At 36.6% G+C, this 41,602-nt stretch carries 32 protein-coding genes and 1 tRNA gene; 18 read left to right on the forward strand and 15 right to left on the reverse strand.

Annotated features, from left to right (window positions below):
* Positions 1-211 precede the first annotated feature (211 nt).
* The 3 genes from IQ215_RS11635 to IQ215_RS11645 all read left to right on the forward strand — a co-directional run bounded on the left by IQ215_RS11635 (position 212) and on the right by IQ215_RS11645 (position 2,227).
* Positions 212-898 (forward strand): MBL fold metallo-hydrolase, encoded by a 687-nt coding sequence (locus IQ215_RS11635; RefSeq protein ID WP_193801577.1) that lies wholly within the window; start codon positions 212-214, stop codon positions 896-898.
* Between the two features lie 33 nt (positions 899-931).
* Positions 932-1,264 carry a rhodanese-like domain-containing protein gene (locus tag IQ215_RS11640; RefSeq protein WP_193801580.1) on the forward strand — a complete coding sequence of 111 codons (333 nt, stop codon included), beginning with the start codon at positions 932-934 and terminating at the stop codon, positions 1,262-1,264.
* A gap of 174 nt (positions 1,265-1,438) precedes the next feature.
* Positions 1,439-2,227 (forward strand): sulfite exporter TauE/SafE family protein, encoded by a 789-nt coding sequence (locus tag IQ215_RS11645; RefSeq protein WP_193801583.1) that lies wholly within the window; start codon positions 1,439-1,441, stop codon positions 2,225-2,227.
* A gap of 59 nt (positions 2,228-2,286) precedes the next feature.
* Here IQ215_RS11645 and IQ215_RS11650 read toward each other — a convergent pair whose 3' ends face one another.
* A complete protein-coding gene (locus tag IQ215_RS11650) occupies positions 2,287-2,919 on the reverse strand; it encodes a hypothetical protein (RefSeq protein ID WP_193801586.1) in 633 nt (210 codons plus the stop codon).
* A gap of 206 nt (positions 2,920-3,125) precedes the next feature.
* On the opposite strand from IQ215_RS11650, the gene IQ215_RS11655 reads away from it, so the two are divergent.
* Entirely contained in the window at positions 3,126-3,674 is a 549-nt protein-coding gene (locus IQ215_RS11655) for a glyoxalase-like domain protein (protein WP_193801588.1), read from the forward strand.
* 82 nt (positions 3,675-3,756) lie between these two features.
* Complete coding sequence (gene ldpA, locus IQ215_RS11660) at positions 3,757-4,803, forward strand: circadian clock protein LdpA (RefSeq protein ID WP_193801590.1); 1,047 nt, start codon at positions 3,757-3,759, stop codon at positions 4,801-4,803.
* Between the two features lie 209 nt (positions 4,804-5,012).
* Here ldpA and IQ215_RS11665 read toward each other — a convergent pair whose 3' ends face one another.
* Together IQ215_RS11665 and IQ215_RS11670 are read right to left on the reverse strand one after the other, a co-directional pair.
* Entirely contained in the window at positions 5,013-5,837 is an 825-nt protein-coding gene (locus IQ215_RS11665) for a helix-turn-helix domain-containing protein (protein WP_193801591.1), read from the reverse strand.
* A 34-nt stretch (positions 5,838-5,871) separates the two neighbouring features.
* Positions 5,872-6,615 carry a pseudouridine synthase gene (locus IQ215_RS11670; protein ID WP_193801592.1) on the reverse strand — a complete coding sequence of 248 codons (744 nt, stop codon included), beginning with the start codon at positions 6,613-6,615 and terminating at the stop codon, positions 5,872-5,874.
* 278 nt (positions 6,616-6,893) lie between these two features.
* Between IQ215_RS11670 and IQ215_RS11675 the strand changes: the two genes are divergently transcribed.
* Both IQ215_RS11675 and IQ215_RS11680 read left to right on the forward strand, forming a co-directional pair.
* A complete protein-coding gene (locus IQ215_RS11675) occupies positions 6,894-7,607 on the forward strand; it encodes an LmeA family phospholipid-binding protein (protein WP_193801593.1) in 714 nt (237 codons plus the stop codon).
* A gap of 346 nt (positions 7,608-7,953) precedes the next feature.
* The gene (locus IQ215_RS11680) at positions 7,954-9,141 is read left to right on the forward strand and encodes a VWA domain-containing protein (RefSeq protein ID WP_193801594.1); all 1,188 of its coding nucleotides are present in this window, start codon (positions 7,954-7,956) and stop codon (positions 9,139-9,141) included.
* Positions 9,142-9,350: 209 nt separating this feature from the next.
* Here IQ215_RS11680 and IQ215_RS11685 read toward each other — a convergent pair whose 3' ends face one another.
* From IQ215_RS11685 to IQ215_RS11695, 3 genes are all read right to left on the reverse strand, one after another.
* A complete protein-coding gene (locus tag IQ215_RS11685; RefSeq protein WP_193801595.1) occupies positions 9,351-11,072 on the reverse strand; it encodes an Rqc2 family fibronectin-binding protein in 1,722 nt (573 codons plus the stop codon).
* A gap of 298 nt (positions 11,073-11,370) precedes the next feature.
* On the reverse strand, positions 11,371-12,150 hold the full coding sequence (locus tag IQ215_RS11690; protein WP_193801596.1) for a rhodanese-related sulfurtransferase: 780 nt from the start codon (positions 12,148-12,150) through the stop codon (positions 11,371-11,373).
* A 252-nt stretch (positions 12,151-12,402) separates the two neighbouring features.
* The gene (locus tag IQ215_RS11695) at positions 12,403-13,533 is read right to left on the reverse strand and encodes an LptF/LptG family permease (protein WP_193801597.1); all 1,131 of its coding nucleotides are present in this window, start codon (positions 13,531-13,533) and stop codon (positions 12,403-12,405) included.
* Between the two features lie 81 nt (positions 13,534-13,614).
* Between IQ215_RS11695 and IQ215_RS11700 the strand changes: the two genes are divergently transcribed.
* Positions 13,615-15,201, forward strand: coding sequence for an ArnT family glycosyltransferase (locus IQ215_RS11700; protein WP_193801598.1), 1,587 nt, complete (start codon positions 13,615-13,617; stop codon positions 15,199-15,201).
* Positions 15,202-15,394: 193 nt separating this feature from the next.
* Here IQ215_RS11700 and IQ215_RS11705 read toward each other — a convergent pair whose 3' ends face one another.
* From IQ215_RS11705 to IQ215_RS11715, 3 genes are all read right to left on the reverse strand, one after another.
* Positions 15,395-15,985, reverse strand: a complete 591-nt coding sequence (locus IQ215_RS11705; RefSeq protein WP_193801599.1) for a ParA family protein — start codon at positions 15,983-15,985, stop codon at positions 15,395-15,397.
* Positions 15,986-16,109: 124 nt separating this feature from the next.
* The gene (locus IQ215_RS11710) at positions 16,110-17,417 is read right to left on the reverse strand and encodes an ABC transporter substrate-binding protein (protein WP_193801600.1); all 1,308 of its coding nucleotides are present in this window, start codon (positions 17,415-17,417) and stop codon (positions 16,110-16,112) included.
* Between the two features lie 496 nt (positions 17,418-17,913).
* Positions 17,914-19,770, reverse strand: coding sequence for a DNA phosphorothioation-associated putative methyltransferase (locus IQ215_RS11715; RefSeq protein WP_193801601.1), 1,857 nt, complete (start codon positions 19,768-19,770; stop codon positions 17,914-17,916).
* Between the two features lie 90 nt (positions 19,771-19,860).
* On the opposite strand from IQ215_RS11715, the gene IQ215_RS11720 reads away from it, so the two are divergent.
* From IQ215_RS11720 to IQ215_RS11730, 3 genes are all read left to right on the forward strand, one after another.
* A complete protein-coding gene (locus tag IQ215_RS11720) occupies positions 19,861-20,763 on the forward strand; it encodes a phosphatidate cytidylyltransferase (RefSeq protein WP_193801602.1) in 903 nt (300 codons plus the stop codon).
* Between the two features lie 89 nt (positions 20,764-20,852).
* Positions 20,853-21,251 (forward strand): peptide-methionine (R)-S-oxide reductase MsrB, encoded by a 399-nt coding sequence (msrB, locus tag IQ215_RS11725; RefSeq protein WP_193801603.1) that lies wholly within the window; start codon positions 20,853-20,855, stop codon positions 21,249-21,251.
* Positions 21,252-21,343: 92 nt separating this feature from the next.
* Positions 21,344-21,417: transfer RNA gene (locus IQ215_RS11730), tRNA-Arg, on the forward strand.
* A gap of 1 nt (position 21,418) precedes the next feature.
* On the opposite strand, the gene IQ215_RS11735 is transcribed toward IQ215_RS11730, so the two are convergent.
* Together IQ215_RS11735 and IQ215_RS11740 are read right to left on the reverse strand one after the other, a co-directional pair.
* Positions 21,419-22,621 (reverse strand): sensor histidine kinase, encoded by a 1,203-nt coding sequence (locus IQ215_RS11735; RefSeq protein WP_193801604.1) that lies wholly within the window; start codon positions 22,619-22,621, stop codon positions 21,419-21,421.
* Positions 22,622-22,639: 18 nt separating this feature from the next.
* Positions 22,640-23,413, reverse strand: a complete 774-nt coding sequence (locus IQ215_RS11740) for an ABC transporter permease (RefSeq protein ID WP_193801605.1) — start codon at positions 23,411-23,413, stop codon at positions 22,640-22,642.
* Positions 23,414-23,765: 352 nt separating this feature from the next.
* Between IQ215_RS11740 and IQ215_RS11745 the strand changes: the two genes are divergently transcribed.
* Positions 23,766-25,220: a glycoside hydrolase family 13 protein gene (locus IQ215_RS11745; RefSeq protein WP_193801606.1), complete on the forward strand. Its 1,455-nt coding sequence runs from the start codon at positions 23,766-23,768 to the stop codon at positions 25,218-25,220.
* Positions 25,221-25,484: 264 nt separating this feature from the next.
* On the opposite strand, the gene IQ215_RS11750 is transcribed toward IQ215_RS11745, so the two are convergent.
* Together IQ215_RS11750 and IQ215_RS11755 are read right to left on the reverse strand one after the other, a co-directional pair.
* Complete coding sequence (locus tag IQ215_RS11750) at positions 25,485-26,357, reverse strand: hypothetical protein (RefSeq protein WP_193801607.1); 873 nt, start codon at positions 26,355-26,357, stop codon at positions 25,485-25,487.
* A gap of 266 nt (positions 26,358-26,623) precedes the next feature.
* Positions 26,624-30,649, reverse strand: coding sequence for a magnesium chelatase subunit H (locus IQ215_RS11755; RefSeq protein ID WP_193801608.1), 4,026 nt, complete (start codon positions 30,647-30,649; stop codon positions 26,624-26,626).
* Between the two features lie 434 nt (positions 30,650-31,083).
* Between IQ215_RS11755 and IQ215_RS11760 the strand changes: the two genes are divergently transcribed.
* The 3 genes from IQ215_RS11760 (at position 31,084) to IQ215_RS11770 (ending at position 35,867) form a co-directional block, all read left to right on the forward strand.
* Entirely contained in the window at positions 31,084-32,970 is a 1,887-nt protein-coding gene (locus IQ215_RS11760; RefSeq protein WP_193801609.1) for an NAD(P)H-quinone oxidoreductase subunit F, read from the forward strand.
* 207 nt (positions 32,971-33,177) lie between these two features.
* Positions 33,178-34,665 (forward strand): NADH-quinone oxidoreductase subunit M, encoded by a 1,488-nt coding sequence (locus IQ215_RS11765; protein WP_193801610.1) that lies wholly within the window; start codon positions 33,178-33,180, stop codon positions 34,663-34,665.
* A gap of 176 nt (positions 34,666-34,841) precedes the next feature.
* Positions 34,842-35,867, forward strand: a complete 1,026-nt coding sequence (locus tag IQ215_RS11770) for an aspartate carbamoyltransferase catalytic subunit (RefSeq protein WP_193801611.1) — start codon at positions 34,842-34,844, stop codon at positions 35,865-35,867.
* A gap of 6 nt (positions 35,868-35,873) precedes the next feature.
* Here IQ215_RS11770 and IQ215_RS11775 read toward each other — a convergent pair whose 3' ends face one another.
* Entirely contained in the window at positions 35,874-36,143 is a 270-nt protein-coding gene (locus tag IQ215_RS11775; RefSeq protein WP_193801612.1) for a hypothetical protein, read from the reverse strand.
* 240 nt (positions 36,144-36,383) lie between these two features.
* Positions 36,384-36,995 carry a signal peptidase I gene (lepB, locus tag IQ215_RS11780; RefSeq protein WP_193801613.1) on the reverse strand — a complete coding sequence of 204 codons (612 nt, stop codon included), beginning with the start codon at positions 36,993-36,995 and terminating at the stop codon, positions 36,384-36,386.
* A gap of 161 nt (positions 36,996-37,156) precedes the next feature.
* Here lepB and IQ215_RS11785 point away from each other — a divergent pair, with 161 nt between their 5' ends.
* The 3 genes from IQ215_RS11785 (at position 37,157) to IQ215_RS11795 (ending at position 41,361) form a co-directional block, all read left to right on the forward strand.
* On the forward strand, positions 37,157-37,570 hold the full coding sequence (locus IQ215_RS11785) for a bacteriohemerythrin (RefSeq protein ID WP_193801614.1): 414 nt from the start codon (positions 37,157-37,159) through the stop codon (positions 37,568-37,570).
* A 223-nt stretch (positions 37,571-37,793) separates the two neighbouring features.
* Entirely contained in the window at positions 37,794-39,383 is a 1,590-nt protein-coding gene (locus tag IQ215_RS11790) for a glycoside hydrolase family 57 protein (RefSeq protein ID WP_193801615.1), read from the forward strand.
* A 388-nt stretch (positions 39,384-39,771) separates the two neighbouring features.
* On the forward strand, positions 39,772-41,361 hold the full coding sequence (locus tag IQ215_RS11795; protein ID WP_193801616.1) for a 2-isopropylmalate synthase: 1,590 nt from the start codon (positions 39,772-39,774) through the stop codon (positions 41,359-41,361).
* Positions 41,362-41,602: the final 241 nt, after the last annotated feature.

The following is a 41,602-nucleotide window of genomic DNA, read 5'->3' on the forward strand; positions in this document are numbered from 1 at the left end:
TCCGGAGATGGGGGTGTTATGGGTTTGAGTGATGAGGGGATGAGGGGTAGGAATGCAAAAACGCTTAAAACTTTACCAGTTATAATGATAAACCATCGAAAACTGTTCCCTATTGTTTATTCTCTGCCCTAACCAACAAATTTTTGCTCAATATATAACGAAATGGTAAAATAGTTATATAATAAAATAAGCAATTAATGAAGGTATCAAGATGTTATTTCGTCAATTATTTGATCAAGATACATGGACTTATACCTATCTCATCGCTGATTCTGATACTAAGGAGGCGGTGTTGGTAGATCCTGTTATTGAACAGGTGGAGCGGGATTTAAAGTTGGTGCGTGAGTTGGGCTTAACCCTCAAATATTGCATGGAAACCCATGTTCATGCGGATCATATTACGGGTACGGGTAAAATTAGAGAGTTGACGGGCTGTAAGGGTTTAGTGCCTGAGAAAGCGAAGGTAAATTGTGCCGATCGCCACTTAGTCGATAATGAGGTGGTAATGGTGGGCAATGTGGAAATAAGGGCGATCGCCTCTCCGGGGCATACAGACTGCCATTTTGCCTATTTAGTGAATAATAGTCATTTACTCACAGGGGATGCCCTTTTCATCCGTGGTTGTGGACGTACGGACTTCCAAAGCGGTGATGCCCGAATGCTCTACGACACCATTACAAAGCGTTTTTTTACCCTCGCAGACGATGTTTTAGTTTATCCAGGCCATGATTATCGAGGACATACGGTGTCCACCATTGCCGAAGAAAAAGCCCATAATCCTCGCATTAGTGGCAAAAAAAGAGACGAGTTTATCGAGTTAATGGATAACCTTGATTTACCAGATCCCAAAAAAATAATGGAAGCAGTACCCGCCAATCAAATGTGTGGAAAGGTTTAGGAGCATTTTTGTTAACCATACCCCAGAAAAATTATGATTATTGCCAATATCATCCAAAGCCAATATCAACTTATCTCCCCTCAAGAGTTAGAACAAAGAATGAAAAATAATTCGGTAGTTGTCATTGATGTGCGGGAGAAAGATGAGTATGAAAAAGGACATATCCCCGGGGCATTACTAAAACCCCTATCCGAGTTTTCCGCCAAAGAACTAGCATCCTATCCTAATATCGTTCTCTATTGCCGTTCTGGGAAGCGTTCTCACACCGTCGCCGAAAAATTGATCGAAACAGGCATGACCATGGTAACAGAGCTAAAAGGAGGTATTACGGCATGGCAAGAAGCCCATCTCCCCGTAGCGACTTAATCATATTTATTTCAATTAATTGATTATTCTTTCATTCATTCCCCATTCCTCTAGCCCCTGCTTTGGGCATCTTTCCTTGAAAGGAGAGATTCTAAGCAATATCAGTTTAACTGAATATCATCAATAAATCAGAGAATAACTTTATTATCCATTCTCAATTATCAATTATTTTAAATGCGTTTAACTTTTGGATTAATTTTAGCCATCATCATCGGACTTAGTTTAGGGTTAATCGGTGGTGGGGGCTCAATTTTAGCCGTGCCGATTCTCCGCTATGTGATGGGGGTTGAGCCTCGAAGTGCGATCGCCATGAGTCTTTTTATCGTGGGTACTGTTAGTATCATTGGTATCATACCCCATTGGCGACAAGGTAACGTCAATCTACCCGTAGCCATCAGTTTTATACCCCCTGCCATGGTAGGCTCTTTTTTAGGAGCAAAGATTACCCAATTTCCCTTCATCACCGATACTGTGCAACTGGTTGCTTTTGGTATTGTCATGTTATTAGCCAGTATTTTAATGATTAAAAAAAGTAGTGCTAAAACATCCACAAAAGAATTAGAAAAAACCACCGTAAAAGTTAAAACAATTAGTAAAAATAAGACAAAAAAAATAATATTAACTATCACAGAAGGATTAGTGGTGGGTATCCTCACAGGATTTGTGGGAGTGGGAGGAGGATTTTTAATTATTCCAGCCCTTGTATTAGTTGGGGGTATTCCCATGAAAGAAGCCGTCGGCACGTCTTTATTAATTATTGCAGCTAAATCAGCTAGTGCTTTTATGGGTTATTTAACCTTAGTAAATATTGACTGGATATTAACCATTGGCTTTACTTTTGCCGCTACCGTTGGAATTATTTCTGGTTCTTATTTGAGTAAAATAATTGATGCTAAATACCTTCAAAAAGGATTTGGATATTTTGTTTTAGTGGTAGCAATATTTGTTTTAATTGCTAGATAATACTAAATCCGCTAAACTTTAAGAATAATACTTGTTATTAAAAAAAAATAAATTATCAGTTATTTTCCCGTAATAATACTATTTCTTTTATCTAAATAAATAAGACGAATATCAAGGGGGATTAATTTTAAAAGTTGTTTGTGGGCGTAGTGATATAAGTCTTCTATATCCTCCGATGAAATATTATTTCCTTCTGCTTTAAGATAGTTAATAATTTGTTCTTCTTGCCAAGCAAATTTATCCCTTGTTACCATAATTAAACGTTCTTTAGGAGACAATAAGTTAATAGATTGTTCAAGGTAAAAGTGAAGGGGAAAATATCTTATATCAAGGGAGATTTCATTATTTTTAAATTCTTTCCTATCTTCTTTTTGTAAATAGTCTATGGCATATTCAATGATAATATTTTCATAGAATTGCTCGTCTTGTTTGTTACTTTTATCTAAGTTTAAATTAAATAAAAAATAACTTATTTCTCGCCACACTTGAAACGAAAAATAAGTAAGATCTTCAGCTTCATAAAAACCTACTATAACGTCATTTATTTTACTATAATGACGACAAAAAAGAGAGACTAAATATTTCCCTTTGTCTAAATGAGTTTGTAATAATTCCAAGAGAATAACATCATCTATTTGTAATAGAGGATAGATTAAAGGATGATTGGCTTCTGGAAAATCAGTGGAATTCATAGAAAAATTTGATAAGGTATAATTGATTAGAAAATGAAACTAAAGAATAAAAAATAGAAAAATACTTTTAATGTCAAGGCATTTCAACCTACCACCTAATTTTTAACACCCAATACCTAAGTTAATGATTGCTAAATGATAGAGAAATATTCCACAATATAATATAAGGTTTAAACTGAGATTATATGATAAATAGCAATCTAACTATGGTAAATATTTTAGGGGCGTTTTTACCCGGTATTACGGATGGTTTATTCTCTACTCAGGGAATTATGGTAATGCTTTTGGTGGCTTATGGTGGTGCGATGTGGATGTTTTTAACCAGCGCCCCTAAGGTGCATACTATCATGGTATCGGATTTAGCTGTGGCGCAGGAATTTTATGAGGGTTTATTAAATTTACCTGTGGCGGATGTGCCTTTACACTATTATTATAATTATGATCAAAGTTTAGGTTCTGCAATGTTAGATCCTATTTATACTGGTGGTAGGGCTAATACCTCAGTTTTACAAGAAAATACGGGATTATGGTATCAACTTCGTAAAAATACCCAGTTACATGTCATTGGTGGTGCGAGTTTAGGTTATAAAAATTCCCAGCGTCATGTCTGTTTTGATCATGATTGTTTGGATGATTTATTATTGAGGATACAATCGCGCCGTTTGAAGTATAAGATTCGCAGCGAAAATCCCCTTAATTTTTTGGTGAAGGATTTACAAAATAGGGTGATTGAAATGGCAGAAGCTAAAACTTAAATCAATTGACAATGGACAATGGACAATGGACAATTAAATTTAGATAAGGTTGTTTATTTTTTAACTAAATTTTAAAGAAAGATTGTTATTACAAGATTCAGCGTTGTTGTCTTTGGAGTCGGGTAGTTGGTTTAAATTGATTTGTGGTGCTAGTTATCAGCATTTACCTTCTATTCGTAATTTAGCTTTGGCTTATACCCTTGCAGGGGTTGATTGTATTGATGTGGCTGCGGATAGGGCGGTTATGAATTCTGCTTTGCTGGGAATAGAGGTAGCGAAAAATTTTCGACAAAAGGCGATCGCCCTTGGTTATAATCCTAGTAATCCTCTTTTAATGGTAAGTGTGAATGATGGGGAAGATCCTCATTTTCGCAAAGCCTACTTTAACCCTAGCATATGTCCCCCTGAGTGCGATCGGCCCTGTGAAAATATTTGCCCTGCCGATGCCATAAAATTTGATAATCCCACCGTAGGAGTAAAAGAAAAACTTTGTTATGGTTGTGGGCGCTGTGTGCCAGTATGCCCCTATAATTTAATCCATACTCAATCCCATGTCATTAGCATCCATGAGACATTAAATTGGTTAACGGAATTGCCCATCAACGCCCTAGAAATCCATACCCAAGAAGGGCATTTCAGCCATTTTTGTCGTCTATGGCAATCCATCCAACCCCACTTATCAAAACTGCAACTAATAGCCATCAGCTGCCCCTACTCTCCCACCGTCACCAATTATTTACAGCAAATAGAAAACCATATCAAACCCCTACCAATTTGCCTAATTTGGCAAACCGACGGGCGCCCCATGAGTGGAGACATCGGCAAAGGCACTACCCATTTAACCATCAAATACGCTCAAACTATGATAGAAAAAGGTTTTAAGGGTTATTTTCAACTAGCAGGGGGTACAAATGAACATACCGCTGTTAAAATGAAAGAAATGGGGCTTAGTGACAAAATTAGTGGCATTGCTTTTGGTAGTAAAGCCCGAAAAATTCTCGCTGACACTTTACAACAGTTAGAAACCATCTCCCCCCAAAATCAATTAGAAGATTATCCTCATCTTTTATGGAAAGCAGTATCAAAGGCGAATGATTTAGTAAAAAGTCTCAGGGAAATAAGCCATTGAATCAAATCCTACTGAGATGCGTTTTTAGGCATTGCTGATTTTGAGTATGAAGCATTATTGAATTACAGTAAATATATAGTATTAAAACTATTATTACTATTGCCCATTCCCTATTGCCCATTGCCCATTGCCCATTGCCAAACTCAACTAAAAATCATACCTTAATTCACCAACGCCCGTTTTTATTAATCTAGGTTACTCATTATTATCTATAAATTTAAAGTAATTTCCTCCACTTGCCCCAATTCACCGATTTGTTTAGGGGTTTCCTCATTAACACTAATCAACAAACCTCCTGCATTACCCGCGCGGATGGTAAATTCTTCGGTGGCAATCCATTCCCGTTGACTACCTTTGGTTAAAATCCCCTCAAACTCGGTATTACCATCAATAATAACCCTTACCCATGAATCATCTTGGGCATTAATGTTGACCTTTAATTGTTCTGGATTATCATTGACATTATTTACCACAGGAATAGTCGTATTATTATCTACGTTTTCTTTAATCGGATTTTCCGTTACTGTCGTTTCTTGTGGAGTATTATCTTGGCTATTTTGGGTTTCTATATTCTCTTGGGTGGTAAAAGGGGTAGGCTGTAAAATTTGATTAAGACTTTTGATAGAAAAAAATAACAGGGCAATATAAATAACATAAAGATATTTACTATTAAAATTTATTCTCCAGTGAAAAGGAATAATATTTTTATGATGAATATTTTTACGATGGTGATAATTATTGGTTTCCACAGGGAAATTATGAATATCTTCCCTAATATTTATTCCTAAGAAACTAGAATATTTTTTCAGTAATTCCTTAATAAATACGGGCTCAGGTAATTTACTTAAATCACCATTTTCTATCGCCCTTAACATATTTTTAGTAATATGAAGATTATCAGAAATAGACTCAATATCCCATCCTAAAGACTGTCTCTTATCCTGCAATAAGACACTAATCTTTTCTAACTCCTGTTGACGAATTTGGTTATAATCAACTTCCGTGGATTTTTTCTTAGTAAATAGTTTTAACATATATGTTATCTGTCTGGCTCATTCTATCTAAATCTTAATTTTTATTGTTATGAGCAATTATACTCAATTTGTTCACTTCCGAAGCAGTTAAAAAACGACATTCTCCCAATTTTAAATTACCTAAACGGATAAATGCGATCGCACTTCGATGTAAACTAATAACAGGATAGCCAAAAAGTTCAGCAATACGTCTAATTTGACGATTACGCCCTTCATGAAGGACAATTTCAATTAAACTTTTAGAAGCCATTCTTTTCTTAACAACGATTTGGGCAGGAAGAGTTTTTTTACCCTCCCAGATAAAACCATCAGACCATTTTTTGATAAGTTCATCTGGTATGTTACCCTGAAGCCAGACTTGATAGGTTTTTGGTAAATGATAACGAGGATGAGTCAAACTAAGGGTAAAATCACCATCATTAGTCAGAATCAAAGCGCCCGTAGAATCCATATCCAATCTACCCACAGGATGAATTCCCTGTCCCAATTTTAACTCAGAATTTAATAAATCTAAAACAGTTTTTCTTTTTTTAGGATCATCACAACTAGATACAACCCCTTTTGGCTTATTCAATAATATATAAACTAATTGAGGGCGATTTTTACGACTTAAAACTTTTCCCTCCACCTCTATTTTATCTTTATTTGGATTTGCCTTGTCACCCAAAGTTATAACCATTCCATTAACCTTTACTTTTCCCGCCACAATCATTTTTTCAGCTTCACGACGGGAAGCAACCCCCCATTCTCTCAATATTTTTTGTACTCTATCAACCATTAATTTGATTACAGAAAAATCATCTTTATCCACCAATCATAATGACACAAATTAGCTCGATTTATCACCGAAAAAAATTATCCCCTAACAACCTTAAAGGATTAATCAACAACTAACCCAAATCAGAGATAAAGATAATACAAATTAACTGTTTATTACTCATTCTCAATTTTTTTACTTCTATGCTTTATCTTATAACTGTTTCCCTTCATGAACAAAAAATATCTTTCCCCTACGGCTTCATTGTAAAATTTTCATTGTTAAAATTTTAGACAACGATGAATATTAAAAAAAAATCAGAAATTATATCTAGTTTTATCACTCCCGCCATTAAATTATGGATTCGCACCCAAGTTGAATCCATCACCAAATTAGACGTTACCATTGACGCAGGAGATAAACAAATTTTGACGGGAAAAATTAATCAAGTTAACTTACAAGCGAAAGAAGCTAATTATCGAGGTATTTTTTTAAACTATGCCTCCGTTGCCACAGAAAAAATTGCTATTAATTTAGGTGGAATTTTACGGGGAAAGCCATTAAAGTTATTACATCCTATATTTGTTTCTGGAAATATTATTATTACTGCTTCTGAGTTATCTAAATCCCTAGATTCTTCTCTTTTACAAGATGGTTTACAAGATATGCTGAAAATTTTATTGAATAATGAAGACGTTTCCCCAGAAATCATTAATCAATATCACATTGAGTGGCACAACATTACCATGGAAACTCAAAGAATAATTATCGAAGGAAGTTTATTAAATATTGTCAATAATACTAGGGAAAATTTAGTTATTACTAGCAATTTAAATATAGAGAAAGAAAATCAATTATTACTTACTAATTTACAAATAGAAGGAATCAAGGAATTAAGTAATAGGGCAATCAATGATTTAACCATTGACTTAGGTAATGATGTTTCATTATCAGAATTAACCATTTCTTCTCAAGAGTTACACTGCATCGGCACAGTTAAAGTAGTAAGTTAAAATATCTATTAATTTATATCCGTTGAATCATAACTTTTACTTCATTTTAGTTTACAATAGGTGCTTTTATTTTTGACCCTAGTTTAAACTAAAAATAGTCCATAATAACAACAAGTAATGCTTTTCTTAAGTAATCTTTCCATGGATAATCTCAATAATTATTATGATTAGATAAAATTTGCTTGAGTGAATAAATGGGAAATAAGAAATGATAACAGCATTTTAATAATTTGGTTATGACTATAATCAATGATGTTTAACACTACTACTAAGCAACTTTTGGAGAAAAGTAAACAATTAATAACGTCATCAATATATATATTAAAAAAATACTAACATTAAAAGAATGAATATTTTTACACTTTTTCTTATCTGTGCTTTTGGATTTTATTTTACCGTCATGAGAAATATAAATGCGGAAGACAATATTATCCTAAGACAACCCCCCTTAGAAGAAATAAATCCTAAGATAAGTCAAAATATTATCGATAATAAACCAAAAATACAAATAGCTATTTTACTTGATTCTAGTAATAGCATGGATGGTTTAATAGAACAAACTCGCACACAAATTTGGTCAGTAATTAATGCGGTTTCTAAAGTTACTAAAAATGGAGAAATACCAGCTTTTGAAGTCTCCTTATACCATTATGGTAATAATTCCCTACCTTCTACCGAAGGATTTAATAGAATGTTAAATCAATTAACCACTGACTTAGATATAGTTTCAGAAAACTTATTTTCTATTCAGACAAATGGAGGGCAAGAGTATGCGGGATGGGTAATTAATTCAGCAGTAAATGAATTAAACTGGAGCAATGATAATGGAAACTTTAGGGCTATTTTTATCGCAGGAAATGAGCCCTTTAATCAGGGAAATATTTTATGGGAAAGGGCTATCAATTTGGCATCATCGAAGGATATTATTATTAATACTATCTACTGTGGTGAGGCAGAAAATGCAGAAAGTAATCTTTGGGCTAGGGGCGCTGATTTAGGAAAGGGAAGCTATTTTAATATCAATCAAAATCAGCGTATTGTCGATATTCCTACCCCTTATGATGAATCTATTAAGGAATTAAATCAAGATTTAAATGATACTTATATTCCCTATGGTGAGCAAGGTATCGTATCCTATGAAAGACAAAGACAACAGGATATTAATGCTTTTTCTAGTCCTACTCCTACTGCTGGTTTAAATAGAGCTATTACTAAGACTACACCGAATTATAACACTGATAGTTGGGATTTGGTAGAGGCGATCGCCTCTAATACGGTTACATTAAATGATATAGATAAGCAAACACTACCAGAAAATTTACGCTCTTTAACCACTAATGAATTACAAAATATTGTCAATGAAATGATTGAAAAAAGAGAAAAAATTAAACAAGAAATTACAGAATTATCTCAAAAAAGAAGACAATTTATCGATGACAATAAGCCCATATTAGATAATAATTTAACCCTAGAAAATTTAATGATAGACACCCTTTATAACCAACTTAAAGCCAAAGGATTTTCTATAAATTAAAATTAGGCGTTGGTGAATTAAGGTATAATTTCTTGTTGAGGAAGGGAACAGGGAACGGTTATAATATTATTTAGAAGTCTCAGTTTTTTGTGTCATTCAATAATGTTTCATGCTCAAAATCAGCAATGCCTAAAATTATAATTAAGGTGCGCTCGATGGGAAAACAAGAAAGATATAATTTTTTGGGAATTAATTCTGAAAACTTAATATCAACTATTCATAAACTCCGATGATTTTCCCCAAATAACCGTCTGATTACTATAAATAACCATACCAGGTTTAGCCCCCTTAGGCTTATAAACATATTTTGGTTTAGTATAAATTACAGGTACTTGATCACTTTCCCTACCTTGACTATAATAAGCCGCAACATTAGCCGTATATTGTAAATCCTTTTCTCCAGGAATATCTCCTGCATTTAATCTTAACAAAACATGGGAACCAGGAATTTCTTGGGCGTGAAACCATAAATCATAATCCGTAGCAATGCGAGAAATTAATAAATCATTTTGTCGATTATTTCTTCCCACTAAAACTTCAAAATTAGAAGGAGTTTTAAACGCCCGTGGCTGAGATTCTTGATTATTATTGGTTTGTCTATGTTGATTATCCTCAATATATTTTTGACTAATTAATTCTGCTTTAATTTCTGCCAATGTATCAAAATCTTCTGTATCACTATTATCTAATTGTAAGACATTATTTAAGGTTTGTTGAAGATAGTTTATTTCTGCATTTACTTCTTCTAATAAAGGTTTAACTGCATCTTTTGCTCTTTTTAATTTTTGGTGTTTTTTATAGAGGGCTTGGGCATTTTGGATGGCATTTTTATCAGGGGCAAGATCAATTTTAATCGGTTCTCCTGTGGTAAAATCATTAAGGGTAATAGCATCGCTTCCTATGCTCCATTGGTGAAGATTTGCCATTAATAAATCTGCTTGAGTACGATATATTTCAGAATGTTTTGACTGATTAATTTTATCTTGATATTTATCTGCTTTTACCTGTAATTTTTTAGTAATACTTTTAATTTTTTGTTTTAATTGTTGCTGTAGTTGTTGAAACTTTTCTTGATCAATCTTTTTAGTATAATAATCATTAATTATTTGGTGTAAATCTTCTTTCGGTACATTTTCATCCACAGGAGATAGTATGCTATAACCTGAAGAAGTAGTATGGGGATAAAAGTTTTTTTCTTGAATCGTCATTAACCATTTTTGCCATTGTTGGTAAAGATTTTTCCATTCATCAATGGTTAACTGATAATTATCGATGGGTAATTTTATATCCGCATAATTTATCAATTCTTTAGCAATAGTAGGGCTTACTCCTCCATAGGATTTAATTAACTGTTTATCTAATCTACCAGGAATGAGGTTAACGGTTTCTTGCCAATCAGTAAATGACTCGTCAATTTTGGGAGTATTACCCGACAGGGGAGGGGGTAACTGATAGATTTGGCTGGTTTCTACGGTGCGCACACTAGATTTTGCCGCCGTAATTTGTTTGGCAACGGTAATAATCTGTTGTTGGGCGTTGGTAAGGATAACGTTACTATATTTTCCCATTACCTCTACATATAAATGATATAGAGGTGTTTCGTTGGGGCGCTGGGCAAATTGAAAGTCAACTACCCTTTCCCATTCACTCACAATATTCACCCCAATTAAAGCATAACCACTAATTAAGTGTCGTAACTGTTCACTAAAAGTAAAAGTATCCTTTTTCCGTGGCGGTGCATTTCCTATACATATTCTGGCGGCTTGAGGATGCCATGCAATGGTTAGCCATGATTTTTTTTTCAAACTACGTAAACATAATGAAATTGAAGTGCGATCGCACTGATATACTTGTTCTAAACGAGATGGTATATATTCGGCATTAAGAGAATCACAAATAGCCACAAGGGTTGTATAGTCAACGGGTTGCATATTGATTAGTGTTAAATGCTAAGGATTATTAGGTTTTAGGTGATATGGGGAGTGAGGGATATGAGGGGAGAGGGTTATGGGGAGTTAGGGTGATAGGGAGTTAGGATAATAATAGTTTTACTATTTATTTATTGTCCATTGCCCATTGCCCGTCATCAATCAAACTTTATCCCTAACTCAAGTTAAATATGATTTTGAGTTGGTGACAATATCTTGAATCCTGAATTATTACGATAATTCCATTATGTTTTATACTATAACCCTTGCAAAGCCCTTTTATTATTGCCCCTTGCGTGAATTATCCATTATCCACTGTCAATGATTCTTTTTTAATAGGATTACCACACTCAGATAACTGATAACTACCTTCTTGCAAACCATGCTTAACCGCCACCCTATCATCAAAAACAAAACATTCCCCCTCCCACAAACTTTCCTCCTCAGGCACTTCCTCCAGATACTTCAAAATACCACCCTTAAGATGATAAACCTCCTTAAAACCCTTCTTCAACATCAAAGCCGTTACCTTCTCGCAACGAATACCCCCCGTACAAAATAAAGCCACTTTTTGTTCTTTATTTTCGCTCAAATGTTCCTCAATATAACCATTAAATTCTCGAAAAGAATTAATATGAGGATTATCAGCCCTTTTAAAAGTACCGATTTCCACTTCATAATCATTACGAGTATCCACCAACTTCACATCAGATTGAGAAATTAACTCATTCCACTCACGGGGAGATAAATAAGTGCCGACTTGCTCATTGGGATTGGCTTCAGGAATACCAAAAGTAATAATTTCTTTTTTAATTTTTACCTTCATCCTCTCAAAAGGCACATAATCCATTGGGGAATACTTCACATCAAAACCCTGATACCCAATAAGTTTTTCCACCTCCTCCACAACCTTATCAATGGCTTCTGTCACGCCGACAATATTACTATTAATTCCTTCAGAAGCAATTAAGATAGTACCTTTTATCCCGAAACCATTACATAAATTTAATAACTTTTCCTGTAATATTTCAAGGTCTTTTAAGGGAGTAAAATGATAAAAAGAAGCAAAGGTAAATTTCATATCCTATCTAGTCTTAATATTCTGAAAAGTTAACTAATGAAAATTGGCAACAGTTATCCAACATAGTCCATTAATTTTCAATAATCATACCATGGAATTACGACAAAATTATTGGGCATTGCTGATTTTGAGCATGAAACATTATTGAATTACAGTAATAGTATAGTATTAAAACTATTATTACTATTGCCCATTCCCTATGGCCAAACTAAACTAAAAATCATACCTTAATTCACCAACACCCATTATTGATTAAGACTTAACCAATAAATAAACCCCCACCCCAAAACAAATAAAATTAGGAAGCCATGCCGCCATTGTCGGTGATAGTACATCAATTAAACCAAGACTACCGATAAAAAAACTCATCAGATAGTAGCCAAAAACAATTAAAACCGTTAAACCAAAACTTGTTCCCTTATTGTTTTGATTAAATTTTGCCCCTATACTAGAACCAATCATGGCAAAAATAACACAAGTAAAAGGAAAAGATATTTTTTGTGCCGTACGTACACGATACATAAGAATACTTTTTTGATTACCCACTTGCTCTAAAATTTCAATGTATTCCAAAGACTCACGGATATTCATTTCATAGGGGCTTCTACTTTTAGACGCTAAATCTAAAGGGGTTTTAGGTAATGGAATTTTTTTATTTTGAAAGAAATTACTACTAATTTGAGATAAATTCATTTTGATGTCGTATATAACACCATTAGAAAAATCCCATTTATCATCATTATTATTCCAATTACCCGTCTCGGATACCGTAATTTTTTCTAGTTGATGATTATCAGTTTCGATAACAGTAATATTTTGCATTTCCCTACCATCAAATTCTTGGGCATAAAAAAGGCTTTTTAACTCTCGTTTAACTTCCCCCTCTGGGGTAATAACTTCTTCATACTGAGGGTAAAAAATATCTTGTTGTACAGTGTATTTATTAATTACCCTAGAATCTCCCGCCAAAATGGAAGTAGCCTGATAATTTGACGGGGGTATAATCAACTCATTAAAAGCAAAAGTCACAAGGGTAATAATAAGACTAACGGCAATGGTGGGTGCCATAAGTCGATAAACACTGATACCGCTACTTTGTAAGGCAATTAATTCACTGTCTTTACTCAAGCGACTGTAGGTAAGCAGTGAGGTTAATAACACAGAAAAAGGCAAAGCATAACCAATATATTCAGGAAATTTGAGAATAAATACTTGAAAAGCCGCAATCAATGATAAATTAGATTCTATAATTCTATGGGATAAATCAGAAATAGTTGCAATGGCAACCCCAACACAAGAAAACATAGCTACACAGAAAATAAAGGGAATAATAAACTCCCTCAAAATGTAGCCATCCATGATTGATAGATTAAACCGACGCATTCACAGTAAAATTAATTTTCAAATCAACATATCTTATCAAGATATTGCCATCGTAACATTATCAAACGTTTTCCAATATTAATGACTATCAGCAAAAAAAACCCCAATATCCAGACACAAGTATATATAATCTTGATAATCGGGTTAATCATTCGCGCTGTAATCGCCTTTTTTCTTAACCCGGGCTACGATGAGGCCTACTATTATCTTTATACCAAAAATTTAGACTGGAGTTATTTTGATCATCCTCCCTTGGTGGCAATAACTACGGGTATAGGAATTTGGATAACGGGAATTGTGAATCAGTTTACTATTCGTATCGGTAGTTTGATTTTACATACGGGCAGTTTATATTTGTTATATTTGACGGGGAAGAAAATGTATAATCAATGGGCTGGTTTGTTTGCCCTGATTATTGCTTCTTTGATTCCCATTTTTCAAATTGCTTTTGGTATTTTGACTTTACCTGATGCACCATTAATATTTTTTTGGACGCTAACATTATATGTGGCTAGTGAGGAATTTTTTGATTTTGATTGGCAATATAAACCTAGTTATCGTGTCGCTATCATTGGAGTGTTAGTGGGTTTAGCTTGTCTGAGTAAGTATCATGGTTTTGTTTTAGGATTGGGGTTAGTGGCTTTTTGTTTGAGTAGTAAGCCTTATCGTCGGATATTCTTTTCTCCTTGGTTATGGTTATCTTTGGGGTTATTTTTACTAACTCTTTTTCCTCTTTGGTATTGGAATTGGCAAAATGGATGGGTATCATTTGGTTTTCAACTCTCGGGGCGCTTTGATTCTGGGGAAGGAATGGAGGTTAATTTTCTTAATCTGATTTTATTTTTTTTGGCTGGGGTTGGTTACCTATTTCCTAGCTTTGGTTTTCCTTTATGGTGGATAACTATACGTTCATTTTTAATTGAAGTGTTTAGTCGCCCCCATTATCCGAGTCGATTGATTTTGTGGGTATCTTTGCCCATGGTGATAGGTTTTACTTTGTTAGGGGCGCTAACTCAGATTTTACCCACTTGGGCGATGCCTGGTTTTTGGGGTTTAACGATTATGTTTGGGCATTATGTTTGTGCATGGAATCGGGAGTTTCCTCGCAAGATAAGGCAGTGGTTATCTTTTTCGGGTATTATGATTTATTCTTTGTTGGGGGTTGTTTTGTTTCATGCTACTACTGGAGTGTTACAAAATCCTAGTCCTTTTTTACCTATGGGTATTTTAGCGCCGGAGGATGATCCTTCAACGGAGTTGGTGGATGTGGTGCGCTTAGGAAGCCAGTTTAATACTTCTGTGGAGTTTCGCAGGGCGTTGATGGATAGTGATTTTGTGTTTACTAATGCTTATTATCTTGGGGGTTATATTGCCATGGGTTTGGCTCAAAATGAGGATATGGTTAATATGCCCGTTAGTTGTATTAGTGATGATGTGAGGGGTTTTGGATTTTGGCAACCTTTGGAGGATTTGATGGGGGAGGATGGTTTATATGTTACGGTGGAGGCTTTTGGCAAGGATGAGGTTTTGTTGGATGAGTTTGGGGGGTATTTTGATAGTTTTGATTTTGTTACGGAAATTCCTTTGGAAAGGGGTGGGGTTGTGGTGGAGGTTTTCTATGTGTATGAGGGAAAAAATTTCTCTTTTGATGAGGGTATAGCAAATTGACACTAAATCTGTGAATTAAAATATACTTGGTGCAGTTGCCCCACCGTGTAATAAATTACACGGCTAACGGGTTGTCGTTCGATGAATCGAACTAGGTTTTATGGTTAAATAAGCCTAAATTCGGGACAATAGTCGTCAATATAGTTAGGTTTGCTGGTGACTGGTTGTAGATTTACGGTTTGTTAATTGTCGATTATTTACCTAAAACTTCTTGGCCTACCATTTCATATTTTTTCCATGCTTGTTTGGCTCGAAAATCGCCATAATCTTTGACGGTTAATCCTTGTTGGGAGGCTCTTTCAAAGGCAACTAAAAGGGGGATTTCTGTTTTAAAGGTGGGTAGTTGATTTTCTTCTAGGAATTTTTTGGCATTTCTACCGTTAACGGTACGTGAATCTACTTTGGTGAGTAAAATTTTATAGTTAGTTTCTAAACCTTTCAAAATTTCCACGGCTTTGACGGTGGCATCTAAATCGAGATGGTTGGGGGTGGTGGGTAAAATTATTAAGTCACTGCCTTGGGCTAATTCTTTTAAGTCATCTACTTCGGGACGAGCTTTCATGTCGATGATAACGTGTGTAAACTTAGCTACGAGGGGGGCTGAACCTGCTTGGGATGCTACTTGGAAGGGTAATTTTTCATCCCTTGCCCACACTAGGGCTGAACGGTTGCGATCGGCATCTATAAGTAAGGTGCGATCGTGTTCTTGTAAATAGGTTGATAAATGTATGGCGGTAGTTGTTTTTCCTACTCCACCTTTTAAAGAAATAATTGCTATAAACATTTCAAAAATCTTTTTTTAAATTCCCATAATCTTGTCATTATATTACCTTCAAGGGACATTAAAAAAATAATTGACCAAGGGGCTTTAACCCCTTGAAAAACCTTTTGTACAATGAAATTAAAATTTATTCGATAATTGGTTCAATTTTATCTACCACAGCTAAACTACCATCGGGGTTAACTTCCCAAACATCATAAACCCCAACCACATCTCCGTTATCATCAATGTCAACATTACCACTAGCTCCCTGATAGTTGATAGCTTCTCCGTTGCGCACTAATTCCATGGCTTCACAGGGATCGGTAACTTCAACTCCTTCACCCCCGGCAACCTCTATAATATTACTCTTTATGGCTTCACCGCTATTTTGCCCCGCGGCCTCGGCTGCTAACATTAATAAAACTGTGGCATCCCAAGTATGAGGCACAAAGGCTGTTAATTCAGTGCCAATATTTTCTTGCCAAAGGGCGGTTAAACTTTCTAATGCTTGACCGTCAGCGCCCGGCACTGTGCCTAAAGCTCCTGCGATAATAGAAGTACCGTCGCTAGTTTTGCCTACTTGTTGGGTAAAGTCTTCGGAATAGACTCCATCGGTTAAAAGGATGGTGACTCCATCGGTTAAGCCTTGTCTAAAGGCTGATTGAAGTAATAAACTTCCTGTTTCTGCGTATAAAATAGCGGCCACTGCATCGGGGTTATTAGCAAAGGCGGCAGATGCTTCACTGTCAAGGGTTGTGGCTCTGGGATCATATCTTACCCCTTGATCTTGGTTGAGTACAGTACCCCCTAAATCCACGAAGGATTCGTTAAATTGTCTTTCAAATCCCACTCCATAATCGTTGTTAATAACTACGGTGGAGACGTTGTTAAATCCTCTTTGTCGGGCCAGGGCGGCAAGGGCTTGGGCTTGATAGGTATCGGGGGGAGCAGTACGGGCCCAAAATCCGTTAAATTCTCCGTTGGCGGCTCTTTCGGTAAACACGGGGCTAGTGCTTCCGGGGGAAATCATCATTACTTGATTTCTGACTGCCACGTCAAGGGCTGCGGTGGAAACACTACTGGCAAAAGAACCGACTACGGCATGAACTTGATCTACTTCTGTAAGTTTTGTCATGGCGGCACTTCCTGCGGCGGGATCTGTTTGATCGTCTTCGTTGATGAGGGTTACGGGTTCGCCATTAACTCCTCCACAGGCGTTGATGGTATCTACGGCTAGTTGGGCGGCGATGGGCATATTTTGACCTATGGAGGCTAAGTCTCCTGTGGTGGGGAAAAGAGAGCCTAATCTTAGTCCTCCTTGTTGTTGGGATACGGGGGGTTGGGGGTCGGTGGTGTCTCCATTATCGGTGGTGCCAAATATTCCACAACCTAGGGTTAACCAATTGAGGCTAATGGTTAGGGTTAAAAATAGTTTTATTTTACTGTTTTTCATATTTATTTTTATATCGGTTAAGATTTAGTTAAAATTTTATCTCTAAAATGTGATTTTATGAACATTTCCTAGGTTCAAGGTTTAAATCTGTTGTTAAATATATAGGTGTATTTGTTTTTGTTATTGTTAAATATTTGACAAAAATTATATTAAATAGAAAAAAGAGTGGTATAGATATAATTAACTTTAGTTCGGGATAACTGTTTATGAAAAACGTAGACTTTTCAATATTTCCCGCCTTGTAATGAATTACAAGGCTACGGATTTTTCGTTCAATGAATTGAACTTCTATGTTGAGAAATAAATGAATTTAGTGCCCATATACGATGAACTGGAAAGGGTTTTAACCTGAATTGAGGTTAATTAGGCTGGGATTTTATTTGTCGCAAACATTTAAGTGTTTCATATAAGTATTTCATATCACTATAAATTTTATTTCGGATTGATTTTTTATCCCCATAGGATTAAATAGAGGAGAAAAAATACTATTTATTAATTAGTTTGTGCTTGACATTGTTATTAATAGTTCTTTATTTTTAATTTTGGGGGCTTGATGGGGAATAAATTGTTGATAACGAACTTTTAAATCTCCTAAATTAATGATCATGTTTGTATGTACTAAGGGTTCTTTTTCGGTATCAAATTTGGGTACATTTAAGTAACCTATTTGGGGTTGGTTAAAATAAAATCGAATCAGATTGGCTTTTTCCATTCTGCCGATGGTGCGACTGGCACATCCTTCGTATAGTCTGAGGAGGGTGGGTAGGGTATCAAGTTCGTTAATGTGTACTAAAAAACTTTTTTCAAATACTTTACCAACGCTGCAATTTTGCTGACAAATTTCTTTGATTAATGATAAATTTCTAAGGCTAATTAACATTTCGTCGGCGAGGAAACAGGCGGCTTGATAGTTGCCAAATAGGGCTTTTATGTCTGCTTTTAAGGGCGCTGATAGTTGTCTGATGGTGGGTCTTTTGTCGAATCTACTTAGGGCTAGGTATAATAGGATGTCTTGGCGACGTTGATCGGCGATCGCCTCCCATTCTTCTTCTTTAGTGACTTGTAAAATCACTCGGAAAGCCCGTTTAAATGAGCTAAATTCGGCTTTAATGGCTTCTTCTTGGGAAATTTCTCTTTTTACGGGTAATCTACCTCTTTGGGCGTAAAATTCCATGAGAGGTTGCAATAATTCTTGATAGTCAGCAAATTTTTTGAGGGGAGACAAAACCCGGGGCGATCGCACTTTAGAATGAAATCGAGATGCTCGAAAACTATTAGCCTTAGTGTTATCCCGAAACACAAAATAAACTCCCAAACCCGCAGGAATAGCCTCAGTTTTCAAAATTTGTTCGATATAAATTTTTAGTTCTTCTTGTTCATAGTATTTTTGAAAGGTATTACGTTCGGTGATAATACCATCCCCATAAGCCATAAAACCCGATTGGCGATTATCCACCAAAACTTGTGCAGAAACAATCAAAATTTCCTTAGTTAACTCCCATGCCTTAACCAAAGATTCTCGTCTTTCCTGTAAATTTTCAATCACATTAATGATATAACCAAGATTAACAATATCTGCTTTTTCTAAGGAATTATTAGGGCAATAATAAGGATCCCATCCATAACTTTTATAACCTTTTTCTGTCATTATTTCTACGTCTTTTCCATGACCACAACCATAATCAAAAAAGGTATATTCAGATTCAAATAACCCAGCTTCAAGGGCTAATCTAACAGGACGAGAAAGTCTATTTCTGACCATTGCTGCCCTATGACGGTCAACTATATACAAGTCTTCTTCTCTTTTATCTAAAAAGCAAACTAAACTATGATCAACAAAAGAAAGATTATGATCCCTTAATAATTGTCGCCATTCTTTTTGGGTACCAATATATTTTGAATTATCCAACAAACCTAATTCTTCTTCCATAGACGTCAAGTAAGCAAAGGTTTGATAATGAAGATAATCAGCATTAACAAAAGTTTCTTTTCTATGTAAGATAGGGGGATTTTGTGAAGAATAATATTCGTAGGTTTTACTACTATTTTCTTGTAAATTAACTAAAATACTTTTTTTAATAGCAGGATGAGGATTAGTATCGAAATCAGGATAAAAAAGATAAGAAATTTTTGGCTCTTGAAGATTAAATTTAACCAACGTAAAATCATCTATATTATTAATAATTTTTCGGGCTTTTTTTTCGTATTCCTGTAAATTAATATCGAGAAATTGTAGAGCCGAAATATGAACATAAAGATGATTCGGTAAACGTTTACCGATGGCACTTTGACGAGCTAATTGAGCAATTTTGACAAAATCATTAACCCAATCTAAAGACAGATTAATTGTCATAATACTTTAAGATGTGACCTGTTCTATTTTTTTTAGGCTAGAATAAAAGATTGATTCTCAAACATTAATTTTTATAAACAATCTTTAAAAATGCCCTACGCTAGAACTATTAGTACAATAATTGCGATCGCCCTTGCCCTTATCATGATTATTGTGGGCGGGTGGTATTTTACCGTCGCTTTCGGTGTACTGGTATTTTTAGCACAACTAGAATACTTTAAATTAGTAAGAGCAAAAGGCATCGAACCTGCAGTCAAAACAACCCTTGTAGTTTCCCAACTACTAATCATTACCGCCACAGTTGTCCCCAGTTTAACAGATGCCGTATTCGCCCTAGCAGGAGGATTAATTTGTTTTTATCTTCTCTTCCAACCCAAACTCGCCACCATTGCCGACATCTCCACCTCAATTTTAGGACTCTTTTACGCAGGATACCTGCCCAGTTATTGGATTCGTTTACGAGTTAGTTTAGGGGAAAACTCCAACTATGCCCACACCATTCCCAACATCCACAACCTTCCCCTTGATGGCTACTTCCCCCTAAATCCCCTTGACTTAAATAGCTTTCCCGATGCCCTCAAAATCACCTTCATTGCCATGGCTTGTATTTGGGCAGCAGACATCGGCGCTTACCTTATCGGTAAAAACTTTGGCAAAACTAAACTATCCCCCATCAGCCCCAAAAAAACCGTAGAAGGAAGTCTATTTGGAGTAACAGGCAGTATCTTAGTGGGAATCTCAGGCGCTTGGTTTTTACATTGGGGGCATTGGATTATTACAGGTATTATTCTCGGATTTTTAATCGGTGTCGTCAGTCTTTTGGGTGACTTAATGGAATCCATGATGAAACGAGACGCAGGAGTCAAAGACTCAGGAGAACTAATCCCCGGCCATGGTGGTATCCTAGATCGTACCGACAGTTATATTTTCACCGCCCCCGTCGTTTATTACTTTATCACCCTCTTTTTACCCTTCTTCAGCCAATGGGGGTGAATTGACAACGGACAATTACTAATCTTTTAATTTGATAACATGGAAGGAAGAATTTTAATAAAAGTTAACACAATCAATTTTCAACAATTATGACTGCTAAAGTAAAAAAAACCGATGCCCAGTGGAAAGAAATCCTTACCCCCGAACAATTTGAAGTAACCAGAAAACACGGCACAGAAAGGGCTTTTACAGGAAAATACCACGATAACAAAGACAAAGGAATCTATAAATGTGTCTGTTGTGGTAGTGAACTATTTTCCTCCGATACTAAATATGATTCTGGCACAGGTTGGCCTAGTTTTTGGCAACCCTCCACCGAAGAAAACATTGCTTATAAAAATGACTTCAGCTTTTTCATGAAGCGCACCGAAGTATTATGTGCTAATTGTGATGCCCATTTAGGCCATGTTTTTGATGATGGCCCCGCGCCCACAGGAAAAAGATACTGTATGAATTCTGCTGCCTTAGATTTTGTCAAAGCTGAATAAAACATTAGGTGGGCAATGTCCCACCGTAGGCCAATAACATATTGCTTTTTTAAAATCTATATGTTAAAATAGTAAGCCGATGTTAATTAATTGGGTGCGTAGCTCAGCTGGATAGAGCAACTGCCTTCTAAGCAGTCGGCCACAGGTTCGAATCCTGTCGCACCCGTCTAGTTCATTGGTAAGCTCAAAGTAAAACAACTACCTTTACCAATTTCTGATTCAAAGGTAATATCTCCTCCGTGGAGTTTTGCTAATTCTTGGGAAATAACTAATCCTAACCCTGTGCCTTTTTCTTGATTATGAGGGCAATTTTGAATTTGAGAAAAGGGTTTAAATAATTTATGGTAGTCTTCTGGCTTTATACCGATTCCTGTATCAATGACAGAGAATTTAATCTGGCTATTTTCTACACATACCTTGAGAGTAACTGAGCCTTTTTCGGTAAACTTGACGGCGTTAGAAAGTAAGTTGATCAGTATTTGTTTAATTTTTCTTTCATCGGCATAAATATAATTAATTGCACTTTTAATTATTAATTGTAGTTCTAAGTTTTTGTGGAAGGTTTTAACGTGAACAAAAGATAAACAGGATTGACATATTTTTTTTATGAAAACTTTTTCTAAGTATAATTCTTCTTTTTGTGCTTCTAATTTTGCTAAGTCTAATAGGTCAATAACTAATTCTAAAAGATAATTACCTGATTCGTAAATGGCGTTTACATATTGTAGCTGTTTGGAATTTAATTCTCCATATATCTGTTGTTTGAGCATTTTTGAGAAACCTATAACAGAGGCAATAGGAGCTCTTATTTCGTGGTTGATGGTTGATAAATATTTTTTTTGATTTTCTTTTTCTTCGTTGAGTTTTAGTTGCTTTTTCTTGGTATCTAAGTTAACAAATAATAATGCTAAATTCTGAGATATAATGGATATTAATTGATTGTTATTAATTTTTTCTAGCTGTTTTGTGGATAAATCTAATGATAATGTACCAATAATTTTATGACGATATAGAATCGGAAAAATTGATAATTTACAAGGATGTTGAATGTCGAAATAAAGATTATTTTGCCATAGCAATTTATTGTCTATATTTTCTGTAATTAATTGATTCAAATTTGTAAGTTGATTGAATTTATCAATAATGATTTTACTATTTTCTTGATGACCATCAATATTAATGCTGTAAACTAATTCATGGTGATATAGTCCATCTATTTGATAACAGTGGGTGATAATAAACTTTTCGGGAGAATATTGTTCCGCAATTAAATGATAAATTTTTTGATATAGTATTTGAGGTTCATCATTTTCCAATGCAGAAAATAAGTGATTTTGAAGTTGGTTTAAATCAGTGTATGGAGGTTGCAATTAAGTTTCTCTAGTTTATCAAAATTGTCGGCGGGAAAAGATTATAACACTCATGGTAAGTAGCAATACTATATATAGCAGTGCATAAATGAAACTATTAATTAATTCTCCTGTGGGGGGTAATATGTTATATACCGCTTCATTTTTGAGGTTTAATCTTTCTAAGTCAGGGAGAATTAAAAATAAAGTTCTAGTTAAGTTTTGAATACTTTCATTTTCAGTTATTTTCCCTAATTCTAGTAAATCTCTACTTAGATGCCCCATAATATATACTCCAAAACTAAGTAGGGTGGCCAAAATAGAGCTTGTGAAGACTCCGAAAGTGATGGCAACGGCGGTTAGCAGGGATAATTCTAGGAGAATATAAATTAGGGCGATGACTAAACTTCCGAGGGGATATTCAACCCCTGAGATTGCCATGATACCTAAGTATAGCATGGTCATGACTCCTACAAGAATAGTTAGGACTGCCACAAGACCGATGTGTTTACCGATGATAAATTCGGCGGTGTTGATGGGTTTTGGTACGAGAATGAGGACGGTTTTTTTTTCGATTTCTTTGTTTATTAAACCTGTGCCTACAAATATGGCGACGATGACTCCTAGGAGGTTGATTGCCCCGATTCCTAAATCTAGTAAAATTTTATCGTCTGCGCTTACAGCTATGGATGGTAGGATGCGGGAGGCTAGTAGTAGTAATAGAGCGAAAAAACCGATAACATATAGTATGCGATCTCTTATTACTTCTCTAAAACCGTTATGGGCGATCGCACTTATTCTAGTTATATTCATATTCGATAATAATAAAGAATTTTACCGACTATAGAAATGATAAATCACAATGGAAGATTTATTCACGTAATACAAATCATAATCAATTTTAGGACATTTGTAATCAATAATATAAAATAATTTAAGTCTTGGGCAAGGTAATTATTAAATCAGATCAAATGAAGCAATTCGGGTTAAGATGTCAGTAAAGTAAAATTCAATGTTAAAAAAATGTTGAGTGATAGACAGCATTAGTTAATAGATAAAATTTAAGTGGATTTATATTATTAATAAAATCGTCAAAAAAACAACCTGAAATTAAATATAACTAAATTAGTTGAGGGCAAAAGTAAACAAATTAAGAAAAAATATCATGAATATTAACACCCCAAATTGGGTAAAAGATGCGGTTTTCTATCAAATATTTCCCGATAGATTTGCCGTAGGAAAACCAGATCAAAAATATCCGAACCATTGGCAATCATTCAATCTTCAACCATGGGATAACCCCCCCACGCTACAAAAATATAAAGGGGGAAATTTTTGGGGAGTCATTGATAAATTAGATTATTTACAAGATTTAGGCATAAATGCTATTTATTTTACCCCCGTATTTCAATCTACCTGTAATCACCGTTATCACACCCATGACTATTATCAAATAGATCCCCTTTTGGGTGGAAATTATGCTTTTCAAGAGCTGTTAAAACAGGCTCATCAACGGAATATAAAAGTAGTTTTGGATGGAGTTTTTAATCATGTGGGAAGAGGTTTTTTCTTCTTCAATGATATTTTAGAAAATGGCCCCCATTCCCCTTGGTTAGATTGGTTTAAAATCGAAAAATGGCCTATTTCTGCCTATAATGGGGCTTTTCCTGCCAATTATGCTTCTTGGGTAAATAATAGGGCTTTGCCACAGTTTAACCATAGTAATCCTCAGGTGAAGGAATATATTATGCAAGTGGCGGAGTATTGGTTACATCAAGGCATTGATGGATGGCGCTTAGATGTGCCTAATGAAATTGAGGAGGAGGGTTTTTGGCAAGAATTTAGAGAGCGGGTAAAAGGGGTTAACCCTGATGCTTATATTGTGGGAGAAATCTGGACGGATGCACGGCAGTGGTTAGATGGTAATCAATTTGATGGGGTGATGAATTATTTATTTACTGCGCCGACTATGGCTTTTTGTGGGGGCGATCGCATCTTACTTGAATATGTAGAGCAACCCTGCTATGAACCCTATCCTGCCATTACAGCGGAAGAATATCAACAGAAAATAGAAAAACTATTGGATATGTATGACTGGGAAATTACCCTCACCCAATTAAATCTCTTGGCCAGTCATGATACCGCCAGATTATTAACCATTGCAGGAGACGACAAAAAAACCGTTGAATTATGTACCCTATTATTATTAACTTTCCCGGGTGCGCCTAGCATTTATTATGGTGATGAAGTGGGTTTACCTGGAGGATTTGATCCTGATTCCCGTCGTGGCTTCCCCGAAGAATCATTATGGGATAAAAATCTTTTAAACTACCATAAAGAGTTAATTAAACTACGTCATCAATATCCTGCCCTCAGGCGAGGTAAATATCAAGTGTTATGCGCTCAAGAAGATATTTACATATTTACTCGTATTTTAGATAAGCAAAAAATTATTGTCGCTATTAATAATAATACTCAAGCTCAAAGCATTACCATTGAAGTAGATCATCAAATTGATCAAATTTTGTTCGGCGATGGTACATTTTCTTGTGAACAAGAAAACTATTGTAATTATCTTACGGTTGGGTTAAACGCCCGTAGCGGATTGATTTTAATTTAAGGATAGCTCAAGGGGTTGATAAGTGCGATCGCACCTATTCTGTACAATGATAAAAGTCAAGGTGCGATCGTTGATTAGCTGAGTAAAATTTTCATTAATTGTTCATTGATAAACATATTATATTGTGTTAGCTTATCGATATTTAAAGTAAAATAAGTATTAATTTAACCTATTTTAGCTCGACTTTTGAACTTTATTCCAAACTATCAGTGTTATTTCTCCAATAATAATTGTCCACCCGCAAAATGACCAATTTGTTCACTATCATAGCTCATTTGTCAAAGAATCATAAGTATTTATTTCTACTTTTAAGGTTTGATATTTATCTTGAATATCATTAAAGTGACTGCCAATAGTTAAAGTCCAATTATTTATATCTGGCAAATTTTCAGGATCAAATTGTGCTAACTTTTGTCCAATTAAAGTTTCTCTAATAAATTTTAAAGATTGATTCTCAATTTTTTTAGTTTCATCAATTAAATTTTGAATTTGTATTTTTGCTCTTTTAAACCATTCAACCCTCCCAGCGAAAACTTCGGAGCTTAAAGCCAGTTTCTCAAGTTTATCTAATTCATTAAGTTGTTTATGAAATTCACTTATCTGAGGTTCAATCTGAAGTTTTAGTATTTTAATAGGCTCAGAAACCTGTGCCATACTTTGATAATCTAAATCTCTCAATTGGCGTTGTGTGTTAATGAATTTTACCTCATTTAAATCACACTGAAAATAATGAAAAACTAAATCATTTTCTTGAATTTCTGGTAATATATATTCTACTTTCCATTTCATTGAATGAATCATTTTATACATTATATCATTAATTATTACGGTTATTTCTTTGTTTTTAATTATAGGAAAACGATTGAAAAATCCTTTATTGATTTTATTCCAATTATCAAAAACATTTAAAGGAATAAAATAATTAGTTTTATCATAAATTAAAATTAAGTTACTTGTCTTAATTTTTTCTAATTTAGCAGACAAAAAGAAAGCGATAAAACAATAACGAAAAAGAATATAAAATAAAATTCCTAATATAATTGCTGTTAATAAAAGTTGCCAATAAATGATAACGATAAAACCGACTATCACAATGGCAATTAAAGCAATACAACCTGTATTTTCTTGTTGGCTCATTAGATTTGATTGTCGAAAGTGCAGATTTATATTGTATAACTATATTTTTGATATGAGAATTATTTTATTTAAATTTTGCTAAAAACCAATAAGTTTAAATGATAGTGCAAATATGTTTAGCACTTCATTATTTTCAAAATTCCATCATCGTAACCCCCCAAAGGTCAGTCTTCTTAGGAATTGAGCTAAAAAAATATAGGGACGTTCCATGGAACGTCCCTACCAATATTATGTAATATTCACAAAAAATCGAATATCAAATGTTATTACTCAATACCTTCGATGCGATCTTCCGCTTCTTGGTATAACTGTTGTAACTTCTCGATATTCTCATCAGAGGTTTCCCAATAACCACGTCCGTTAACTTCCAATAAGGTGCTAACCATACGACGGAAAGAGTTGGGGTTTAAATCCATTAAACGCTTACACATCTCCTCATCTTGGATAAAGGTAGTGTTGGTATCCTCATATACCCAGTTGTCCACAGCGTCGGCGGTGGCACTCCAACCCATGGTATTTACAAGGCGTTTGGATAATTCCCTTACCCCTTCATAACCGTGAGATAACATCCCTTCGTACCATTTGGGGTTTAATAACTTGGTACGAGCATCAAGGCGCACGGTTTCAGAGAGGGTACGCACTTGGGCGTTAGCGGTGGTAGTGTCTGCGATGTAGGCAGAGGGTTTTTTACCATCATCCCGCAGAGATGCTACTACCTTGGTAGGATCAGAGTCAAAGTAGTGAGATACATCGGTTAAGCTAATCTCGGAGGAGTCTAGGTTTTGGAAAGTGGCATCAGCGGTTTTCAAGGATTTCTCGAAAATGTCTCTCCCTTCATCCATTACCCCCGGATTATCGGAGTTGAAGGCGAAGGATTTACGGTTTAAGTACATATCTCGTAATTCTTGCTCTTCTTCCCAACTGCTGTTTTCCACTGCTAAGTTAACGTTAGAAGAGTATGAACCAGAAGCGTTGGAGAATACACGGGTTGCCGCCTGACGGAGATTAATACCCATTTCTTCTGCTTGATCTAGGGCGTGTTTGCGCACAAAGTTCATCTCGATGGGTTCATCGGCTTCCGCTGCTTTTTTCACCGCTTGATCTAAAAGATTCATTTGGTTAATAAATAGATCACGGAATACCCCAGAACAGTTTACCACCACATCAATGCGGGGTCTGCCTAATTCTTCTAAAGGAATTAATTCGAGTTTGTTTACCCTTCCCAAAGCATCGGGTACAGGTTTCACCCCAATCATCCACATGATTTGAGCGAGGGATTCTCCATAGGTTTTGATGTTGTCTGTTCCCCATAATACACAGGCGATGGTTTCGGGGTATTTTCCGCCGTTGTCGATCTTTTGACGCTCTAGGAGTCTGTCCACCACGATTTTCGCTGATTGTACTGCGGCTAGGGTAGGGATTTTTTGAGGATCGAGGGCGTGAATGTTTTTTCCTGTGGGTAATACATTGGGATTACGGATAGGATCTCCTCCTGGTCCGGGTAATACATATTCACCCTCAAGGGCTTTGAGTAGTCCGCCTAATTCGTTGTCAGCGCAAACTTGCTCAAGGCAAAATTCGAGGTATTCAAACAAGGGTTTGATGGCTTTTTCATCGACATTGGTGTAACCAAATTCATGGAGTTTGGCAACCCAAGGTTCTTTTTTGCCCATGTTGAAGAAGTTAAGTTTGGAAACAAAGGAAACTCTGCCTTCGGCGTTTACTTGTTCTTCCACTAAGGCTCTAACCGCTGCTCTGGTGGCTTCGGTGATGTGTTGTAATAGTTCTACGTCGGCGAGTACCCCTTTATCAGCGTTACGATAAATTTCTTCCATGTTACGCCCAATGCTTCTGGCGATGATGGTGGGTAAACTCCAGATACCGTCTTCTTCACGATCTAAGCTACCAATGTTCACCAAAGTGGCGATCGCCTCTTCAGCGGTAGGAGGTTTACCAATGACGTGTAACCCACAGGGTAAAAGACGGGATTCAATTTCCATCAACTTACGATATACCGCCCCAACAATGGTATCTCTTTCATCCTGAGACATGGTGCTAGAGTCGAACAAGTCAGCTTCTTGCCCTTCAGGTGTAGCAATTTCAGGAATATCTTTGTCGAGGTTACAAATACGGGCTTTATCCACAATGGTATTAACAATTTGCACCGCACGACCACCTTCTTTTAAACCTTGGTAAGAACCAATTAACTCGCTTAATTCTTCCAAACCTTTATATAATCCAGCGTTTTCAGCAGGAGGAGTGAGGTAAGAAATGGTGTTGGCATAACTACGACGTTTGGCGATGGTTGCCTCACTGGGGTTATTGGCGGCGTAGTAATAGATATTGGGAATATTACCGATGAGACTATCAGGGTAACAGTCTCCAGACATCCCCATCTGTTTACCTGGCATGAATTCAAGAGATCCATGGGTTCCGAAATGGAGTACCGCATCTACACCCCAAACTTTTTCAAGGTAGGTATAATAAGCGGCAAAACCATGGTGAGGGGAAGCCGAGCGAGAGAATAAGAGTCTCATGGGATCTCCTTCATAACCGAAGGTAGGTTGAACCCCAATAAATACGTTACCGAAGTGTTTACCGTAAATTAAGAGGTTTTGACCATCGCTGTTGAGATGCCCAGGTGGTGGGCCCCAGTTTTCCTCAAGTTTTTGAGAGTAGGGGGTTAAACGTTCGTATTCTTCTACGCTCATACGGTAAGCCACGTTTAACTCAGGGCTAGAATATTGTGCCTGAGCGTCATGGATAACCATTTCCATCAATTCTTTGGGGGTTTCGGGTACGTCTTGGATGTCGTAGCCGTTTTGTTGCATTCCCTTTAATACTTCGTGGATGGAGCCGAATACGTCTAAATAAGCGGCAGTTCCCACGTTTCCTTTATCGGGGGGGAAACTGAAGACGGTAATGGCAAGTTTTTTGTCTAATTTGGGTTTTTTGCGTAGGTTAGTCCATTTTAAGGCCCTAGAGGCGATCGCCTCTACCCGATCCTGTAAAGTAATAGAACGTCCCGTATTACCATCCCTACCAGAAAGAATAATCGGCTCAATGGCACCGTCTAACTCAGGAATAGCAATTTGCAGCGCTACTTGGATGGGGTGTAAACCAAGATCACTTTCTTCCCATTCCTCCGTGGTTTGGAACACGAGGGGTAAAGCCACCATATAGGGGCGATTGAGACGTTTTAAAGACTCCACCGCCTTGGGATGATCCTGTCTAGCAGGCCCTCCCACAAGGGCAAAACCAGTGAGGGAAACCACTGCATCTACGATGGGTAAAGGTTCAACTCCTTGGACAGGTTTATCCCAAAAATACTCATCCACAGGCTTAGAAAAGTCTAAACCACCAGCAAAAATAGGAATAACTCTAGCTCCACGATATTCCAACTCCTGTAACATCGCCACATAATGAGCATCATCCCCGGTGACTAGGTGGGTACGCTGTAATACTAAGCCAATGGTAGGTGCAAGGGGATCTCTTAAATCATCGCCAATGTCATCACGGCTGTTATACCAATTAAGATAACCCTTAATGTCCTCAAACATTTTGGGGGCGAGGGGATGCCAAATACCCATATCAGGATAAACGATAGGTTCGGCATACTCAGCGTTACGATTGAGTAAGGATTTTTCCCCAGTGAAAACATATTTGTCAGCCAACATCAAAAAGAAGTTTTCTAAGTTGTCAGCCGAACCTCCTAACCAATACTGGAAACTTAACATAAAGTTACGGGCATCCTGGGCTTTTTCCACGGGTAAATATTTTAATACCGTGGGGAGGGTGCGTAAAAGTTTGAGCATGGCATCTTCAAAACCAGCTCCTGACTTTTGCTTACGCTTTTTCATGAAGTCGCCGATGACGCTCTTACTTTGCCCTAATTGTGCCATGCTGAAGCTACCCATTTTATTGAGGCGCATTACTTCGGGCATGGAGGGGAAGACTACTGCTGCATCGAGGTGATCACGATGGGGGGTAACAGCTTCTACCACTTTTTGAGCCAATTCTTCAATGAAAATCAAAGAGGCAATGAAAATGTTTGCTTCGGCAACATCTTTTTTAAATTCTTCATAGTTTTCAGGGCTTCTCAATTCCTCAATGAGATAACCACTAATTTCGATGGCGAGATTAGGATTATGGGCGTTAATGGATTTGATTGCCGCTGAGATGGAACTTTGATATTGAGGTTCTAAAACAACATAAACCACCTTCATTAAAGCACGACCTTGTAAATCTTCGGGTGCTATATGTCTGATGGCGGATTTTACGTTTGTAAACATTAATGTTTTTTCTCCTATGTAGGTGAATTTAAACGGAATATGTAAAGAATTATTACAGAGCTTAAAATACGCTCTTTATTGTTTTTACCACGAAAATAAGCGGTTTTACCTATCAGTTTGGTAATCTTTACGGTAATCCGTAGTATTTTGTTACAAATTGTTACAAAAATACCGTGTTCCTAAGACAAACTCAGAAAATACCATGGGGAAAAGGGGTTATTCCTACAGAGAAAATAATTAATTAAAAATCCGTGGAACTATCAATGATTGATTGAGGTGCTGTATTAAGGGAAAGTCTAAAATATGATACAGTCAATAAAAATTTAAGAAAACACTTTATATTAATTTTTCCTTCAATTTGACAATAGTATATTTATTGTTGAATGCTTAGGTTATTTTAATTTGGCTTTGCATATTAAAAAAAATTCAAGCTGATGACAGAATTTCTTGTTAGATACGTATGGTTAATCCCTTTCTATAGTTTACTGGGGGCTTTGTTAACCCTCCCTTGGGCTTTGGGTTTTGTTCGACGCACAGGGCCACGCCCTGCAGCGTATGTGAATATTTTCATGACTTTACTATCATTCATCCATGGTAGTGTCGCTTTTAATTATGTTTTAAACCATGATTCATTTAATCTAAACTTTCCATGGTTTACCATTGCCGATTTAGAGTTATCTTTCGCAGTAGAAGTTTCTCAAATTAGTATGACGGCTTTAAGTTTAGTTACTTTAATGAGTTTACTGGCTCAAATTTTCGCCATTGGCTACATGGAAAAAGATTGGTCTTTGGCAAGGTTTTTTGGTTTGATGAGTTTCTTTGAGGCGGCCATCGGCGGTATCGCCCTCAGTGATTCTTTACTCCTTAGCTATGGTTTATTAGAACTATTAACCCTTTCAACTTATTTATTAGTGGGTTTTTGGTATGCCCAACCCCTTGTAGTTACAGCTGCTAGGGATGCTTTTCTAACCAAAAGGGTGGGAGATATTATTCTTTTGATGGGTTTGGTTGCCCTCTCTAGTTATGGGGCTGGTTTAACCTTTTCGGAGTTAACCACTTGGGCTGCTAATCATCCTTTATCAGATTTTACCGCTGCTTTGTTGGGTTTATCTCTGATTGCAGGGCCTACGGGTAAGTGCGCTCAGTTTCCTCTCAATTTATGGTTAGACGAAGGGATGGAAGGGCCTAGCCCCGCTAGTATTCTGCGAAATTCGGTGGTAGTATCCGCAGGGGCTTATGTATTGATTAAGTTAGAGCCTGTATTTACCCTTTCCCCTATTTCTTCTAGTGCTTTAATCATCATCGGTGCTATCACTGCGGTGGGAGGTTCGTTGATTGCTTTGGCACAGGTTGATTTAAAAAGAACTTTATCTCATTCTACCAGTGCTTATCTCGGTTTGGCTTTTATTGCGGTGGGTTTAGGTCATGTGGATATTGCCTTTTTAATTGTCTTAACCCACGGCATCGCCAAGGCTTTATTATTTATGAGTGCGGCTTCGGTAATTTTGACTACCACGGCTCAAAATATTACTGAGTTGGGGGGTTTATGGTCAAAAATGCCCGCGACAACGATCGCCTTTATGACAGGTAGTGCAGGAATTGTGGCTTTATTACCCTTGGGGATGTTTTTCACCTTTTCCCGATGGTTTGACGGCAAATTAGCCGTTTCTTGGTGGTTATTAGGAATTTTATTAACCGTCAATTTCATTAATGCCCTTAACTTTACCCGAGTATTTCGCCTTGTTTTCTTGGGCAAAACTCAACCCAAAACCAAACGAGCTCCCGAAGTTATTTGGTCGATGGCTGTACCCATGGTAAGTTTAAGTATTATTGCTTTACTAACTCCCCTTATTCCCATCAAATATTCTCTTTGGTTAAGCCCTGTATCTCCCTTATCGGGGAATGATTCTCCTATACTAACTTTCGCCGTACCTACGTTGATTATTACTGGAGTGGTGGGGGTTTTGGTTGGTTTTAGCTTATCATTACATCGATTATGGGATCGTCCTTTAAATAAGTTGGTGCGATTTTTACAAGATTTACTCGCCTACGACTTCTATTTGGACAAAATTTATCAATATACCGTGGTGGCTTTTGTGACAACCTTATCTCGTTTAACCACATGGTTTGATCGTTATGTGGTAGATGGGGCGGTAAACTTGGTTAGTTTATTTGCTATTTTTAGCGGTAACGCTTTAAAGTACAATACTTCTGGACAGTCTCAATTTTATATTCTCACTATCTTAATTGGAGTAAGTCTTTTGATGTGGTCAATTTTGAGTGGTCAATGGAGTAATATTCTTAATTATTGGAATTTCTAGGATTATTTTATATCCAAAGTATATCATCAACGGCCTTGCAATAAATTACAAGGCTAACAGTTTATCGTTCAATGAATTGAACTGAAGTATATTTTAATTCACGGATTTAGTATTAGGACTATTATAGTTTTATTTTTTATAAAAAAAATAGCTTAAAATTCATCAGGAAAAACATTTTATAATCGTTTATTTTTTTTAACAAACAAAATGCTGAGTTTATTAATTTGGATACCAGTACTAGGTGGTTTAGTTGTAGGTTTTTTACCCAATAATAAAAACCCTAATATTTCTCGTAATATTGCTATTATTTTCGCAACTACTACCCTAATTATTAATTTATTAATTGCCTTAAAATTTGATACTAATACCTTTAGTTTACAACTGACTGAACATTACCAGTGGTTGAGTTGGCTAGGGTTAAGTTATGATTTAGGCTTAGATGGTTTATCTTTTCCCCTCATTTGTCTAAATAGTTTTTTAACTTTAACGGCAATTTATATCACTCCCAAAGATTTATCTCGACCTAAACTTTATTACTCATTAGTTTTATTATTAAGTGCAGGGGTAATGGGGGCATTTTTGGCACAAGATTTATTACTCTTTTTCCTTTTTTATGAAGTAGAAGTAGCTCCTTTATATTTCCTAATTGCCATCTGGGGAGGTGCGAGAAAGGGTTATGCGGCGATGAAGTTTTTACTTTATACTGTGTTATCAGGATTTTTGGTGTTAATTTCTTTCCTCGGTTTGGTATGGTTGAGCGGAGAATCTACCTTTGCTTTTGAGCCTCTCCAATCCCATTCTATTCCCGTGGCTAGTCAGGTATTGTTACTGATTCCTTTATTGATTGGTTTATTTATTAAAATTCCTATCTTTCCCTTTCATACTTGGTTGCCTGATGCCCATGTGGAAGCAAGTACCCCCGTATCGGTATTATTGGCAGGGGTATTATTGAAATTGGGAACTTATGGTTTATTGAGGTTTGGGGTTGGTTTATTCCGTGATGGTTGGGTGGTGTTAGCTCCCTATTTAGCTTTTTTGGCAGCCATTAGCGCCCTTTATGGGGCATCCTGTGCGATCGCCCAGAAGGACATGAAAAAGGTGGTTGCTTACTCCTCTATCGCCCACATGGCTTATATTTTGCTGGGGGCGGCTGCCACTACCCGCCTGAGTCTGGAGGCTTCTATTTTACAAATGGTGAGCCATGGTTTAATTTCCGCCATGCTGTTTATTTTGGTGGGTATTGTTTACAAAAAGACTGGTAGCCGTGATGTAAATTATCTTAGTGGTTTGTTAAATCCTGAAAGGGGATTACCTGTGACGGGTAGCTTAATGATTTTGGGGGTTATGGCTAGTTCTGGAATTCCGGGAATGGTCGGTTTTATCGCTGAATTTTTGGTATTCCGAGGTAGTTTCCCCATTTTCCCTATACCCACCCTCTTATGTTTAGTGGGAACAGGTTTAACGGCGGTTTACTTCTTATTAATGGTTAATCGAGTCTTTTTTGGTCGTCTGACTACCGAACTGGCTAGTTTGCCCCGTGTAATGTGGTCTGAGCGAATACCTGCGATCGCCCTTGCGGCTTTAATTATTATCTTTGGTTTACAACCTAATTGGATGCTCAGATGGTGTAAAACCGAAGCATCAGTAATTCTTTATGGTAATCAAATTGTTATTGAACAACAAATTAACAGTTAACCTGAGTTCGGGATAACATTTTCTAGTTAAGGTAGGCAATAGGGAATAGGCAAAAAATAATAATAATTGTCCATTGTCCATTGTCCATTGTCCATTGCCCGGTTGATGAGCGTAGTCGAATCAACAAGAGTGCCCATTCCCCATCTCCACCCACAACATTAATAAAAACCCAAAATATGACCACCACAACCCATTGGACAAAAAAACATATCATTTCCCTCGAAGACTTTAGCAAAGAAGAATATGACACTGTATTAACCACCGCCGCCAGTTTTCGGGATGTGCTAAAAAGTAGAACCAAAAAAGTTCCTGCGCTTCAAGGGCAAGTGGTAGCGAATATGTTTTTTGAACCCTCTACCCGCACCCGTAGCAGTTTTGAGTTGGCAGCCAAAAGACTATCTGCCGACATTCTCAATTTTGCCCCTAGCTCATCATCTCTCACTAAGGGTGAAACCATCCTTGATACTGCCAAAACTTACCTCGCCATGGGTGCTAATATCATGGTAATTCGTCACAGTCATTCGGGAGTGCCGTTAAATATTGCCCAAGAAATGGATCGACTGAAAACGGGGGTAAGTATTTTTAATGCGGGAGATGGGTTACATCAACATCCTTCCCAGGGGTTACTGGATTTGTTTACCCTCACCAATTTATTAGATTCCAAAAATCCTCGCACGGACTTATTAAAAGGTAAAAAAATCGCCATTGTGGGGGATATAATTCATTCTCGGGTGGCTCGTTCCAACATTAACAGTCTATTAACCGCAGGCGCCCATCTACACCTATCAGCGCCCCCTACCCTTTTACCAAATTTATTTGCGAATACGGTCAAATCTGACTATAAGGATCGTTTATTTATCCATTGGAACATTGAACCTGCCTTGAAAAATGCTGATTTTGTCATGACTTTACGGCTACAAAAAGAGCGTATGGCAGATTATTTATTACCTAGTTTGAGGGAATATCATCAATTGTTTGGGATTACGCGCGATCGCCTCTTATTATGTAATCCAGATGTAAAAGTATTACACCCAGGCCCTGTAAATAGAGGGGTGGAACTAAGTTCGGACTTAATGGACGACGAAAAATTGAGCCTAATTTCAGATCAAGTCACCAATGGAGTAGCCGTAAGAATGGCTTTATTATATCTAATTGGTAATTTGAAACAAGAAGCAAATTCTCAGGCTTTAGCCACGATTTAAAACAACTCAACGTGAAATCTCGTCAACAATCTTGTCACTACGTCTATTATTGTATTTACTGTTTTCGAGGGTGTCCGAACTATCCTCTATAGATAAAGCATTGGTGATAGACTTACGAATATTAACACTGGTTTTGCCATAGGGTTCGGGTAAGATGCGATCGCCAAAGGCAATAAAAATAATCAGCAAAAAAGGACTTGTTTTAAGTAAAAAAGAGGCACTATGAAAACAAAAACTACTCACATTACTGGTTAATTTTTTTATAGCATTAATCATCACTTTCAAGGTCTCAAAAACTCTCTACTTTTACTATGCCCAAAATAAAAAAAACTACTTCAATTTCAATTAATTAAAGTAAGGAAATTATTCCCCATAGTTGATGAGCAAACATTCATCATGGTTATCGAAAGAAGTCGAGATGTCCCATTGCCAAATAAGAGAGCATATCCAAACTTAGCAACATCTTATTATTGATAGCTCTCCAATCAACCCGCACTTATTAAAATAAACAAAAACCTATTGAGGAGACTCAATTAAAGTATCCGCATAAGCAGAATTTTCATCAATACCTCCCAAACGATGAAAAGGCCAAAAACGTACCGTTGCCCTACCAATAATATTTTCATCCGGCACATAACCCCAAACATGAGAATCAGAACTATTATTACGATTATCACCTAACACTAAATAACTATTATCAGGTACAACTACAGGGCCAAAATCATACTTAGGGGCTTCTTGAATATAAGACTCTTTTAAAATTTGACCATTAACCATAACATCACCATCCCTAACAATCACCTCATCTCCAGGTAAACCAATCACCCTTTTGATAAAAGCCCCATTCCAACCCAGTTGCTCAATGGCTTCAGTAGCATCAAAAACAATTATTTCTCCCCTCTGAGGCTCTCGAAAACGATAAGTCATTTTTTCAATAATTAATCGATCATTAATCTGTAAAGTAGGCTCCATAGAAGAAGAGGGAATATATCTAGCTTCCGCCACAAAAGTACGAATACCAAAGGACAAAACAACCGCCATCACAACGGTTTTAACAATTTCTACAATGGGGTTTTCCTGTTTTTGATTAGCTTTTTTAGTTTCTGATTGTGGTAAAGACTCACTCATATTTTAACTAGGGGAAAAGATATTATATCTTTTAGTTTAGCTTAGAGACTTTTTGTTTGGGGTAACTCAGTAATGTTTCAAGTTCTTCACAACAAATTTGAGAATCTTTTCCTATTGCTACCATATAAATTGTAGAAAAAATCATAGGAATAGATATAGAGATGGAACGATATGAACTCAACGACACCTTAAAAACAGGAGTAAAAATGATCGACACCCATCATCGAGAATTAATTCGTGCCATCAATGATTTAGCCGATGCCATAGAAAAGGGAATGGGTGGTAACGCCGTCAAAAAAATATTATCATTCCTTGAATTTTACGCAGAATGGCATTTTGCCCATGAAGAAAAATGCGCCCATAAACATCAATGTCCCATGGCTCAAGTCAATAAAGATGCCCATGCCATTTTTCTAGCTACCGTGAAAAAATATCGAGTAGAATATCAGGAAAACCCTGAAAAACAAAGTATTATTGCCCTTCAAATCCATCATGATTTATCCCAATGGCTCATCGGACATATCAAAGGCATCGATGTCAAACTTGGGGCAGAAATAATCGCCGCGGGTACTTAAACCATTTAAAAAATCATAAAAATAATTGATCCCCCCATAATTAAGAAAAAGGGATCAAGCAAAAAACCCCTAAGATCAGAAAATAAAAACAATAAAACTAAAAAATAGTTTAAAAAGGGTAATAATTTTAAGTGATAAAAATGGTCAAAGTCGCTTAATATTGCTAGTAACAGTAAAAAATAAAACTGTTAAACTGTACAAAAAAAATAGTGATTGACAAATTATGGCTCTTGGCTATCTTGCCTTAGTGCTACACGCACACTTACCCTTTGTTCGCCATCCCGAAAGTGACTATGTCCTAGAAGAAGAGTGGTTGTATGAAGCAATCACCGAAACTTATATACCACTCTTACAAGTATTCAATGGATTAAAACGAGATGGTGTAGATTTTAAAATAACTATGAGTATGACACCCCCTCTTGTGTCGATGCTCAGGGATAAACTTTTACAAGAAAGATATGACGAACATCTAACTAAGTTAGAGGAATTGGTTCAAAAAGAAATAGAGCATAATCAAGATAACGGTCATATCAAATATCTTGCTGAATATTACGCTCAAGAATTTAAAGAAATCCGTAAGGTATGGGAATATTATAAAGGAGATTTAGTTACCGCTTTTAAACAATTCCAAGACAGTAATAATCTCGAAATTATTACCTGTGGTGCTACCCACGGTTATTTGCCCCTAATGAAAATGTATCCTCAAGCGGTATGGGCGCAAATAGAGGTAGCCTGTGAACATTATGAAGAAAACTTTGGCATTCGCCCTCGGGGAATTTGGTTGCCTGAATGTGCTTATTATGAAGGATTGGAAAGAATGTTGGCCGATGCAGGTTTACGTTATTTCCTCACTGATGGTCATGGTTTGCTCTATGCCCGTCCTCGTCCTCGTTTTGGCACTTATGCCCCCATTTTTACGGAAACAGGGGTAGGGGTATTTGGAAGGGATCATGAGTCTTCCCAGCAGGTGTGGTCATCGGAAGTTGGTTATCCTGGAGATCCTGTTTATCGGGAATTTTATAAGGATATTGGTTGGGAGGCTGACTACGATTACATCAAACCCTATATTATGCCTAACGGACAGCGAAAAAATGTCGGGGTAAAATACCATAAAATTACTAGCCGTCAGGCGGGGTTATCGGATAAAGCTCTTTATGATCCCTATTGGGCAAATGAAAAAGCGGCCGAACACGCTGGAAACTTCTTGTATAACCGAATGCAACAGATTCAACATCTAGCAGGAATTATGCAAAGAGAGCCCATTGTGGTATCTCCTTATGATGCCGAGTTATATGGCCATTGGTGGTATGAAGGCCCGAAATTTATCGATTATCTGTTCCGTAAGGCATGGTTTGATCAAGATACTTTGTATATGATTCACCTTGCTGATTATCTCAAAGGGCATCCTAATCAACAGGTGGCAATTCCTTCTCAGTCTAGTTGGGGTTATAAGGGTTTCCATGAATATTGGTTGAATCATACTAATGCTTGGATTTATCCTCATCTCCACAAAGGGGCAGAAAAAATGATTAACTTGGCGACGAAAGAGCCGAAGGATGAGTTGGAATGGCGCGCCCTCAATCAAGCAGCAAGGGAGTTGTTATTGGCTCAATCTTCTGACTGGGCGTTTATTATGCGTACTGGTACGATGGTACCTTATGCGGAAAGACGTACTAAAAGTCATTTATTACGGTTGAAAAAATTGGAGGAGGATATTTGGAGCGGAGAAATTGACTCTGGTTGGTTGGAAAAGGTAGAGGCGATCGATAATATTTTCCCTAATATCAATTATCGTGTTTATCGTCCGATGTAGTTGTTTAAAAAACATCAGTCTATAACCCCCCTTTATCTATTTATTTTAACTATGGGGGGTAATGTTCGATGAATAGACTTTTATGATAAATAGGAGTTTTTGAAAAAAGATTTTCTTAATGTTCTCATCCTGTAATAAATTCAATTGATCATAGATAAAGCTATCTACTGGAAGTGGTCAAAGGCTTTAGTTTTCAATAAATTAAATAAAATAATATTCATAGTTTATTAATAAGTCATTAACGAAAGTTCGTCTCATATTTGAGAAGTAATAAATGATCAGCAATAGTCTTATGTCTAATACCTTGACATAGGCTAAAAGCAATTTTTTCGTATATCATAAAAGAAGATTATCACACAAAAATAATTAAGTTTAACAGTTTTAAGATATGACAAACCAGCCTGACAGAATTATTATATTTGACACTACTTTACGTGATGGAGAGCAATCTCCCGGAGCTAGTTTAAATGTAGATGAAAAGTTAACTATTGCTCGTGCTTTAGCTAAATTAGGGGTGGATGTCATTGAGGCTGGTTTTCCCCATGCTAGTTTAGGAGATTTTGAAGCGGTAAATAAAATTGCTCAGGCTGTTGGTACGGAAAATGGTCCAACGATATGTGGTTTAGCCAGAGCTACTCAAAAAGATATAAAAAGTGCTGGGGAGGCTCTTAAACCTGCTCATAAAAGAAGAATTCATACTTTTTTGGCAACCTCGGATATTCATTTGCAATATAAGCTAAAGAAAACGAGGGAAGATGTTTTAGCTATTGTTCCTGATATGGTAGCTTATGCTAAAACTTTCACCGATGATGTCGAATTTTCCCCTGAAGATGCGGGAAGAAGTGATCCAGAATTTTTGTATCAGGTGCTTGAATTGGCGATCAACGCAGGGGCTACTACCGTTAACATTCCTGACACGGTAGGCTATACCACTCCTAGTGAATATGGGGCGCTGATTAAGGGTATTAAGGATAATGTTCCCAATATTGATCAAGCCATAATTTCTGTTCACGGTCATAATGATTTAGGTTTAGCGGTTGCAAACTTCCTTGAGGCTGTAAAAAATGGAGCCAGACAGTTAGAATGTACCATCAATGGAATTGGTGAAAGGGCTGGAAATGCTGCTTTAGAAGAATTGGTAATGGCTCTCCATGTACGCCGTCAGTTTTATAATCCCTTTTTGGGCAGAAGTCCTGAATCTGTTGAGCCTTTGACTAATATTGATACAAAACAAATTTACAAGACCTCTCGTTTGGTTTCTAATCTCACAGGAATGTTAGTACAGCCAAACAAAGCTATTGTTGGGGCTAATGCTTTTTCCCACGAATCTGGAATTCATCAAGATGGTGTTCTCAAAAATCGTCTTACTTATGAGATCATGGATGCTGAGTCTATTGGTTTGACAACCAATCAAATCGTTTTAGGTAAGTTATCAGGTCGTAATGCTTTTCGCACCCGTTTACAAGAATTGGGTTTTGATTTGTCTGAAAATGAACTCAACAAAGCCTTTTTACGTTTTAAAGAAGTTGCTGATAAGAAACGAGAAATTACTGATTGGGATTTAGAGGCGATCGTTAATGATGAAATTCAACAGCCTCCCGAATTATTCCGCCTAGAGCTAGTACAAGTATCTTGTGGTGATCATTCTTCTCCTACTGCCACCATAACTCTTAGAACTCCTGAAGGCGAAGAACTAAGTGATGCTGCCATTGGTACTGGACCTGTAGATGCTGTTTACAAAGCTATTAATCGAGTTGTTAATATTCCCAATGAGCTAACAGAATATTCTGTAAAGTCTGTTACTGCTGGAATAGATGCCATGGGAGAAGTGACAATTCGCTTGAAACATGAAGGACGTACTTATTCAGGATATGCGGCGAATACAGATGTTATTGTGGCTTCTGCTCGTGCTTATATTAGTGCCTTAAATCGTCTTTATGCGACACTTCAAGCTAAACAATTAGTTGAGGCTCAGTAAGTATAAGTTATGCCCCTTTAATAATTTATTATTTTATTTATGGGGCTAAATTTAATTAACTTTTGTTTCGAGTAAATGTAGAAAAGAGTGAGGAAAAAAAGACTAATTTGTAATATAAAAAAACCGCCATGTAGAGAGGCGGTTTTTATGGGAGTATTAAGACAGGCATAGAACTATTGTCCCAAGGGGCTACCCCCGTAGTATCGTCGCTGCAGTTATGTTTCACCCACGAGTTCGGGAT

The sequence above is a fragment of the Cyanobacterium stanieri LEGE 03274 genome, from assembly GCF_015207825.1.
Taxonomy (GTDB): Bacteria; Cyanobacteriota; Cyanobacteriia; order Cyanobacteriales; family Cyanobacteriaceae; genus Cyanobacterium; species Cyanobacterium stanieri_B.

What these genes read in the sequence shown, in the direction of transcription:
- IQ215_RS11665 (WP_193801591.1), bottom strand. Translation starts at nt 5,837, where the DNA reads ATGTTAAAACTATTTACTAAGAAAAAATCCACGGAAGTTGATTATAAC.
- IQ215_RS11700 (WP_193801598.1), top strand. Translation starts at nt 13,615, where the DNA reads ATGACTATCAGCAAAAAAAACCCCAATATCCAGACACAAGTATATATA.
- IQ215_RS11680 (WP_193801594.1), top strand. Translation starts at nt 7,954, where the DNA reads ATGAATATTTTTACACTTTTTCTTATCTGTGCTTTTGGATTTTATTTT.
- IQ215_RS11655 (WP_193801588.1), top strand. Translation starts at nt 3,126, where the DNA reads ATGGTAAATATTTTAGGGGCGTTTTTACCCGGTATTACGGATGGTTTA.
- lepB (WP_193801613.1), bottom strand. Translation starts at nt 36,995, where the DNA reads ATGAGTGAGTCTTTACCACAATCAGAAACTAAAAAAGCTAATCAAAAA.
- IQ215_RS11770 (WP_193801611.1), top strand. Translation starts at nt 34,842, where the DNA reads ATGACCACCACAACCCATTGGACAAAAAAACATATCATTTCCCTCGAA.
- IQ215_RS11740 (WP_193801605.1), bottom strand. Translation starts at nt 23,413, where the DNA reads ATGAATATAACTAGAATAAGTGCGATCGCCCATAACGGTTTTAGAGAA.
- IQ215_RS11670 (WP_193801592.1), bottom strand. Translation starts at nt 6,615, where the DNA reads ATGGTTGATAGAGTACAAAAAATATTGAGAGAATGGGGGGTTGCTTCC.
- IQ215_RS11745 (WP_193801606.1), top strand. Translation starts at nt 23,766, where the DNA reads ATGAATATTAACACCCCAAATTGGGTAAAAGATGCGGTTTTCTATCAA.
- IQ215_RS11705 (WP_193801599.1), bottom strand. Translation starts at nt 15,985, where the DNA reads ATGTTTATAGCAATTATTTCTTTAAAAGGTGGAGTAGGAAAAACAACT.
- IQ215_RS11650 (WP_193801586.1), bottom strand. Translation starts at nt 2,919, where the DNA reads ATGAATTCCACTGATTTTCCAGAAGCCAATCATCCTTTAATCTATCCT.
- IQ215_RS11775 (WP_193801612.1), bottom strand. Translation starts at nt 36,143, where the DNA reads ATGATTAATGCTATAAAAAAATTAACCAGTAATGTGAGTAGTTTTTGT.
- IQ215_RS11750 (WP_193801607.1), bottom strand. Translation starts at nt 26,357, where the DNA reads ATGAGCCAACAAGAAAATACAGGTTGTATTGCTTTAATTGCCATTGTG.
- IQ215_RS11785 (WP_193801614.1), top strand. Translation starts at nt 37,157, where the DNA reads ATGGAACGATATGAACTCAACGACACCTTAAAAACAGGAGTAAAAATG.
- IQ215_RS11675 (WP_193801593.1), top strand. Translation starts at nt 6,894, where the DNA reads ATGAATATTAAAAAAAAATCAGAAATTATATCTAGTTTTATCACTCCC.
- IQ215_RS11695 (WP_193801597.1), bottom strand. Translation starts at nt 13,533, where the DNA reads ATGCGTCGGTTTAATCTATCAATCATGGATGGCTACATTTTGAGGGAG.
- IQ215_RS11685 (WP_193801595.1), bottom strand. Translation starts at nt 11,072, where the DNA reads ATGCAACCCGTTGACTATACAACCCTTGTGGCTATTTGTGATTCTCTT.
- IQ215_RS11720 (WP_193801602.1), top strand. Translation starts at nt 19,861, where the DNA reads ATGCCCTACGCTAGAACTATTAGTACAATAATTGCGATCGCCCTTGCC.
- IQ215_RS11795 (WP_193801616.1), top strand. Translation starts at nt 39,772, where the DNA reads ATGACAAACCAGCCTGACAGAATTATTATATTTGACACTACTTTACGT.
- IQ215_RS11760 (WP_193801609.1), top strand. Translation starts at nt 31,084, where the DNA reads ATGACAGAATTTCTTGTTAGATACGTATGGTTAATCCCTTTCTATAGT.
- IQ215_RS11715 (WP_193801601.1), bottom strand. Translation starts at nt 19,770, where the DNA reads ATGACAATTAATCTGTCTTTAGATTGGGTTAATGATTTTGTCAAAATT.
- msrB (WP_193801603.1), top strand. Translation starts at nt 20,853, where the DNA reads ATGACTGCTAAAGTAAAAAAAACCGATGCCCAGTGGAAAGAAATCCTT.
- IQ215_RS11710 (WP_193801600.1), bottom strand. Translation starts at nt 17,417, where the DNA reads ATGAAAAACAGTAAAATAAAACTATTTTTAACCCTAACCATTAGCCTC.
- IQ215_RS11645 (WP_193801583.1), top strand. Translation starts at nt 1,439, where the DNA reads ATGCGTTTAACTTTTGGATTAATTTTAGCCATCATCATCGGACTTAGT.
- IQ215_RS11790 (WP_193801615.1), top strand. Translation starts at nt 37,794, where the DNA reads ATGGCTCTTGGCTATCTTGCCTTAGTGCTACACGCACACTTACCCTTT.
- IQ215_RS11635 (WP_193801577.1), top strand. Translation starts at nt 212, where the DNA reads ATGTTATTTCGTCAATTATTTGATCAAGATACATGGACTTATACCTAT.
- IQ215_RS11765 (WP_193801610.1), top strand. Translation starts at nt 33,178, where the DNA reads ATGCTGAGTTTATTAATTTGGATACCAGTACTAGGTGGTTTAGTTGTA.
- IQ215_RS11640 (WP_193801580.1), top strand. Translation starts at nt 932, where the DNA reads ATGATTATTGCCAATATCATCCAAAGCCAATATCAACTTATCTCCCCT.
- IQ215_RS11690 (WP_193801596.1), bottom strand. Translation starts at nt 12,150, where the DNA reads ATGAAATTTACCTTTGCTTCTTTTTATCATTTTACTCCCTTAAAAGAC.
- IQ215_RS11755 (WP_193801608.1), bottom strand. Translation starts at nt 30,649, where the DNA reads ATGTTTACAAACGTAAAATCCGCCATCAGACATATAGCACCCGAAGAT.